At 58.9% G+C, this 57,671-nt stretch carries 42 protein-coding genes and 2 pseudogenes (1 of these 44 cut by a window edge); 19 read left to right on the plus strand and 25 right to left on the minus strand.

Annotated elements, in window-relative coordinates:
• Nucleotides 1–335: 335 nt before the first annotated feature.
• Together KRR23_RS08985 and KRR23_RS29370 are read left to right on the plus strand one after the other, a co-directional pair.
• Entirely contained in the window at nucleotides 336–1,208 is an 873-nt protein-coding gene (locus KRR23_RS08985; protein WP_103314373.1) for an undecaprenyl-diphosphate phosphatase, read from the plus strand.
• 146 nt (nucleotides 1,209–1,354) lie between these two features.
• A pseudogene (locus tag KRR23_RS29370) lies at nucleotides 1,355–2,121 on the plus strand (transposase).
• A gap of 81 nt (nucleotides 2,122–2,202) precedes the next feature.
• Here KRR23_RS29370 and KRR23_RS08995 read toward each other — a convergent pair.
• The 5 genes from KRR23_RS08995 to KRR23_RS09015 form a co-directional block, all read right to left on the minus strand.
• Complete coding sequence (locus tag KRR23_RS08995; RefSeq protein ID WP_103314372.1) at nucleotides 2,203–2,766, minus strand: hypothetical protein; 564 nt, start codon at nucleotides 2,764–2,766, stop codon at nucleotides 2,203–2,205.
• 328 nt (nucleotides 2,767–3,094) lie between these two features.
• Nucleotides 3,095–4,384 (minus strand): MFS transporter, encoded by a 1,290-nt coding sequence (locus KRR23_RS09000; protein ID WP_216742221.1) that lies wholly within the window; start codon nucleotides 4,382–4,384, stop codon nucleotides 3,095–3,097.
• 420 nt (nucleotides 4,385–4,804) lie between these two features.
• Nucleotides 4,805–4,936, minus strand: coding sequence for a cellulose biosynthesis protein BcsF (locus tag KRR23_RS09005; protein ID WP_216742222.1), 132 nt, complete (start codon nucleotides 4,934–4,936; stop codon nucleotides 4,805–4,807).
• The gene (gene bcsE, locus KRR23_RS09010) at nucleotides 4,933–6,474 is read right to left on the minus strand and encodes a cellulose biosynthesis protein BcsE (RefSeq protein ID WP_216742223.1); all 1,542 of its coding nucleotides are present in this window, start codon (nucleotides 6,472–6,474) and stop codon (nucleotides 4,933–4,935) included. The genes KRR23_RS09005 and bcsE overlap by 4 nt, the downstream gene beginning before the upstream one ends.
• A 617-nt stretch (nucleotides 6,475–7,091) precedes the next feature.
• On the minus strand, nucleotides 7,092–7,445 hold the full coding sequence (locus tag KRR23_RS09015) for a BON domain-containing protein (protein WP_103314370.1): 354 nt from the start codon (nucleotides 7,443–7,445) through the stop codon (nucleotides 7,092–7,094).
• Nucleotides 7,446–7,699: 254 nt separating this feature from the next.
• Between KRR23_RS09015 and KRR23_RS09020 the strand changes: the two genes are divergently transcribed.
• The 3 genes from KRR23_RS09020 to KRR23_RS09030 all read left to right on the plus strand — a co-directional run bounded on the left by KRR23_RS09020 (nucleotide 7,700) and on the right by KRR23_RS09030 (nucleotide 9,329).
• Nucleotides 7,700–8,098: a hypothetical protein gene (locus KRR23_RS09020; RefSeq protein WP_253912001.1), complete on the plus strand. Its 399-nt coding sequence runs from the start codon at nucleotides 7,700–7,702 to the stop codon at nucleotides 8,096–8,098.
• Between the two features lie 96 nt (nucleotides 8,099–8,194).
• A complete protein-coding gene (locus KRR23_RS09025) occupies nucleotides 8,195–8,689 on the plus strand; it encodes a Spy/CpxP family protein refolding chaperone (RefSeq protein WP_216742224.1) in 495 nt (164 codons plus the stop codon).
• A 151-nt stretch (nucleotides 8,690–8,840) separates the two neighbouring features.
• Nucleotides 8,841–9,329 (plus strand): GFA family protein, encoded by a 489-nt coding sequence (locus tag KRR23_RS09030; protein ID WP_216742225.1) that lies wholly within the window; start codon nucleotides 8,841–8,843, stop codon nucleotides 9,327–9,329.
• 76 nt (nucleotides 9,330–9,405) lie between these two features.
• Here the strand turns inward: KRR23_RS09030 and KRR23_RS09035 are convergent, their stop codons facing one another.
• The 3 genes from KRR23_RS09035 to miaE form a co-directional block, all read right to left on the minus strand.
• Nucleotides 9,406–10,683 (minus strand): ATP-binding protein, encoded by a 1,278-nt coding sequence (locus KRR23_RS09035; RefSeq protein WP_216742226.1) that lies wholly within the window; start codon nucleotides 10,681–10,683, stop codon nucleotides 9,406–9,408.
• Nucleotides 10,684–11,391 carry a winged helix-turn-helix domain-containing protein gene (locus tag KRR23_RS09040; protein WP_216742227.1) on the minus strand — a complete coding sequence of 236 codons (708 nt, stop codon included), beginning with the start codon at nucleotides 11,389–11,391 and terminating at the stop codon, nucleotides 10,684–10,686.
• Between the two features lie 154 nt (nucleotides 11,392–11,545).
• A complete protein-coding gene (gene miaE / locus KRR23_RS09045) occupies nucleotides 11,546–12,157 on the minus strand; it encodes a tRNA-(ms[2]io[6]A)-hydroxylase (protein WP_216742228.1) in 612 nt (203 codons plus the stop codon).
• A gap of 228 nt (nucleotides 12,158–12,385) precedes the next feature.
• Here miaE and KRR23_RS09050 point away from each other — a divergent pair, with 228 nt between their 5' ends.
• Nucleotides 12,386–13,252 (plus strand): universal stress protein, encoded by an 867-nt coding sequence (locus KRR23_RS09050; RefSeq protein ID WP_216742229.1) that lies wholly within the window; start codon nucleotides 12,386–12,388, stop codon nucleotides 13,250–13,252.
• 81 nt (nucleotides 13,253–13,333) lie between these two features.
• On the opposite strand, the gene glgB is transcribed toward KRR23_RS09050, so the two are convergent.
• The 3 genes from glgB to KRR23_RS09065 form a co-directional block, all read right to left on the minus strand.
• Complete coding sequence (gene glgB, locus KRR23_RS09055) at nucleotides 13,334–15,568, minus strand: 1,4-alpha-glucan branching protein GlgB (protein WP_216742230.1); 2,235 nt, start codon at nucleotides 15,566–15,568, stop codon at nucleotides 13,334–13,336.
• Nucleotides 15,565–18,906, minus strand: a complete 3,342-nt coding sequence (treS, locus tag KRR23_RS09060) for a maltose alpha-D-glucosyltransferase (RefSeq protein WP_216742231.1) — start codon at nucleotides 18,904–18,906, stop codon at nucleotides 15,565–15,567. Before treS ends, glgB begins: the two co-directional genes overlap by 4 nt.
• Before the next feature lie 181 nt (nucleotides 18,907–19,087).
• The gene (locus KRR23_RS09065) at nucleotides 19,088–21,085 is read right to left on the minus strand and encodes an alpha-1,4-glucan--maltose-1-phosphate maltosyltransferase (protein ID WP_216742232.1); all 1,998 of its coding nucleotides are present in this window, start codon (nucleotides 21,083–21,085) and stop codon (nucleotides 19,088–19,090) included.
• A 206-nt stretch (nucleotides 21,086–21,291) separates the two neighbouring features.
• Here KRR23_RS09065 and KRR23_RS09070 point away from each other — a divergent pair, with 206 nt between their 5' ends.
• The 3 genes from KRR23_RS09070 to mapR all read left to right on the plus strand — a co-directional run bounded on the left by KRR23_RS09070 (nucleotide 21,292) and on the right by mapR (nucleotide 24,733).
• A complete protein-coding gene (locus KRR23_RS09070) occupies nucleotides 21,292–21,525 on the plus strand; it encodes a DUF3203 family protein (RefSeq protein ID WP_216742233.1) in 234 nt (77 codons plus the stop codon).
• A gap of 195 nt (nucleotides 21,526–21,720) precedes the next feature.
• The gene (gene ccoG / locus KRR23_RS09075; RefSeq protein ID WP_216742234.1) at nucleotides 21,721–23,133 is read left to right on the plus strand and encodes a cytochrome c oxidase accessory protein CcoG; all 1,413 of its coding nucleotides are present in this window, start codon (nucleotides 21,721–21,723) and stop codon (nucleotides 23,131–23,133) included.
• 190 nt (nucleotides 23,134–23,323) lie between these two features.
• The gene (gene mapR / locus KRR23_RS09080; RefSeq protein ID WP_216742235.1) at nucleotides 23,324–24,733 is read left to right on the plus strand and encodes a GntR family transcriptional regulator MpaR; all 1,410 of its coding nucleotides are present in this window, start codon (nucleotides 23,324–23,326) and stop codon (nucleotides 24,731–24,733) included.
• On the opposite strand, the gene KRR23_RS09085 is transcribed toward mapR, so the two are convergent.
• From KRR23_RS09085 to KRR23_RS09120, 8 genes are all read right to left on the minus strand, one after another.
• Entirely contained in the window at nucleotides 24,730–25,476 is a 747-nt protein-coding gene (locus tag KRR23_RS09085; RefSeq protein WP_216742236.1) for an SDR family oxidoreductase, read from the minus strand. The two genes, mapR and KRR23_RS09085, sit on opposite strands and share 4 nt — an antisense overlap.
• A 229-nt stretch (nucleotides 25,477–25,705) precedes the next feature.
• Entirely contained in the window at nucleotides 25,706–27,787 is a 2,082-nt protein-coding gene (locus tag KRR23_RS09090; RefSeq protein ID WP_216742237.1) for a bifunctional diguanylate cyclase/phosphodiesterase, read from the minus strand.
• Nucleotides 27,788–28,123: 336 nt separating this feature from the next.
• On the minus strand, nucleotides 28,124–29,617 hold the full coding sequence (locus KRR23_RS09095; RefSeq protein ID WP_216742238.1) for an efflux transporter outer membrane subunit: 1,494 nt from the start codon (nucleotides 29,615–29,617) through the stop codon (nucleotides 28,124–28,126).
• Complete coding sequence (locus KRR23_RS09100; RefSeq protein ID WP_216742239.1) at nucleotides 29,614–32,721, minus strand: efflux RND transporter permease subunit; 3,108 nt, start codon at nucleotides 32,719–32,721, stop codon at nucleotides 29,614–29,616. The genes KRR23_RS09095 and KRR23_RS09100 overlap by 4 nt, the downstream gene beginning before the upstream one ends.
• Nucleotides 32,718–35,822, minus strand: a complete 3,105-nt coding sequence (locus tag KRR23_RS09105) for an MdtB/MuxB family multidrug efflux RND transporter permease subunit (protein WP_216742240.1) — start codon at nucleotides 35,820–35,822, stop codon at nucleotides 32,718–32,720. Before KRR23_RS09105 ends, KRR23_RS09100 begins: the two co-directional genes overlap by 4 nt.
• Nucleotides 35,819–37,135 (minus strand): MdtA/MuxA family multidrug efflux RND transporter periplasmic adaptor subunit, encoded by a 1,317-nt coding sequence (locus tag KRR23_RS09110; RefSeq protein ID WP_216742241.1) that lies wholly within the window; start codon nucleotides 37,133–37,135, stop codon nucleotides 35,819–35,821. The genes KRR23_RS09105 and KRR23_RS09110 overlap by 4 nt, the downstream gene beginning before the upstream one ends.
• Before the next feature lie 179 nt (nucleotides 37,136–37,314).
• Nucleotides 37,315–37,815 (minus strand): thiol peroxidase, encoded by a 501-nt coding sequence (gene tpx, locus KRR23_RS09115; RefSeq protein WP_019690760.1) that lies wholly within the window; start codon nucleotides 37,813–37,815, stop codon nucleotides 37,315–37,317.
• Between the two features lie 231 nt (nucleotides 37,816–38,046).
• Nucleotides 38,047–38,490: a polyketide cyclase gene (locus KRR23_RS09120; RefSeq protein WP_216742242.1), complete on the minus strand. Its 444-nt coding sequence runs from the start codon at nucleotides 38,488–38,490 to the stop codon at nucleotides 38,047–38,049.
• Between the two features lie 271 nt (nucleotides 38,491–38,761).
• On the opposite strand from KRR23_RS09120, the gene KRR23_RS09125 reads away from it, so the two are divergent.
• Nucleotides 38,762–40,168 (plus strand): DUF1254 domain-containing protein, encoded by a 1,407-nt coding sequence (locus tag KRR23_RS09125; RefSeq protein ID WP_216742243.1) that lies wholly within the window; start codon nucleotides 38,762–38,764, stop codon nucleotides 40,166–40,168.
• 77 nt (nucleotides 40,169–40,245) lie between these two features.
• Here the strand turns inward: KRR23_RS09125 and KRR23_RS09130 are convergent, their stop codons facing one another.
• Both KRR23_RS09130 and KRR23_RS09135 read right to left on the minus strand, forming a co-directional pair.
• Nucleotides 40,246–40,740, minus strand: a complete 495-nt coding sequence (locus KRR23_RS09130) for a DUF934 domain-containing protein (protein ID WP_216742244.1) — start codon at nucleotides 40,738–40,740, stop codon at nucleotides 40,246–40,248.
• Nucleotides 40,737–42,410: a nitrite/sulfite reductase gene (locus KRR23_RS09135; protein WP_216742245.1), complete on the minus strand. Its 1,674-nt coding sequence runs from the start codon at nucleotides 42,408–42,410 to the stop codon at nucleotides 40,737–40,739. The genes KRR23_RS09130 and KRR23_RS09135 overlap by 4 nt, the downstream gene beginning before the upstream one ends.
• Nucleotides 42,411–42,674: 264 nt before the next feature.
• Between KRR23_RS09135 and ccoN the strand changes: the two genes are divergently transcribed.
• Together ccoN and KRR23_RS09145 are read left to right on the plus strand one after the other, a co-directional pair.
• The gene (ccoN, locus tag KRR23_RS09140) at nucleotides 42,675–44,102 is read left to right on the plus strand and encodes a cytochrome-c oxidase, cbb3-type subunit I (RefSeq protein WP_103319758.1); all 1,428 of its coding nucleotides are present in this window, start codon (nucleotides 42,675–42,677) and stop codon (nucleotides 44,100–44,102) included.
• 58 nt (nucleotides 44,103–44,160) lie between these two features.
• Complete coding sequence (locus KRR23_RS09145; RefSeq protein WP_216742246.1) at nucleotides 44,161–44,382, plus strand: cbb3-type cytochrome c oxidase subunit 3; 222 nt, start codon at nucleotides 44,161–44,163, stop codon at nucleotides 44,380–44,382.
• 176 nt (nucleotides 44,383–44,558) lie between these two features.
• Here KRR23_RS09145 and KRR23_RS09150 read toward each other — a convergent pair whose 3' ends face one another.
• Complete coding sequence (locus KRR23_RS09150) at nucleotides 44,559–45,053, minus strand: hypothetical protein (protein WP_054597012.1); 495 nt, start codon at nucleotides 45,051–45,053, stop codon at nucleotides 44,559–44,561.
• A 244-nt stretch (nucleotides 45,054–45,297) separates the two neighbouring features.
• A pseudogene (locus KRR23_RS09155) lies at nucleotides 45,298–45,441 on the minus strand (GNAT family N-acetyltransferase); the annotation flags it as partial.
• 263 nt (nucleotides 45,442–45,704) lie between these two features.
• Between KRR23_RS09155 and KRR23_RS09160 the strand changes: the two are divergent.
• The 4 genes from KRR23_RS09160 (at nucleotide 45,705) to KRR23_RS09175 (ending at nucleotide 49,416) form a co-directional block, all read left to right on the plus strand.
• Complete coding sequence (locus KRR23_RS09160) at nucleotides 45,705–47,138, plus strand: PLP-dependent aminotransferase family protein (RefSeq protein WP_216742247.1); 1,434 nt, start codon at nucleotides 45,705–45,707, stop codon at nucleotides 47,136–47,138.
• Nucleotides 47,139–47,263: 125 nt separating this feature from the next.
• Nucleotides 47,264–47,557 carry an antibiotic biosynthesis monooxygenase family protein gene (locus tag KRR23_RS09165; RefSeq protein ID WP_216742248.1) on the plus strand — a complete coding sequence of 98 codons (294 nt, stop codon included), beginning with the start codon at nucleotides 47,264–47,266 and terminating at the stop codon, nucleotides 47,555–47,557.
• 268 nt (nucleotides 47,558–47,825) lie between these two features.
• Nucleotides 47,826–48,533, plus strand: coding sequence for an ATPase (locus KRR23_RS09170; protein ID WP_216742249.1), 708 nt, complete (start codon nucleotides 47,826–47,828; stop codon nucleotides 48,531–48,533).
• A 76-nt stretch (nucleotides 48,534–48,609) separates the two neighbouring features.
• A complete protein-coding gene (locus KRR23_RS09175; protein ID WP_216742250.1) occupies nucleotides 48,610–49,416 on the plus strand; it encodes a lytic polysaccharide monooxygenase auxiliary activity family 9 protein in 807 nt (268 codons plus the stop codon).
• Between the two features lie 79 nt (nucleotides 49,417–49,495).
• Here KRR23_RS09175 and KRR23_RS09180 read toward each other — a convergent pair whose 3' ends face one another.
• Nucleotides 49,496–54,397, minus strand: a complete 4,902-nt coding sequence (locus tag KRR23_RS09180; RefSeq protein ID WP_216742251.1) for an NAD-glutamate dehydrogenase — start codon at nucleotides 54,395–54,397, stop codon at nucleotides 49,496–49,498.
• A 504-nt stretch (nucleotides 54,398–54,901) separates the two neighbouring features.
• On the opposite strand from KRR23_RS09180, the gene KRR23_RS09185 reads away from it, so the two are divergent.
• A complete protein-coding gene (locus tag KRR23_RS09185; protein WP_216742252.1) occupies nucleotides 54,902–55,258 on the plus strand; it encodes a hypothetical protein in 357 nt (118 codons plus the stop codon).
• 77 nt (nucleotides 55,259–55,335) lie between these two features.
• Nucleotides 55,336–55,554, plus strand: coding sequence for a DUF2970 domain-containing protein (locus tag KRR23_RS09190; protein ID WP_123580724.1), 219 nt, complete (start codon nucleotides 55,336–55,338; stop codon nucleotides 55,552–55,554).
• A 7-nt stretch (nucleotides 55,555–55,561) separates the two neighbouring features.
• Here KRR23_RS09190 and KRR23_RS09195 read toward each other — a convergent pair whose 3' ends face one another.
• Nucleotides 55,562–56,647 (minus strand): ABC transporter substrate-binding protein, encoded by a 1,086-nt coding sequence (locus KRR23_RS09195; protein WP_216742253.1) that lies wholly within the window; start codon nucleotides 56,645–56,647, stop codon nucleotides 55,562–55,564.
• Between the two features lie 521 nt (nucleotides 56,648–57,168).
• Between KRR23_RS09195 and KRR23_RS09200 the strand changes: the two genes are divergently transcribed.
• Nucleotides 57,169–57,671: the start of a nitrite/sulfite reductase gene (locus tag KRR23_RS09200; protein WP_216742254.1), read on the plus strand. 1,156 nt of this gene lie beyond the right edge of the window; only the first 503 of its 1,659 coding nucleotides appear in the window; its start codon is at nucleotides 57,169–57,171; the stop codon falls past the right edge of the window.

Below are 57,671 nucleotides of genomic sequence, written 5' to 3' on the forward strand. Positions count from 1 at the left end.
TTCTCCTTGACAGCGCTGCAAATCGCGCAAGGGAGAGACTACGCAGGCAAACTTAGCTGGGACTGAGGAACCTCGATTGTCGGTCATGAAGCGAACATAAAATCCCGGCCAGGCCTGTACACATGGGCTTCGCGGGCGTTCCCGGCTAAAAAAATCATCTCAACAGCCTGTAGCAAACAGTTACAAATAAGGCCATTATTCCGCTCGCAGTCATCATGAACGACCCTCTGACAGAGCGGTTCAGTCCAGGATCATTTGCCCACTGCCGAGACTTTCCGAGCGTCGCACCGTGTTTTCGGAGCAGTGGGAAAGCCTTACTTCTTAAGGAACGTATTTTGACAAACGTCTGTACCAGCGGCCTTGATATCGGCTTTGCTTCTCTGGATTACCTGCAAATTGGCATCCTGGGGATCATTCAAGGCATCACCGAGCTATTACCCATTTCATCCACTGCGCACATGCGAATCGTGCCCGCCCTGCTCGGCTGGCCCGATCCCGGCTCGGCGTTTTCCGCTGCGATGCAATTGGCCGCTCTGGCTGCGGTCGTCAGCTATTTCTGGCGTGATGTACGGGAAGTCGTCGCTGGCAGCATAGGCGCCGTGCGGCAGCGTGATTACAACAATCAGTCGTTCAAGCTGGCCGTTGCGATTGTGCTGGCGACCATCCCGATCGGCATCGCGGGCCTGGCCTTGTCCTCGCTGCTCAATACGTGCAACTCACCGTTGAGAGGCCTGATGGTGATTGGTATCTCGTGCCTGGTGATGGCCGTTCTGCTGGCTGCGGCCGAACTCAGCTGCCGCCATCAACGCGTCGTGGGACAGATGCGCCTGCGGGATGCATTGATTGTCGGCATTGCACAGATTGGCGCGCTGATTCCTGGTGTTTCCCGCTCCGGTTCAACACTCACCGCCGCACTCTTCCTTAACTTCAAACGTGAAGAAGCCGCGCGCTTCTCATTCCTGCTCGGGCTGCCCGCTATCGCGCTGGCCGGCTTGAAAGAGCTGTGGGTGCTGTATCACGCACATATCCCGGCCGAAGCGTGGTCGCACCTGATTTTCGGGTTGGTGATCGCCAGCGTGTCGGCATTTTGCGCCATCTGGGGCCTGATGAAATTCCTCGAAAGGTTTTCCACCTGGCCGTTCGTTATCTACCGGGCGGTACTGGGTATTTTCCTGATTGTCGCGGTCAGTACCGGGCTGTTGAGCTAAACAACATTCAAACGCTGATAGAGCCCGGCCCAGTTGCCGGGCTTTTTATTGGTTCTTCACGGAATCCCGGGAAACACAGAAACAAGAACGCCGATTTGGTTGATGATGTTCGTGCGAGCAAACACATCTAACAAACCGGCGTTCTTATGCGCGATATTAATACTTTCCTTCCTTTTTGGGAGGGCTTTTCTGTCGTCACGATCAAGCCTGATGGCGATGCCCTACAGATCGATCTGACTCCCCATGCCACCCGATTCCCTTCCTGTGGCGGCTGCCAAAAACCTTGTTCAACCACTCACGAGTATTGCGAGCGAACCGTTCGTGACCTTCCCATTCTCGGTCGCGCGGTACGCCTGTGCGTTTTGCTCAGGCGGGTTGGTTGCCGTGACTGTGGCAAACGCATGGAAGCCGTCAGTTGGCTGGACCGCTATGCCCGCATGACGCGCCGCCTGGCCGCGAAGCTAACCGGTTGCGTCACGACAAGCCGGCTCGCAAGGTCATCAAGCAAGCGCGATGGCTGTTGCTGCGCAATCCGCAGAATCTGAAAACACCGGAACAACAGGTTCACTTGCAGGATTTGTTGGAGGCCAACCAATCGCTGATGACGGTTTATTTGATGAAGGCTGAGCTAAAAACACTCTGGACACCAAGTACTGCCTGGGCCTGGAGATCGGCCTGGAAGCAATGGCTGCGCCATGCTCATGAAAGCGAAATCCCAGCTCTGATCCAATTTGCCAAACGGCTAAAGGGCTACTGGCGCGGCATCGTGAGCCGGGTTCGCTGGCCGATGCACACCGGTCAGTTGGAAGGAATAAACAATCGAATAAAGGTCATCAAGCGGATGGCGTACGGTTACCGGGACAGTGAGTTCTTTTTCATGAAGATCAAGAGCGTCTTTCCCGGTAATCCGTGAAGAACCCAAAAAAAAAGCCCTAGCGTTTGAGGCTAGGGCTTTCTTGCCCGGCGTCGGGCTGTTTACTCCTGGTCGACTACATCACGCCGGCTGGAAAAAACCGGTTCCACTGCCGGAGAACTGCCCACTGATGTTCGCGGCATACTGCGCTGGATGGACCAGTGCGGCCAGCAGGCGCTGCCCTTCAAAAAGGTACAGGGTGAGGGAACCGGCACTAATCAACAATTGCAGCGACAACGGGACGCCGATGAGGTTCTCGGCATCAGGCACGGTGCCCTGCAGGTAGATAGTGGGAATGTTGATACTGGTACCCGTACCTGTCGCCTCGCCGACGAACCGCACTCGGGTTCCTTGCTGAGGAGCATTTGGTCCGATATCGGCGGGTGACGCACTAATCTGGATGGTTTCGGTCTGAGGATAGCAACCGCAACCGCAACCTTCGAACGAGAAGTAGCCGCAAATGTTCTGCTGGCATCCGCATCCACACAACGATTGCGGGTGCACCTTCTGATGGAGGACCTCTTCTAGCGCCGGTTTCGCACTGACAACCTCTTGCTGGCGCTTGATTTGTGCGTCAAAGGCAGCCTGCGATTGCTTTTTGAGCGCATCGACCTGCTCAGGTTTGATATCTTGAAAAGACGTCATAATCTAAATCCTTTTATTTTTTTTCGAAAAGACCTGGAGACAGCCTCACTCGAACAGCGCACCTTCCAGGAGCACGCCACAAACCCTTCGGCCCGCGGTCATCTCTTTAAACACAATCCGTAAGCGCTTGCAACTACTTTGATGGCAACACACATGCCTTGGCAAGCATGTCAGGCTCTATGTCGGTGCAAGGCTCGCGGCCCGGTGTGTTCTTGAAGATGAGGAACGGCTTTCCCGGTAATCCGTGAAGAACCTTTTTATTGCCCTAAATAATCCTATATAAACAAAGTGCTTATGATAAAAATTTAGGCTCATCCTGGCTCCGCCCCTATTGGGCATGTTCAAGCCTCTTGAAACAAAGCAACCCGATCATGCTGACAAAAGCGAAAACAAGCCAACCCATGCTGATCGGCGTCCATCGCGCACCCATACTGCCCAGATAGTTTCCCAATGCTCCGCCTATCGCCCAAGAGACTGCTGACGCGCCGAAATAGCTTCCAGCGTTGCTCTCGGTCGTCAGTTCAGCGAGAGCGATGTTCGACGCAGGCAAGATGAGGCTTTCGCCGAACGTGAAAACTAAAGCTATGACAACGAGGATCACCAGAGACTGTTGCGAGTTCCATTCGCCTGGGAAAATAAGCGCTGCCAGTGCGAAACAGGCGAGCAGCGCGAGATGACCGATTGACATCAGGGATTGCCACCTTGCCTGTTGAAACCATCGCATCCCCAGAAGCGCAGTTAAGACACCGAACAAAGCGTTCGCGATGTAGAACGGTCGCACACCGTTATACCCTGACGCTCCCTGAGCGAAAGTCAGTGGGATGAACACATAAATTTGCGTGTACACAGTCCAGAACGGGATAAGTGCGATGCAGAGTCTTCGATATTTCCTGTCATGGAAAACCTCAAAAAGCGCAGAGACAACACGCTTCGGTCTTTCATTCACGCGCGTCCGTACAGCCGCGAACGGTGCCACCAAAGCCAACGCAGCAAAGATATAACCGCTCACCTCAAATGGAAAAGCGCCGCCATGGGCAGGCAGTAAGAACAGCACTGTTGGCCCGACCAGCGCACCCAGGTTAAGTACAAGATTATTCAAGACGAATACACGCGAACGAATGTCTGTTTTGAGGGTGCCAAACACGGAATACGCGGTCGTTTCATAGAGGGCTGCGCCGAATCCACTCAAGAATGCACATGCGGCCAACGCCGGGAAATCGAGAACATGGCCCAAACCGATGAATCCCATAGCACGGCACACCAGACCCAACGAAACCAGTACTCTGCTATTAAATCGGTCGGTAGCAGATCCTAGAACAAGCGGCAACAGCCGACTCGACAGCAGGCTCACGGTGAGTACGCTCGCGACGTCGCCGGCGCTCAAACGTCGCTCGACGCTCAGAAAGGCAGCCAGCAGCGGAAAAGACCCGAACACCGAGAGATTAACGAGAAACTGCAGAAAGAGCAGGACCGTAGTTGCTAAGCCGACGCCGCCCGTCAATCGATCAAAAAGCGGCGAAGCCCGGCGCACCTTCATTGATTGCCTGGCGTCACTCGCAGACCGAACGCGTTGCAAATCGAGTTTATTCCCCAATGCGCGCTGATCAAAATCGTCCATCCTTCTCTCCCTGATGTTTTTATGGACCGGAAGGACGAAGAGCACAAAAAAGCCCCGTCCGTTTCCGGCGGGGCCTTTCGGTTAAATTGTGGCAAGTGTTTAGAGCGCACAACCTCCCCGCGGCCCGCCGATGGCGGTCGTGGTGGTGGTTGTCGTGGTGGTGACGAAAAGTGCGTTCATTGAATTCAACGTAACGTCCGCCATATTGTTCGTCAACGGCATGATGATAATAGGCGTAAAACTGACGCTATAAATAATACCGAAACCAACTGCCCCACTCCCGCAAGGGAGTGGAGCAACGGACTACCAGAGAACGCGGTAAGAATGGGACAGTTTCGACTGCTTCGATACTCTGGAAATAAACCACTGTTTGGAACCACACGCTCTGGACAGGGGCGCGACGACGCACGCCACGGGATTTCAGGTAACGCGGGGCAAAAGGCCCTGCACGACGGACAGAAAATGGCGACCGAACCTGATCAGTACCACGATCAGTGCCAGGGTCAGCAGGCTGCTGAGGCCAATCACCTGGATCAGCTCGGAATAACTCATGAGCAAGGGTCCGTAATGGCCAGTGTGGTGCGTTGAGGTGAATAGGCCGCACGGCCGGCGGCCTCGGCGGAGCTACCGGCCGTGCGTTCTTCTGCCAGAACGAACGTGGGAGGCAGCAAGGGCGCCGCGAGGAAGTCCTCGCGCGGCAACGCTTCAACGCCTTGGAGAATCTGGAAGCTGCTAAAGAGATCGCGCCACGCCAGCCGGCAGATATTCCCCAATGCGGGTTCCAGCCCGTCCGCGCGACAGGCAAACAGGAACAGATAAAAGGCACCGTTGACCACGCAGGCGACGTCACCGAAACGACGCAAGCCGATTTGACTCAAGTACTGCTCGATTTCCAGGCCACCGCGCGGCATCAGTTTGAGCAGTTGGTGGCTGATTTCTCCAGAGGCGCCAGCATAGACGCGCTCCACCATGCTGATGAATTCCTGGGGCGTTAACAGGCCGCGCTCGGCGGGCGGCCGCAGACGTTCGAATAGCGATTGGAAGTCGGTGGTGCGGCTGCGCCGCCAGGTCTGGCCCTGGGCGCTGTCGATGATGCTGAAGAAGTGCGCCAGCGTGGTCCCATAGGGTACGGTGATGTTGGCGCCGCAGGACACCAGCAAACGCTCGTCCCGATAACGCAGGCAGGGCTCCATCTCGCGTACGATGATCTTCAGCGCGATACCGCAGCGCTCGCGCAAGGTGTGAATCTGACGGGCCAGCTCTTCAACCTGCAGGTTGTTGTCAATGGCCACGATGATGCTGGCAGCACGAGCGTGGCTGGCTTGCTCGAACAAATCCTCACGGTTCTCGAACAGCCTCCACTGATCCGACAGCGGTGGCGAGCCTTCAAGCACAGAACGCTGCGTCAGGTAGATGCGCTGGTCATCGGTATGGGTCAGTTGCACATTGGTCTGTTCATAGACCGAGAGCGCAAAACCGTCCACCTGCAACTCGAGCTCGAACTCCTGCCCGCTGCACACGCCCCGTTCGCCGTGCCAGTAGTGCAATTGATAGCGAATACCACCATCACGGCGGTAGAGCTGAGCGAGCCCGGAGATCGTATCGTTGAGCCGCAACAAACCTTCATGCAACTGAGGCGCCTGGCCATGGCTGATCACCAGCAGGGAGCATTGGCGCCCGCCCAGCCATTGCCTCAGGGACCGGCAGCAATGCCGCAGCTCTGGCGCGACGTCACTCTGCCATGCGCTGTCGGGCAGCATCAGCACAATGGCAGTACCGGCAACCGGAGCAGCACTGGTCAGCTCGCCGACCAGTGATTTGAGGGTCAGGCCGATGTCGGCTTTTTTGATGTCAAACAGCTTCAACTGACCAGGACCGGCATCTACCGCCAACTTCTGGGCCAGCTCCTGGCTTGAATGCCCGCAGCACACCAACATTCCTTGCGCATGGGCCGGCATCGCTGCCAGGCACTGGACCGCCAGCGCGGCAGAATCGCTCTGCTGATCCACTGCCACCCAATAAAGCCCGCCGTCGCGCAGCAATACTTGCTCATCTCGCAGATGACGGATGCCTAAGGTGAACTGACTCAAATGTAGTTCCCTTCCGTTTGAACCGAATGCGGCGCGATAAGCACCTTCTCTCCGACACAGCGTTGCAAAGGAGTCATTTTTCTGACAACCAGTATCAGCGTTCCGGGCAAAACTCAGTGTCAGACTTAGTCAGCAAATAGGATGCCGCACTGCCAGGCAGCTCCCAGTGATGTTCAGGGAGCGAACTTGCAAGGCAGTATAGAACGGCCAGAAAAAAACGAGACGTCGCTTTTTCCGCGCCCCCCAGACTCTCTTTTTACCTCGGTAATGGCGCGCAGTTGTGATGATGCCGGACTGCCACTGTCAATAAATCGTAACCAGCAAGATCAAATAGTGCGAGAAAACGGTAAAACCCAATATTTACGCCATTTTATTGGCACTCGAAGGAATGGCATCTCCATGATCATGCCATCACTCGCCATACCCGATGTACCGTTATGCCGTTCGCGGTTCTGCCTGTCACTACCTATTCTGGAACTACGCCGGGAGCAGCTTTCGAGCGCATTGAGTCTCTTCTCAGGTTATCGCTTAAGAATATCCAGTCGAAAAGCAGCGGACGCTTCTACCCTGCGCCGCGCTTCCCAAGCGGGAGCGCGGCGTTCACACGGTTGCCAGCATTACTTGTCGTCGATCTTTTTTTCCGACGATTGAGACCGATACTCGGTGCTCTCTTCAGCGTTGGGCGCTTCCGGGAGATGCCCGGGAGTGAACACATGCGTCAGCAAGTCTTTGGCATCGATTTCGTTGACGCCATTCACCGAACGGGCGAGCTCTACCACCCGCTCGCATTCTTTATGGGTGTTGACGCGACCGCTCAACGCCACCGTACCTGCATGGGTTTTGACATTGACGTGCATGCTGAGAGTCGGCTCTGCAAATGTCAGGGCCGATTTCACCCGGGTAGTAATCCATGCGTCGTGAACGGCCATTCCCAGATTATGAGAGTAATGCTGGAAGGAGTGAGTTTTCATAGCTGGACCCTCTCTCGTGTCATCGACAGATTAATTATAGTGCGGCCATTGCGGTCCGAGCGCTGCCCCCCCAGCCCGTCTGCTTTAATCACTCTGTACCGGGCGCAAGGGTGCGCTACCGAACAGACCCGCGCCGGTAGCTAAGTCAATCTGACACAAGGCAGATCGCCGCCACATCAGGACGGTTGTGATCTTCCTGCTCATCCAGTGGACGGTGGGGTTCAGTGATTCCCTCATTGAAGGAGGCACGATTCATGACTCAGCATTCGCAAATACCTTTATACCGACGGCTGGCAGTGATGCTTGTCACGGTGACGGTGGCAGCTGCCGCGCTACCGGCACAAGCGCAGCACGACTATCAACGCCAGGGCGACGGACGGCAGGTTTACCATCGCGATTATCGTGGCGGCCATGACAACCATCGTGACTATCGCGGCGGTGACGGTGGTTATCGCGGGGGTGGCGGCGGTGATTTGGGGGCGATACTGGTTGGTGCAGTATTGGGAGCAGTGGTCGCGGGTGCAGTACAGGCGCCGCCCGCCGTGATTTACCGGGAACCCCCTCCGCCGCCGCCACCAGGGGTCCGGTACTACCCAAGGCCGGACTATCCCGATTCGTACAACTCCTATCGATATCCTCCTCCCGGCTATTAAGCTGCCTGGCCATATGAAACCCGAGCGACCGCCACTGACACTGATATATCCCCTGCAACGGTCGTCAGTTCGACAACTCAATCCGGATATAAAGACATGAAAAACTTCGTACTCAAAGCGGCTATGCCGGCAGCGTTGATGCTGGCATTGCTCGGCACTTCTGTCTCGGCACAGACGACGGCAACGAGCAGTCCTGCTGCAACGTCGCAGACAGCTGCCAGTCATACCAAAAAGCACATGGACGTTGTGGAGAAGAGGATCAAGGAACTGCACGCCAAGCTGAAAATCACCGACAAGCAGTCAACTCAATGGGAGGCCTACGCGCAAACCATCCGCGACAATGCGCACAACGCCGATACCGCCTTCCTGGAGCGAGCGGAAAAGCTGCCATCGTTGAATGCCGATGACGCAATGGCCTCCTATGCCAAATTGGCCCAGTTGCACGCGGACAATATGCAAAAGCTTGCAACGACGTTCAGCGCTCTGTATGGCACGTTTTCCGACGATCAGAAAAAAAATGCCGACAAGCTGTTCCGCAATGAACAGGAAAAACGCGAGGACCGGCTCGAGGCCGCGAAAAAGACCCATTGAGAGGCCCGAGTCCTCAACCAGGCGAACCGACCACTGCGGGATCGGTTCGCACTGGAGCGCAGCGATCTGCAGAGGCTGATGCCACGGGCTGAAACAGTGCTCGACAGCTAGGCTGTTCAAGGAGATCCACAAGGCCTGTTGGAGGTTTGCCATGCAGCTTGAAGGCTCATGCCATTGCGGCGCGGTGTCGTTCAGTCTGAACAGTGCCCACCCCTACCCGTATCAACGTTGTTATTGCTCGATCTGCCGCAAGACTCAAGGCGCTGGCGGCTACGCGATCAACCTCGGCGGTGAAGCGAAAAGCCTGAAAGTCCGCGGTCGCAAACACATCTCGATCTATCACGCGCGGCTCAAGGATGACGGCGCCCGGCGTGCCCACAGCAGCAGCGCCGAACGGCACTTCTGTTCGCTTTGCGGCAGTGGCTTGTGGTTGTTCAGCCCTGAATGGCCCGAGTTGATTCACCCCTTTGCTTCGGCCATCGACACCCCGCTGCCGGTTCCGCCGGAACACACGCACCTGATGCTCGGCTCAAAAGCCTCGTGGGTCGAAGTCGAGTTACATCCCGGCGATCAGCAGTTCGAGGTCTACCCGCAAGAATCCATCGCTGAGTGGCACGAGCGATTGGGCCTGAGCCGTTAACAGTCTTTGACAGTTTCCCGACAAAGCTCTCAAAGATTGCCCGACCGTACGCCCCAGGCATGACGGTATATCTGGCTCAGTCAGCCTGCGCCCAAGTCATGCGAAACGACGCGCCGCCCCATGGCGAATCGCTGACGTCGACCTTGCCGCCGTGCGATTGCGACACCCGCCGAACCAGCGCCAGGCCCAGACCGAAACCGCCGGTGCGACGGTCGCGACTGGTGTCGAGTCGCGAGAACGGCTCGAAAATCTTCTCGCGCCCTTCCATCGGCACGCCGGGGCCATCGACGTTGACCAACACTTCATATCCGTCTTCACCCAGCGTCAGCGACACCTCCACCCGTCGCTCGGCGTAACGAATTGCATTGCGCAGCAGGTTGATCACCGCCCGCGCCATAAAGCGCGGTTCGATCGGCACAGAGTCGACCTCACAGGCGCGAATCAGCAGCTGCACCCCGGCCGCCTCGGCCTCCAGGGCAACGCTGCCGACCACGCTGTCGAGCCAACTGTGGGCCTGAATGTTTTCGAGACTGATTACCGTGGCACCGCGCTCAAGACTGGCGTAAGTCAGTAGTTCGGAAACCATCTCCTCCAGCTCACCGAGGTCGGCGTACATGTCGGCAATCAGTGCTTTGCGCTCGCTCGGATCGGCCTGTTGCTTGAGTTGATCGAGTTCAAACGACAAGCGCGCAATCGGTGTGCGCAACTCATGGGACACCGCATTGGTCAGCTCGCGCTGATTGGCAATCAAGCCTTCAATGCGCGCGGCCATCTGGTTGAAATGCTCGGCCAGCACGCGAATATTCGAGCGTTTGGACAACTGAATACGCGAGGTCAGATCGTTATCGCCGAAACGTTGCGCGGCCACTCTGATCAGTTCGAGGTCGCGCCAATGCGGTCGCACCCAGAAGTACAGGACAAAAGCCAGGAACACGCCCAGTAAAGCGTAGGCCCAGACATACAGCCACTTGGGCTCCTCCGGGAGTCTGATGTTCAACAACTGCGGGCCGTCATCGATGTTGGCGATAAACTCGTTGAAATCCCCGCGCACGACCAACAGACCGTCAGCCAGCAGTTTTTGCTCTCGCTCAGTGAGATCCAGCTCACTGCTCTGCACCAGCTTCAGGCGCAGGCCGTAGTGGGTTTTCAGCTCCGCCAGGCGCTCATCACGTGCAATGCCGGTGACCGGACGGAGCAATTCGACCAGGCTGTAAGCTGGCCCGCGCATGGCTTCGCGGTTATAGGTCTCGTTGGCCTCGGGCAACAGCTCGTCAAAAATGTAATTGACCGTCCAGATCGCCCCTGCAAAGCCAACAGCAAGAATGAGGTACAGCCGCAGAAACAGCCTTAGCATCTACAGCTCCCAGGCAAACGGGTTGAACAGATAACCCTTGCCCCAAACGGTCTTGATGCACACCGGTTCTCTGGGATTGTCCTTGAGCTTGCCGCGCAGCTTGCTGATGTACACGTCGACGCTGCGGTTGAGCCCGTCAAAGGCAATGCCGCGCATGCGATTGAGGATGTCATCGCGGGAAAGAATCTTGCCGGCGGCGCTGGCCAGCAACCACAGCAGTTCGAACTCCATGGTGGTCAGCTCGATACCCTCACCCGCCAGCCGCACTTCGCGGCAGCTGCGATCAATCAGCAAACGGCCGAACTCCAGTGAGCCGCGCACCGTGCTTTCCGGTATCTGGCGACGTTGCAAGGCGCGCAGCCGGGCCAGCAATACCGGCGGCTTGATGGGTTTGATGACGTAGTCGTCGGCGCCGGACTCCAGGCCCAGGATGTGGTCCAGGTCGTCCTCCTTGGCCGTGAGGATGACAATCGGCGTCTCGGACACGCTGCGGATCTCGCGGCACACATGCAGGCCGCTCTGGCCGGGCAGCATCAGGTCGAGCACAACGATTTTTGGCTTGAATTCGAGAAATGCCGCCAGCGCCAGATCGCCACGGTGCACGGTCCGCACCTCGAAACCATGTTGGGAGAGGAAGTGCGCGATCAACCCCGCGAGCTTTTCGTCATCCTCAACGAGCAGTACCTTGCCAAACGCCTGATTGTCCATAAGTGCCAATCTGTGAGCCGATGATTGAGAGCGCGCATTATGGCGCCTATCCCTATCTCAACCGACATACCAAACAGCAAAAACCGGCCTCGCGGGCCGGTTTTCGGAGAACTTTCATGTTCTTAAGAGTTTTTAACAATTTGCCTGATTTCTTTCACCGACCTGCCACAGGCACGCCACTGTGGAAGCGGAACTCGACGTCCGGGGACTCGATCAGTTCCTGTTCGGCGGCGCGCACCTTGTCGATCACCTGGGCAATATCCTTGGCGTCGCCGTACTGGTAGGCCAGTTTCAGGTAACCCTGAAAATGCCGCGCTTCGCTCTTCAGCAGGCCGAAGTAGAACTTGCCCAGCTCTTCATCGAGGTGCGGCACCAACGCTTCGAAACGCTCGCAGCTGCGCGCCTCGATAAACGCCCCGACCACCAGCGTGTCGACCAGTTTGACCGGCTCGTGGCTGCGCACCACTTTGCGCAAACCCGAGGCATAACGACCGGCGGACAGCTGGCGCAGTTCGATCTTGCGCTTTTTCATCAGGCGCATGACTTGCTCGTGATGCACCAGCTCTTCCCGGGCCAGGCGTGACATCAAATTGATCAGGTCGACATGCGAATGGTACTTGGCAATCAGGCTGAGCGCGGTACTGGCAGCCTTGAACTCGCAGTTCTTGTGGTCGATCAGCAGGGTTTCCTGGTCGGCCAATGCGGCTTGAACCCAGCCATCGGGCGTGCGGCAGCCAAGGAATTCGTGAATTTCAGGAAGGATCATTGGCTCACTTCCGACAGTTCAACAGGACCATTGGGCAGGACGGCGACGATTTCAGGGTTCAGTAACATGAGGCTCACGGGCAATAAGTTCACAGCGAAGGGGGCCGATTATACGTGCCTGCCGGCAGACCACCAGTCGCCAGACTTGATATGCATCAAGACCCGAGTTCACGACCAGCAACTATAGTTGTGCAACGACGTGTTTTCTAATTCATCGGAGATTCCGACCATGCAAGCCATCCGCAGCATCCTGGTGGTCCTTGAGCCCTCGCCCAACGAAAGCCTGGCCCTCAAACGCGCCAAGCTGATCGCCGGGGTGACTCAGGCGCATCTGCACTTGTTGATCTGCGATAAAGAGCACGATCACTCGGCGCTGTTGAGCGTGCTCAAGGCCAGCCTGCTGGAAGACGGTCATAGCGTCACCACCGAGCAAGCCTGGAACAAAAGCCTGCATGAAACCATCATCGATGTGCAGCAGGCCGAAGGCTGCGGGCTGGTGGTCAAGCAACACTTCTCGGACAACCCGCTGAAAAAGGCCCTGCTGACCCCGGCGGACTGGAAACTGCTGCGCCAGTGCCCGAGCCCGGTGTTACTGGTGAAGACCTCGAAACCCTGGACCGGCGGGACGATTCTGGCGGCCATCGACGTGGGCAACAGCGACCCCGAGCACCGCGTGCTGCATGCGAGCATCGTCGATCATGGCTTCGACATCGCTCACCTGGCCAAGGCCCATCTGCACGTCATCAGCGCCCATCCGTCGCCCATGCTCTCGGCGGCCGACCCGGTGTTCCAGCTCAAGGAAACCATCGAAGCCCGCTATCGCGAAGCATGCAAGGCGTTCCAGGCCGAGTTCGACATCGACGATGAGCACCTGCATATCGAAGAAGGTCCGGCCGATGTGCTGATTCCCCACATTGCGCATAAATTGCAGGCGTCGGTGACCGTCATCGGCACCGTGGCGCGTACCGGGTTCTCGGGGGCCTTGATCGGAAACACCGCGGAAGTGGTGCTCGATTCGCTGGAAAGCGATGTGCTGGTGCTCAAGCCACAGGAAATCATGGATCACCTGGAAGAACTGGTGACCAGCGGCAAGTAAACGCAACCGGTCGCCGTTCCTGCGCAGGATCACCATCCTGCGCAGGAGGCGGCAATCGAAGCCAGTCACATCAGCTCAACATCAACCTTCTGGACGCAACATTAACACCGCCAACGGCGGCAGATTCAGCACCAACGACAAGGGTTGGCCGTGGCTGCCCTCCTCTTCGGTCAATACACCGCCGCCGTTGCCATAGTTGGAGCCAGCGTAGATCCCCGCATCGCTGTTGATCACTTCATTCCAGCGCCCGCCAATGGGCACGCCAATCCGATACGCCGGACGCGGCACCGGTGTAAAGTTCGCCACTACCAAGACCGGCCGCCCGTCCTTACTCCAACGCAGCCAGGCATAGACGCTGTTCATCGCGTCATCGCCGATCAGCCATTGGAAGCCCTGCGGCACATCGTCCTGATCGTGCAGTGCCGGCTCTTCGCGGTAGAGCTGATTGAGGTCGGTCACCAGTTTTTGCACGCCGCGGTGTTCCGGGTATTGCAGCAAGTACCAATCCAGCTGCTGATCGTGATTCCATTCGCGCCACTGGCCGAACTCACAGCCCATGAACAGCAGTTTTTTACCCGGGTGCCCCCACATGAAACTCAGGTACGCACGCAAGTTGGCGAACTTCTGCCAGCGATCGCCGGGCATCTTGTCGATCAGCGAATGCTTGCCGTGGACCACTTCGTCGTGGGAAATCGGCAGGATGAAGCGCTCGGACCAGGCGTAAACCAGGCCAAAGCTCAGTTCGTTGTGATGATGGGCGCGGTAGACCGGGTCCTGCTGAATGTAATGCAGCGAATCGTGCATCCAGCCCATGTTCCATTTGTAGTCGAACCCTAACCCGCCATGCTGCGTGCCCTGGCTGACGCCCGGCCAGGCCGTCGACTCCTCGGCAATCACCAGCGCACCGGGCGCTTCGAGGTCGATCACATCGTTGAGATGGCGGACAAAATCGATGGCTTCGAGGTTCTCCCGACCGCCATGGCGATTGGGTACCCACTCGCCGGCCTTGCGTGAATAGTCGCGATACAGCATCGAGGCCACCGCATCGACCCGCAGCCCATCGACGTGAAAATGCTTGAGCCAGTGCAACGCCGACGCCAGCATGAAGCCATGCACTTCGGTGCGTCCGAGGTTGTAAATCAGCGTGTCCCAGTCCTGGTGAAAACCTTCGAGCGGGTTGCCGTACTCGTACAACGCGGTCCCGTCGAACTGCGCGAGGCCATGGGTATCAGTGGGAAAATGCGCCGGCACCCAATCGAGGATCACCCCGATGTCGGCCAGGTGGCAGGCGTTGACGAACGCGGCAAAGTCACTGGGCGAGCCGTAACGGGCGCTCGGGGCGAATTGCGATAATGGCTGATAACCCCAGGAACCGCCGAACGGGTGCTCCATGATCGGCATCAGTTCGATATGGGTGAAACCGAGTTTCTGCACATAAGGGATCAGATGCTCGGCCAGCTCGCCCCAATGGTATTGGCGCGCCACTTCACCGACATCATCCACTTCGCACTGCCAGGAACCGGCATGCAACTCATAGATCGACAGCGGCGCGCTCGGCCGGTGGCGCTCGCCGCGTGTCTGCATCCAGTCCTGATCCTGCCAATCGATACGCAACGGTGAGGCGACTTTCGAGGCAGTGTCCGGCGGTAGCTGTGTCGCCAGTGCCACGGGGTCAGCCTTCAGCGGCAGAATCCCGTGGGCACCGAGAATTTCGTACTTGTACGCTTCACCTGCCTGCAAACGCGGAACAAACAGCTCCCAGACCCCGGACGGATGACGCAGCCGCATCGGGTGACGACGACCATCCCAGACGTTGAAATCGCCGACCACCGAGACCCGCCGGGCATTCGGCGCCCACACGGCAAAACGCACGCCGTCGACACCCTCGACGTTCTTCAACTGCGCCCCCAGACACGCACTGAGATCCCGGTGATTACCCTCGGCGAACAGATACAAATCCATCTCGCCCAACAACGGACCGAAGCTGTAAGGGTCCTCTGCGGTCTGCTCGCCACCCGCCCATCGGGTACGCAACAGATAAGCCTGTGCCCGGTCGAAATGACCGACGAACAACCCCGGTATTTCGGTCGGGTTCAAGCTGCCGAGTTCTTCGCCGGAGTCACGGGCGATCACCTGCACGCTCAAGGCGTCCGGCAGGTAGGCACGAATGAACTGACCGCCGGCCCCATCTAAATGGGGTCCGAGTATCGCAAAGGGATCCTGATGCTCGGCGCGCACCAGCGCCTCAATGTCTCGCGCCGCTGGCAGCAGCGCTTCTTTCACCTGTCCCTGCTCCCTCAATGATGGCTCCGTCATGACTGCTCTCCACTCACATAGGAAAAGGGTTTGAGTCCACTCAACAACCCGTATAAACCGTGCAATGGCACAGGCAACCAGGCGGGACGATTTTCGGCTTCATACCCCACTTCATAGGCCGCCTTCTCCAGGCAGAACAACGCCAGTGCAGCGTCTTCGGCTGCAGGATCCTGCCAAGCATGAGCAAGACTAGCTGCTGCCTGCTGATACGCCTGAACAAACGCTGCGGTGGCCTCACGCAAATAACGTTCCGTCACCCGTTGACGTGCTGCCAGCGTCTGCGCGGTGACTTCAACCCCTTGCCCGTCGAGGGCCATCGCCGCTGCGTAATCGAACGAACGCAGCACGCCGCTGACATCCTTGTACGGACTGTGCTTGCCTCTTCGCTCATGCAATGGCCGCGCCGGTTCCCCCTCGAAATCGATCAGGTAGGCATCGCCCTTGATCACCAGCACCTGACCCAGGTGCAGATCACCGTGGACACGCATCTGCAAACCGCCCACCGCTTTTGCCGCCAGCTCCTGAATGTACCTGAGGATGGTTCTCTTCTGCTCCTGCAAACGCACCACCAACACCTGGTCCTCCGGGCTCAGCCGGGCCTGATGCTGTGTGAGCAACTGCAAGGCGTGCTCCAGCTGTGCAGCAATCGCTTTCGCCAATGCCTGCTGATCCTTGTGCGTACTGACCCGTGAACCAAACGCCGGGTTGTCACCGGGCGCGGCCAGTAGCTGGTGCATTTCCCCGAGCCGCTGACCGAGCATGCCCGCGAAATCTTTCAATTCACCGAGCGCGTTGTAGTGCTGTTCCTGCTCGGACATGGCCTCGGCCAACTCATCGCGAATCGCCCGTTCAAGGTTGTTCTGGGTCCATTCCCAGGCATCGCCCTGATTGCTCAGATACCCTTGGGCGATCATCAACAGATTGTCTTCGCCTTGCAGATCGCGGCGAATCACCGAGCCGAGCAACGGTGAAATGTGCTTGAACCCGGCAGCGCTCAGGTACGCGCCCATCTCCAGTTCCGGGTGCACGCCGCTGGCCACTTTGCGGATCAGCTTGAGCACCAGACTGCCACCAATCACCACGGAGCTGTTGGATTGTTCGGCCGGCAGGTAGCGCACGTCGCAGTCAGCCCCCAGACCGAGTTCCGCCAACTCGGCGGTCGGCTCGAAACGAATCTCGCCGTCACTTGCGGCTAGCACCGTGTGCGCCTGCATCGCCTGCAACACCGCACGAATGAACGTGTCGAGACTGAAGGCGTCCGTCACCAGGCCCACCTGCCGTCCGCGCCGCACCCGCGCCAACGCCAGTTGCTGCGGCAATGCGGCGCCCACCTGGTCTTCGGCGAGAAACCCGAACGGCAGTTGGTAACGGCTGGTCTGACCGTCGCTGACCACCTCGATTTCGCTGAACAGCACCGGATGCAGCGGATCACCAAAACGCACACCGTAAGCAATGTGCACCGTTTCGATACGGGAGTCCTTGCCGGCGAACCAACGTCGATTGTGCAACCAGCTCGGCAGCGCACTTTGCTCCAGAATGGTGCGTGATGGCGCCTCGAGCAGCTCTTCCATGCGCTTTTTTAGTACCAGGGTGGTGAAGTCCGGCAAGCTTTGCGCAGGCTCGACGTGCCAGCTCGGCATCTGGTTTTCCGCTGCCAGCACAAACCAGTAAAAGCCGTACGGCGCCAGGGTCAGCAGAAAGTTGAGCTGGCCAATCGGCGGGAATGCATTGCCACCGAGCATTTCCACGGGAACCATGCCGGCGAAGGCCGAAAGGTCCAGTTCGGCCGCCTGGGCACTGCGCGAGACGTTGGCCACACAAAGGATGATTTCGTGTTTGCCGTCATCACCGGTGTATTCACGGGTATAGGCAAGAATCCGCCGGTTGCTCGGCGAGAGCATTTTCAAGCTGCCCCGACCGAAGGCCTTGGACTGTTTGCGGATCGCCAACATGCGCCGGGTCCAGTTCAGCAATGAATGCGGATCGCCAGCCTGGGTTTCGACGTTCACCGACAAGTAACCGTAGAGCGGGTCCATGATCGGCGGCAGCACCAGGCTCGCCGGGTCGGCGCGGGAAAACCCGCCATTACGGTCGATCGACCACTGCATCGGCGTGCGCACGCCATCGCGGTCGCCGAGATAGATATTGTCGCCCATGCCGATTTCGTCGCCGTAGTACAGCGTCGGCGTCCCGGGCATCGACAGCAGCAGGCTGTTGAGCAGCTCGACGCGGCGCCGGTCACGCTCCATCAGCGGTGCCAGGCGTCGACGAATGCCGAGGTTGATCCGCGCGCGGCGGTCAGCCGCGTAGTAGTTCCACAGGTAATCGCGCTCCTTGTCGGTGACCATCTCCAGCGTCAGCTCATCATGGTTGCGCAGGAAAATCGCCCATTGGCAGTTGGCGGGAATCTCCGGCGTCTGACGCAAAATATCGGTGATCGGAAAACGGTCTTCCTGGGCCAGCGCCATGTACATGCGTGGCATCAGCGGGAAGTGAAAGGCCATGTGGCATTCGTCGCCGTTATCGCCATGAACATCACCGAAATACAGCTGCGTGTCTTCCGGCCACTGGTTGGCCTCGGCCAGCAGCATGCGATCCGGGTAATGGGCGTCGATCTCGGCGCGAATTTGCTTGAGCACCGCATGGGTCTCGGGCAGGTTCTCGTTGTTGGTGCCATCACGCTCGATCAAATAGGGAATCGCATCCAGGCGCAGGCCGTCGATGCCCAGGTCCAGCCAGTAGCGCATCACCGAGAGCACGGCTTTCATGACCTGCGGGTTGTCGAAGTTCAGGTCCGGTTGATGCGAATAAAAACGGTGCCAGAAGTATTGGCCGGCCACTGGGTCCCAAGTCCAGTTGGACTTCTCGGTGTCGAGAAAAATGATCCGCGTGCCGTCGTACTTTTGATCGTCATCGGACCAGACATAAAAGTCCCGCGCCTTTGAGCCTGGCTTGGCCTTGCGCGCCCGTTGAAACCAGGGATGTTGGTCGGAGGTGTGGTTGATGACCAACTCGGTGATCACCCGCAAGCCACGATTGTGAGCCTCGGCTATAAAGCGCTTGGCGTCGGTGAGCGTTCCGTAGTCGCGGTGTACGCCACGGTATTCGGCAATGTCGTAGCCATCGTCGCGGCGTGGCGAGGGATAAAACGGCAGCAACCAGATGGTGTTGACGCCCAGATCGGCGATGTAATCCAGTTTGGCGATCAAACCGGGAAAGTCGCCGATTCCGTCGTTATTGGAGTCGAAATAAGACTTTACGTGAACCTGATAAATCACCGCATCCTTGTACCAGAGCGGGTCATTGCTGAAGGTGGCTGACCTGGGTTTCTTCGCCATTGGAAACTCCTGCTCGATTCGATGAGGCTTCTCTGTGGCGAGGGGGCTTGCCCCCGCTCGGCTGCGTAGCAGTCGTAAAATCTGCGCACCCGGTGTACCTGAAAAATGGGCTCTATGGACCGGGGTCTGCTTCGCAGCCCAGCGGGGGCAAGCCCCCTCGCCACAAAAAACTGCATCAGCTTCAAGTTGCTGTTATCCGCCAAATCCCGAACGGCTGGTTCCACGGCTCGATGCGCATCCATTGGGTCTTGCCGTGCCAGTCCCAGCGGTGGCCGTTCATCAGGTCTTCACCCTGGGTCACCGCGTCGTCGGGCAAGCCCATCTCCCACAGTGGCAATTCGAAGTGCGCCTCCTGGGCGTTGAACGGGTCGAGGCTGACCGCCACCAGAATAAAATTGCTGCCATCGGCCGTGCGTTTACCGAAGTACAGAATGTTGTCGTTCCACACGTTGTAGACCTGCAGACCCAAATGGCTGTGCAAGGCCGGGTTTTGCCGGCGAATGCGATTGAGCTGGGCGATCTCGGCGATGATATTTCCCGGCGCAGTGAAGTCCCGGACACGGATTTCATACTTCTCGGAGTCGAGGTATTCCTCTTTGCCCGGCACTGGCGCCGATTCGCACAGTTCAAACCCCGAATACATGCCCCACAGGCCCGAGCCCATGGTCGCCAGCACAGCCCGGATCAGAAAGCCGGCGCGGCCCGATTCGTGGAGAAAGCCTGGATTGATGTCGGGCGTATTGACGAAAAAGTTTGGCCGAAAGCACTCGCGCCAGGGCGACTGGTTCAGCTCGGTGAGGTACGTCACCAATTCGTGCTTGGTGTTACGCCAGGTGAAATAGGTGTAGCTCTGGGAGTAACCGACCTTGCCCAGGCGCGCCATCATCGCCGGGGTGGTAAAGGCCTCAGCCAGGAAAATCACCTCGGGATACAACGCCCGCACATCGCCGATCAGCCACTGCCAGAACGGCAAGGGTTTGGTGTGCGGATTGTCGACCCGGAAGATCTTTACGCCCTCCTCGACCCAGCCGACCACGATGTCCCGCAGCTCCAGCCACAGGCTGGGAATCGCCTCGCTGGCGTAGAAGTCGACGTTGACGATGTCCTGGTATTTCTTCGGCGGGTTTTCGGCGTATTTGATGGTGCCGTCCGACCGCCAGTTGAACCAGCCCGGATGCTGCTTCAGCCACGGATGGTCCTGAGAGCATTGAATCGCGAAATCCAGCGCGATCTCCAGCCCGTGTGCGGCGGCGGCCTTGACCAGACGACGGAAGTCCTCGCGGCTGCCCAACTGCGGGTGAATCGCCTCGTGCCCCCCCTCGATACCGCCGATCGCGTACGGGCTGCCGTGGTCATCAGGGCCGGCAGTCAGGGCGTTGTTGGGACCTTTGCGATAGCTGCGACCAATCGGGTGGATCGGCGGGAAGTACAGCACGTCAAAGCCCATGTCCTGGATCATCGCCAGACGTGAATGCACATCGTTGAACGTACCGTGACGATCTGGATCATCGGTGATCGAACGGGGAAACAACTCATACCAACTGGCGAACTGCGCACGTTCGCGCTCGACGTCCAGCGGATACTCCGGACTCAGGCTGAGGTAGGGACGCAGATCGGCCTCGGCCATCAACCCGGCACTGCGCGGGTGCAGAAACAGCGCGATTTGCTCGGTTTCAAGCAGCCCGGCCAGCTCATGGTGCAGCGCTGTAAGTCGCTTGCTCAACTGACCGTCACTGCGCTCCGCCGCCTGCAGCACCTGGATGCGCCCTTCTTGCAGCTCCAGGCTAACCGGCGCACCCGCGACATGCTTTTTCTCCAGTTCATGACAGAAGCTGGCGAACTGGTCGATCCAGGCTTCGATGCAAAACCGATACCTCCCTGGCATTGCGACGCTGAACTGCCCCTGCCAGGTGTTATTACCGAGATCGGTCATGACTTCGCTCTGCCAGATCGAGTCGGCCTCGGCACGCCAACGCACGCGCACCGCAAGCGTATCGTGACCGTCGGCAAAAACCTTGCTGGTCACCGTCACCGCCTGCCTTTCGATAGCCTTGGCCGCAAACTGGCCGCCATCGATCACAGGCATGGTGCTCTCGATGACAATCCGCGGCAGCAGCAAAGCCTGCGACAGTGGCAGTTGCGGGTTGTACTGCAGCTCAGTCGGTTTTTCAGTCGTCATCGAGCCTCGCCCCTTACGCCCCATGGACGCTCCTGTGCTTGATCGTTTACTGCTGCATGACGCTACTTAGGTTCCGAGCGCCGGGCGCTGCTAAAAGTTCAGATCCTTTCACTTTAGCCACGCTCCATGACCACTTATCGGTTGCACAGAACGATGAGCAAGACCTGTGCCCTAACCTTTAGATCCCGCAAAAAAAGGTGACCCCCATGACCATGCGAATCGAAAACCAGGTCTGCTTCTTCATTACCGAGAATGGCGAAGAGATTCGCCTTGCTGCCGATGTAACCATCATTACCGACGCGGACAAAGCCATGTCGGCGGTGGACCTCGATGACCAGCGCTTCTACATCACCGAAGCAGAAGCCGACGCATTAACCGTAGCAGGTGCCACCGATGGTCGCCGACACCTGATGGTCACCAGCGGTGATTCGGTGATTTGATTGACGCAGATCAGAGACCGCCGCAGACACCTGTGACAAGCACTGCCGCCGCGCCTGCCGGGGTGCATCAAGTTGTCGCAGGGGCGGATCAAGGACTCATCTGATCCGCTTTTTAATCCAATACCTGAGTCTGTTATGCAAACAGTTCGGTGGTCATAGTTCATCTGCCTGATGGAGGCTGATGAGCGAAAGACCATGAGCGATAGAATCCCCGTCCGATTAGTAGAGACATTCGAGCCTTCGCGTCCAAAGATGAAGGCCAAATCCAGCGACAACCAGATTCACACCCGCAGCTTCACCGGTTTGTTCCGCACCTTGCGCCTGAGCGGCGCGGGGTTTCTGTTCCTGGCGTTTTTCGGCACGGTGTGGCTGAACTGGGGCGGCCGGCAGGCGGTGCTCTGGGACTTGTCGGAAAGCAAATTCCACATCTTCGGCGCGACCTTCTGGCCGCAGGATTTCATCCTGCTCTCGGCGCTGCTGATCATCTGCGCCTTCGGCCTGTTCGCGATCACCGTGTTCGCCGGGCGAGTCTGGTGTGGCTACACCTGCCCGCAGAGTTCCTTCACCTGGCTGTTCATGTGGTGCGAAAAAGTCACCGAGGGCGAGCGCAACCAGCGGATCAAGCTGCAAGCCGCCCCTTGGGGCCCGAACAAACTGCTGCGTCGTTCGGCCAAACACACGATGTGGCTGGCCATCAGTGTGCTGACGGGGCTGACGTTTGTCGGCTACTTCACGCCGATTCGTCCGCTGGCCAATGAGCTGCTGACCCTGCAAATGGGCGGTGTCAGTCTGTTTTGGGTGCTGTTCTTCACCGGCTCGACCTACATCAACGCCGGCTGGCTGCGTGAAGCCGTGTGCATGCACATGTGTCCGTATGCACGGTTCCAGAGCGTGATGTTCGACAAAGACACGCTGACCATCTCCTACGACGCCGCCCGTGGCGAAAGCCGTGGCCCGCGCAAACGCGAGGTGAAGCCTGCCGACGTGGGTCTGGGCGATTGCATCGACTGTCACCTCTGCGTGCAGGTCTGCCCGACCGGCATCGACATTCGCGATGGCTTGCAGATGGAGTGCATTGGTTGCGCGGCGTGTATCGATGCCTGCGATTCGATCATGGACAAAATGGGCTATGCCCGTGGCCTGATCAGCTATACCTCCGAGCATGAGTTGCAAGGTGGCAAGACGCACCTGCTGCGACCTCGGTTGATCGGCTACACCGCGGTGCTGGTGGTAATGATTGGTGCACTGACACTGGCGCTGATGGAGCGGTCGATGGTATCGCTGGATGTCAGCAAGGACCGTGGCCTGTTTCGCGAAAACAGCCAGGGCCAGATCGAAAACATCTACAGCCTCAAAGTCATCAACAAAACCCAGCAGCGGCAGGCCTATAGCTTGTCTCTGGTGGATGGCGACGGCTTCCAGTTGCAGGGCAAGACCGAGTTGAGCCTGGCGCCGGGAGAAATTGTCGATGTGCCCGTTTCAGTGGCCATGACCACCGACAAGCCCAGCAGCAGCTCGCAGACGATCAGCTTCAAGATCACTGACAGCGATGAACCTTCGGTGAACAGCGTGGCACAAAGCCGTTTTGTTGCACCGTTGAATCGTTGAGCCTTTAAACTGCCAACCCTGTGGCGAGCGGGCTTGCCCGCGCTGGGGCGCAAAGCGCCCCCAAGTCAGGCACCGCGGCGTGTCAGGTAGAACACGCACACAGGTTTACGACTGCTGCGCAGCCGAACGGGGGCAAGCCCCCTCACCACAGGATCTGCGCCGCCTGTTTTCCGTCAAATCCGGGTCCTAGATGAAACGCTACGAAAAATTCGCTGACGACATTGCTGAACTGATCCGCTCCGGGGTGCTCGGCCCAGGCCAGCGTGTACCCTCGGTGCGTTACGCCAGCCAGACTTACGGGGTCAGCCCGTCCACAGTGTTTCAGGCCTACTACCTGCTGGAACGTCGCGGGCTGATCCGCGCCCGGCCGCGCTCCGGCTACTTCGTCAACACCCACGCGCCGAGCCCGTTCTCGGAGCCGGTGATCAGCAGCCAGGTCAACGAATCCACCGAAGTCGACGTCAGTGAGCTGGTGTTCTCGGTCCTCGATTCAATCAAGGACCCGACCACCGTACCCTTCGGCTCGGCCTTCCCGAGCCCGACGCTGTTTCCACTGCAACGCCTGTCACGCTCGCTGGCCAGTGCCGCACGGGAAATGGACCCACGCATGGTGGTGACCGACATGTCGCCGGGCAATCCGCAATTGCGTCGGCAAATCGCCCTGCGCTACATGGTCGGCGGCCTGATGCTGCCCATGGAAGAGCTGCTGATCACCAACGGCGCGCTCGAAGCACTCAACCTGTGCCTGCAAGCGGTCACCGAACCCGGCGACCTGGTGGCCATCGAAGCCCCGGCGTTCTATGCCAGCCTGCAGGTGCTTGAGCGACTCAAACTCAAAGCCGTGGAAATTCCCGTCCACCCACGTGACGGCATCGACCTCGGCGTGCTGGCGCAAACCCTTGAACGCCATCCAATCAAGGCCTGTTGGTGCATGACCAGTTTCCAGAACCCGATGGGCGCAACCATGCCCGAGGCCAAGAAACAGGAACTGGTCGAGTTGTTGCGCAGCCATCAGGTGCCGCTGATCGAAGACGATGTCTACGCCGAGCTCTATTACGGCCAGCAAGCGCCGAAACCGGCCAAAGCCTTCGACACCGAAGGGCTGGTGATGCACTGCGGCTCGTTCGCCAAAAGCCTCGCTCCCGGTTACCGCATCGGTTGGGTCGCCGCCGGGCGCTACGCGCAGAAAATCGAACGCCTGAAGCTGATGACCTCGCTCTGCGCGTCAATGCCGGCCCAGGCGGCGATCGCCGATTACCTGCAACACGGCGGTTACGACCGCCACCTGCGCAAACTGCGTTACGCCCTCGAAGAACAGCAAAGCGCCATGCTTGCGGCCATCGCCCGCTACTTCCCGGCCCAGACCCGCGTCAGCCAGCCGGCCGGCGGCTACTTCCTGTGGCTGGAATTACCCTCGCAGATGGATTCGTTGAAGTTGTTCCAGATGGCGTTGGCCCAAGGCATCAGCATTGCGCCGGGACCGATCTTTTCACCGACGCAGCGCTTCAGGAATTGTATTCGTTTGAACTACGGCAGCCCGTGGACCGAGGATGCCGAAAAGGCCATGGAGACCTTGGGCAGGATTGTGCGATCTTTTTAACGCCCGCCACCCAAGTCAACAAAGGTTCCGGTCGCATAAGAAGCCTTGTCCGACAGCAGCCAGATAATCGCCTCGGCCACTTCATCCGGGCGGCCGCCGCGGGCCATGGGAATGCCCGATTCAAGCTTGCTGACCCGATCCGGGTCACCGCTCAGGGCATGGAAGTCGGTGTAGATGTAGCCGGGACGCACGGCATTGACGCGGATGCCTTCGCCGGCGACTTCCTTGGACAGGCCGATGGTGAACGTATCCAGCGCCCCCTTGGAAGCTGCGTAGTCGACGTATTCGCCCGGCGAGCCGAGGCGCGAAGCGACCGAGGAGACGTTGACGATGCTGCCGCCCTGCCCGCCATGTTTGGGTGACATGCGCAGCAGTGCATGCTTGGCGCAGAGAATCGGCGCCAGGACATTGGTTTTCAGGATTTTCAGAATGCGGAATTCGGACATTTCATCGACCCGCGACTTTTGCCCGACGGTGCCGGCGTTGTTCACCAGTGCGGTGACTCGGCCCAGCTCGGTGTCGACGCGATGGAACAGGCTGATCACTTCATCTTCGATGCTGACGTCAGCGCGCACCGCAATCGCCTGGGCGCCGAGCGCGCGGACTTGCTCGAGGACCTGTTGCGCAGCCTGCTCATCGGCCTGGTAGTTGATGCAGATTCGATAGCCCTGCTCAGCGGCCAGGAGCGCTGTAGCAGCGCCGATACCGCGACTGCCGCCAGTGATAACGATGACTTTGTCCATGCTCAATCCCCCCATTCGAACCCGAAGCCTTGCGCCGCAAGAATAACCGCCGGCGCCGGGTTTTGCATGAACTGCGAGTTTGCGCCGTGCCTTGGCGGACGCCATCGCTGGCAAGCCAGGCTCCTACAGGGTTTACGCGCCAACCATCAATTTCGACCACACCTCAAACCCGTAGGAGCTTGGCTTGCCAGCGATGGCGATATCACGGGTGACGGTGATCGATCGGCGTTCAGACTGTCACCAATTGCTCGGCCCGGTGTATATCGACCATGAACCTGTCGGCCGGTAACGGGTGACCGAGCAGGTAGCCCTGCAAGGAATCACAGCCTAGCTGAGTCAGGAAGTCCTGTTGCACATCGGTTTCCACGCCTTCGGCGACGATGCGCAAACCCAGCGCCTGCCCAAGGGCGACGATGGCCGAGACGATCGCCGCGTCATCGCTGTCGCGCTCCAGGTCACGGACAAAACCACGGTCGATCTTCAGCTCATTGGCCGGCAGGCGCTTGAGGTACATCAAGCTCGAGTAACCGGTACCGAAGTCGTCGATGGACAGGTCGACGCCCATTTCCGACAGTTGCTGGAGCACCGTCATGCTCGCGTCGGCATCGCTCATGGCGGTGGTTTCGGTGATTTCCAGGGTCAGGCTGTTAGCCGGCAAACGGTGAGTGGCCAAGGCTTTGGCGACGCTTTGAACCAGCCCGACATGACAGAACTGCAACGCCGAGAGATTCACCGCAATGCGCCAGTGGGTGTAACCCTGGACGTGCCAGACGCTCATTTGCCGGCACGCTTCGTTGAGCACCCAGTCGCCGATCGGAATGATCAAGCCGGTTTTCTCCGCCAGTTCGATGAACTTGTCCGGCAGCAGCATGCCCAGGGTCGGGTGTTCCCAGCGCAGCAAGGCTTCGGCACCGACCGGCCGACCATTGCTGGCGTCAAACTTGGGTTGGTAGTGCAGGCTGAATTGCTGTTGCTCGAGCGCATTACGCAAATCCTGAAGCATTTGCAGTTGCTTGCGGGCGTTGGTATTCATCGAGGCGTCGAAGAAGCTGTGGCCGTTCTTGCCCGCGCCCTTGGCGTGATACATCGCCGCGTCGGCGTTCATCAGCAGTTCTTGGGGGGTCTGTCCGTTGCCAGGGTACACGGCAATGCCAACACTGGCAGAGATCTGCAAATCGTGTTCGGCGACCCGGAACGCTCGCGAGATCAACCCCACCTGACGCGCCGCCAGGCGCAAGGCATCGTCAGGTTCGGCGAGCTGCACCAGCAACACGAATTCATCGCCGCCTATCCGCGCCAGCGTGTCCTGGCCGCGCAGGTCCTCGCGCAAACGTACGCCGACTTCGCGCAGCAACTGGTCGCCTATATGGTGACCAAAGGCATCGTTGACCGGTTTAAAGCCATCGAGATCGATGAACATCAACGCAAAACAGCCGCCCTGCTCCTGCACCACATGCATGGCTTGATCGATGCGATCGGCCAACAGTACACGGTTCGGCAACCCGGTCAGGGGGTCGTGCAACGCCAGCTGGGTGAGTTCGCGGTTGGCCAGGGTCAAGGAATTGGCCAACTCGGCGGTGCGTGCTTCCAGGCGTGCATCGAGGATCGACGTCAGCAGCGCGATGCTCAACACTGCCAGAGTGGTGACCAGCACCAGATTGTCCAGGCCCTTGCCACTGAAACCGTCGACTGCCGCGCCGCAATAGCTGCCATCGGCAAATCGTGCCGCCGCCATCCCTGTGTAGTGCATACCGACAATCGCGATACCCATGATCACCGCGGCACCGCCCCGAACGAGGCGCACATACGGGGTGTTTTGGCGTAAACGAAAGGCAATCCACAATGCCGCGGCCGAAGCGCCGACCGCGATCACCAGCGAAGCACCAAACAATGTCGGATCGTAATCGATACCCGGCTGCATGCGCATGGCGGCCATGCCGGTGTAATGCATGCCGCTGATGCCCGCGCCCATGATCAATGCGCCAAACGCCAGTTGCCAGCCCGGCATACGCGGCTGGCTGACCAGCCACAGCGCGAACCCGCAGGACAGAATGGCGATCACCAGCGACAACGCGGTGATACCGATATCGTAGCCGAGGATGATCGGCAACCTGAATGCCAGCATGCCAATGAAGTGCATCGACCAGACGCCGATACCCATCGCCAACGCGCCACCCGCCGTCCAAAAATGAACTGCGCGGCCTTTGGCGGTTGCGATGCGACCGGTCAGGTCCAGGGCGGTATAGGAGGCAAGAATCGCCACGCAAAGGGAGATCAGAACCAGCGCGGGGGAATAGCTACCGATGAGCATCAGAACTTCTCGTGGCCACCCCGCAGGACTGCATCCATGCTCGTTGGGGCAAAGTGCGCGATTGTACTGATTCCATCAACGAACGCACTCACAAAGTAACCAAAAGGCCATTAGCGCGACGGACAGTCTGAAACAAGGCAGAACATGCCCTTACAGAGAGTAAGGCTGACCGCAACTTGTGGCGAGGGAGCTTGCTCCCGCTGGGCCGGTCCGCGTTCGGGCGAAGCAGTCGTAAAGCCAGCCAATGGGGTGTAACTGAAGTGACGCGGTAGCAGGTTTTGGGGCCGCTTCGCGGCCCAGCGGGAGCAAGCTCCCTCGCCACAGAAGCGCTCTATCCTAGTCTTTCTTGCTGACCTGGGTCTGACCATCCCAGCCACCGCCCAATGCGGCGATCAAGTTCACGCTGGCAATCAGCCGGCTTTGCTGCAAGCTCAGCACGCTACGCTCGTTGCTCAGCGCTGTGGCCTGGACCACCACCACATCAAGGTAGGCGATCAACCCGGCCTTGTACTGGTTCAGGGTCAGGCGCAATGACTCGCGGGCCGCGTCCAGCGCTTCCTGACGCACCGCAGCTTCGTCTTCCATGACCTTGAGCTGCACCAGGTAGTTTTCAACTTCGCGGAACCCGTCGAGCACGGTTTGCCGATACTTCGCCACGGTCTGGTCATAGGCAGCCTCGGTTCGGTCGACTTCCGCCGAGCGCTGGCCGCCATCGAACAAGGTCATGGCGAGTTTCGGCCCTACCGACCAGAAACGGTTCGGCAAGCTGATCAGGTTAGAGTAAGTGCTACTGCTGTAGCCGCCACTCATGCTCAAGGTCAGGTCCGGGTAGTAAGCCGCCTTGGCCACGCCGATGTTGGCGTTGGCAGCAATCACCGAACGCTCGGCGGAGGCAATGTCCGGGCGCCGCTCCAGCAGTTGCGAGGGCAGGCTCAGCGGTACCTGCGGCAATGCTGGAATGTTCTGCGTTTCAGCCAGATTGAAGTCAGCCGGCGGCAAGCCGATCAGCACCGCAATCGCGTTCTCGAACTGCGCACGCTGCCAGATCAGGTCGACCATGTCGGCCTGAGTGCTTTTGAGCTGGGTTTGCGCCTGGGCGACTGCGTCCTTGCCGGACACTCCCGCACGGTACTGGTTTTCGGTCATTTTCAGCGAGCGCTGATAATTTTCGACCGTGGCTTGCAGCAGGCGCTTTTGCTGGTCGATCACTCGCAATTGCAGGTAGTTCTGCACCAGCTCCGATTGCTGGCTCAGGCGCATCGCGGCCAGGTCGGCAAAACTCGCATCGGCACTGGCCTTGTTGGCTTCCAGGCCACGACGCAATTTGCCCCAGACGTCCGCTTCCCAACTCACCCCAAGCTGAGTGTTATAGGTGTCGCGAATGCCACTGTTGGTACTGCTCAGGCTTGAACTGCTGCTGCCAGTGCCCTGACTCGAACGGGTTTTCCCGGCGCTCAGATCAACCGTCGGAAAAAACGCACCTCGGGCACTGCGTACCAAAGCTTGAGCCTGACGGTACTGGGCTTCGGACTGGGCAACGGTCTGGTTGGCACTGTTGAGTTTTTCGACCAGCCCGTTGAGCTGCTGATCACCGTACAGTTCCCACCAGGCACCACGCGCCAATGAATCACTCGGCGTCGCCTGACGCCAACCGTCTGCCTGCTTGTACTGTGCCGGCTCGGCCACTGTCGGACGCTGATAATCCGGGCCGATGGCGCAGGCACTGAGCATCAAGACGCTAAGCGAAAGACTCAGTAAACGCGAACCGCGGGCCGATACCAGGCGCCGGGCCATCGGTGCGTCGAGGTTGAGTGGGCAACGGTCAGTCATAGCGGAGTTTCCAGAGAAGCATCGGTACGAACCCCACGCCAGCGGTTGACCCGATGGCGCAAACGGTCGAGATAGAGGTAAACCACCGGGGTGGTAAAAAGCGTCAGCACCTGGCTGAAAATCAACCCGCCGATAATGGTCAGGCCCAGTGGCTGGCGCATTTCCGCGCCTTCGGCGGTGCTGAGCAACAAGGGCAAGGCGCCCAGAATCGCCGCCAGGGTAGTCATCAGAATCGGCCGCAGACGCAACAGACACGCACCGCGAATCGACTCCAGCGGTTCCATGCCCTGATGGCGCTCAAGCTGCAACGCGAGGTCAATCATCAGAATGGCGTTTTTCTTCACCACGCCGATCAGCAAAAACAGCCCGAGCAGCGAAATCAGGCTGAACTCGCCGCCCAGCACATAGATCGACAGCAACGCACCGACCCCTGCCGAAGGTAATGTCGACAGGATCGTCAGCGGGTGCACGTAACTTTCGTACAGCACGCCCAGCACCAGATACACCGCCACCAGCGCACCGAGAATCATCCACGGCTGACTCTTCTGGGTCGCCGCGAAAGCGTCGGCAGTGCCGGCCATCTTGGCGATCACTTCTTCCGGCAACCCCAGCTTGGCAATCGCCCGTTCGATGGCGGCCGAGCCTTGTTCAACGGTGACGCCTTCGGCCATATCAAAAGAGATGCTTTCGGAAGCGAACTGTCCTTCATGGCTGACCCGGTCGTTTTCCAGGCTGTTTTCATAGTGGGCAATCGCCGACAGCGGAATGCGCGCACCTGCAGCGGTGATCACCTGGACCTGATTGAGGGTGATCGGGTCCTGGGCGTACTTCGGATTGACCTCCATCACCACCTGATACTGATTGAGGCTGTCGTAAATGGTCGAGATCTGGCGCTGGCTATAGGCGTTGTTCAACACCGCAGTGACCATGGCCATGTCGATGCCCAAGCGCTTGGCCTGATCACGATCGACCACCAGCGTCACTTGCGCCGCCCCCCGCCCTTCGCGAGCGTCGATGGCCGTCAGTTCAGGCAGCGCCTTGAGCGCAGCGACGACTTTCGGGTACCACTCGCGCAACGCCGATAAATCGCCGCTTTGCAGGATGTAGGTGTATTGCGAGGTGGTCTGCTCGCGGCCACCGCCAAACTGCAAGTCCTGGTCGGCCATCAGCATCAATTGGGCACCGGCGACCTTGGGCATTTCCTTGCGCAGGCGCTCGATGACCTTCTGCGCAGAGATATTGCGTTCCTTGATCGGCTTCAGGCGCACCAGCATGAAAGCGTTATTGGTGCCGTTGGTCCCGCCAATAAAACCGGCGACACTTTCCACTGCAGCGTCTTTCAACACTGCACGGCGGAAGGTTTCCATTTTCGGCTGCATGACATTGAACGACAGGCCATTGTCGCCGCGGACAAAACCGATCAGTTGACCGGTGTCCTGCTGTGGCAGGAAGGTCTTTGGCACCACCACATACAAGGCGATGTTGACGCCAATGGTGACAAACAGGCTGAGCAGCGTAAGCCGCTTATGCCGCAGCACCCAATCCAGGCCGTTGGCATAGTGCTTGACCATCCAGTCGTTGGCTCGCCGGCTGGCGCGCTGCAAACGGTTTTCTTCGCCTGGCGTGTGGGGTTTCAGCCAGCGGGCACAGAGCATCGGTGTCAGGGTCAGCGAGACCACCAGCGACACCACGATTGACGCTGCAAGCGTTATCGAAAACTCGCGGAACAGGCTCTCGATGATCCCGCCCATGAACAGAATCGACAGGAACACCGCCACCAGCGAGACGTTCATCGACAGCAAGGTAAAACCGACTTCCTTGGCGCCCAGGTACGCGGCCTTCATCGGCGCGATCCCTTCGTCGATGTGCCGCGAAATGTTTTCGAGCACCACGATCGCATCGTCCACCACCAGTCCCGTGGCCAGAATCAGCGCCATCAGCGACAGGTTGTTCAGCGAAAAGCCATAGAGGTACATCACCGCGAACGTACCGACCAACGACACCGGTACCGCCAGCGTCGGGATCAACGACGCGCGGAAGTTACCGAGGAACAGGAATACCACCAGAATCACCAGCGCCACGGCAATCAGCAGGGTCATTTCCGCTTCGTGCAGGGTCGCCTTGATCACCGGTGAACGGTCCATCGCCAGATTCAGCTTGACGCTGGCCGGCAACACCGCCTGCAACGCCGGCAACTGCGCCTTGATATCGTTGACCGTTTTAATGATGTTGGCGCCGGCCTGGCGGTTGATCACCAACAGCACTGCCGCGTCGTCGTTGAAGAAACCGCTGTTGTAGCGGTCTTCGACGCTGTCGCGAACCTTGGCCACATCGCCCAGGCGCAATGCCGAGCCATTCTGGTAGCGAATGATCAGCGGCTCATAATCCTTGGCCTTTTCCAACTGGTCGTTGGCCTGTACCTGCCACATCCGCTGATCATCTTCGATCGAGCCTTTGGGCCGGCGCACGTTGGCGTTGGCGATGGTGTTGCGCACGTCATCCAGCGCTACGCCGTACTGGTTCAACAGTTGTGGTTCAAGTTCGATACGTACCGCCGGCAACGAACTACCGCCGATTTGCACTTCGCCGACACCGGGCACCTGGGACAGGCTTTGCGAGAGGATCGTCGAGGCGAGGTCATAGAGCTGACCTTTTTCCAGCACATCCGAGGTCAGCGACAGCACCATGATCGGCGCCTGGGACGGATTGACCTTCTTGTAGGTCGGCATGCTGCGCATACCGCTGGGCAGCAGGTTGCGCGAGGCGTTGATCGCCGCCTGCACTTCGCGCGCCGCACCATTGATGTCGCGGTCCATGTCAAATTGCAGGATCACCCGGGTCGACCCCTGGCTGGATCGGCTGCTCATGGTGTTGACCCCGGCGATGGCGCCGAAAGATCGCTCCAGCGGCGTCGCCACGGTGGACGCCATGACCTCGGGGCTCGCGCCCGGCAGGCTCGCCGACACCACGATCACCGGGAAATCCATTTGCGGCAGCGGCGACACCGGCAGCAAGCCGAAACTCACGCCGCCCAGCAGCATGATCGCCAGGCTCAACAACATCGTCGCTACCGGCCGGCGAATGAAAGGTCCGGACAGGTTCATGGCTGCTCTACCGGCTCCAGGCGCTCAGGCGCACGCCGCCAGCGCCGACCGAGGCGGTCGAAGTACAGATAGATCACTGGCGTGGTAAACAGCGTCAGCACCTGGCTCACCAGCAGGCCACCGACCATCACCAGACCCAATGGCTGACGCAGTTCGGCCCCCGAACCGGTGGCGAGCATCAACGGCACCGCGCCAAACAACGCGGCCAGGGTGGTCATCAGGATAGGCCGGAAACGCAGCAGCGCCGCCTGATAGATCGCGGTCGCCGGGTCCATGCCCTGATTGCGCTCGGCGTCGAGGGCGAAGTCGATCATCATGATCGCGTTCTTCTTGACGATGCCGATCAGCAAGATGATGCCGATGATCGCAATCATGCCCAGGTCATTGCCGCTGAGAATCAACGCCAACAAGGCGCCGACCGCCGCCGATGGCAGCGTCGAGAGAATGGTGATCGGGTGAATGTAGCTCTCGTACAGCACGCCGAGCACGATGTACATGGTCACCACCGCCGCCAGAATCAGCAGCAAGGTGCTCGACAGCGAAGCCTCGAACGCCTGGGCCGCACCCTGGAACTGAGTCTGCACCCCGAGCGGCATGCCGATGTCCTGCTGCACTTTGTTGATCAGCTCGACGGCCTGCCCCAGCGCCACGCCGGGCGCGAGGTTGAAGGACATCATCACTGCCGGGAACTGGCCGATATGCGCAATCGCCAATTGCGCCTGGCGCTCTTCGACGTGGGCCAGGCTGGACAGCCGCACCTGGCCGCCATTGGTGGTCTTGACGTGAATCTGCTCCAGCGCCTGCGGGCCGATCTTCTCGCCGTCCTGCGCCTGCATCACCACGCGGTATTGGCTGGCCTGGGTGTAAATGGTCGAGATCTGCCGCTGGCCAAAAGCGTCGTACAGCGCGTCGGTGATGTTCGACACCGAAACGCCGATTCGCGAAGCTGCATCACGGTCGATCACCAGATAGACCTGCAAGCCCTTGGCTTGCAAGTCACTGGCAACATCAGTCAGCTCGGGTTGCTTGCGCAGCGCCTCGACCAGTCGCCCGCTCCACAGGCTGAGCATCTCGGCATCCGGCGACGACATGCTGAATTGGTACTGTGTGCGGCTGACCCGGTCTTCGATGGTCAGATCCTGCACCGGTTGCATGAACAGACGAATGCCCACCAGTTTGTCCAGCTGCGGCTGCAACCGGCTGATCACTTGGGCCGCGCTCAGATCACGTTCTTTATGCGGCTTGAGATTGATCAGCAAGCGCCCGCTGTTCAGGGTCGCGTTGTCGCCGTCGACTCCGATATAGGACGACAGGCTTTGCACCGCCGGATCGGCCAGGATGACCTTGGCCAGCTCCTGCTGACGCTGGCTCATGGCGGCGAAGGAAATCGACTGCGGCGCCTCGGAAATACCCTGGATCACCCCGGTGTCCTGCACCGGGAAAAAGCCCTTGGGCACCACGATGTACAGGAACACCGTCAGGCCCAGGGTAGCGATGGCCACCAGCAAGGTCAGCGGCTGGTGCTTAAGCACCCACTGCAACTTGCGCCCGTAGGCGGCGATCAGCCAGTCGATCCACGCACCGCTGGCCCGGTAGAAACGGCCCTGCTCTTCTGGCTTGGGTTCACGCTTGAGCAGCCGCGCGCACATCATTGGCGTCAGGGTCAGCGAAACCACCAGGGAAATCAGGATCGCCACCGCCAGGGTAATCGCAAACTCGCGGAACAGCCGCCCCACCACATCGGCCATGAACAACAGCGGAATCAATACCGCAATCAGCGACAACGTCAGCGAGATCAGGGTGAAACCGATCTGCTTGGCACCCTTGAGCGCCGCCTGCAATGGGCTGTCGCCCTCCTCGATGAACCGCGAAATGTTTTCCAGCATGACGATCGCGTCGTCCACCACAAAACCGGTGGCAATGGTCAACGCCATCAAGGTCAGGTTATTGACCGAGAAACCGGCCAGGTACATCACGCCAAAGGTGCCGATCAACGACAACGGCACTGCAATCGACGGAATGATCGTGGCGCTGGCACGGCGCAAGAACAGGAACGTCACCATCACCACCAGGGCGATGGCGATCAGCAATTCGTGCTGCACGTCGGTGACAGACGCGCGAATGGTCTGGGTGCGGTCGGTCAGCACGGTAACGTCGAGGCCGGCCGGCAGGTTATCGGTGATGCTCGGCAACAGGGCCTTGATCCGGTCGACCACCTCGATCACGTTGGCACCCGGCTGACGCTGGATGTTCAGCAGCACGGCCTGGTTTTCATTGGCCCACGCGGCGAGGCGTTCGTTTTCGGCGCCATCGACAATCTGCGCGACGTCCTTGAGTCGCAACGGCGCGCCGTTCTTGTAGGCCAGAATCAGTTCGGCGTAATCCTTGGGCGAGGTCAACTGATCGTTGGCATCGAGCATCGAGACCCGGGTCGGGCCGTCGAAGTTACCTTTGGGCTGGTTGACGTTGGACGCGCCGATCAAGGTGCGTACGTCCGACAGGTTCAAGCCGTTGGCCGCCAGGGCTTGCGGGTTGACCTTGATCCGCACGGCCTGACGCTGGCCGCCGGCGATACTGACCATGCCGACGCCACTGATCTGGGCGATTTTCTGCGCCATGCGCGTGTCGACCAAATCATTGAGTTTGGGCAGCAGCATGGTTTTGGAGGTGATCGCCAGGGTCAGTACCGGGGTGTCCGCCGGGTTGACCTTGTTGTACACCGGCGGTGCCGGCAAGTCCTTGGGCAACAGATTGGTCGCCGCGTTGATCGCCGCCTGCACCTGCTGCTCGGCGACGTCCATGTTGATGTCGAGGCTGAAGCGCAGGGTCAGCACCGAGGCGCCGCCGGAACTGGTCGAGGCCATTTGGGTCAGGCCGGGCATTTGCCCGAACTGGCGCTCAAGTGGCGCGGTGACCGCACTGGTCATCACGTCCGGACTGGCGCCCGGGTACAGGGTCATGACCCGAATGGTCGGATAATCGACCTGAGGCAATGCCGAGACCGGCAGCAACTTGTAGGCAATCATGCCCGCCAGAACAATGGCCAGCATGCTCAGGGTGGTGGCTACCGGGCGAAGGATAAACAGCCGCGAGATGTTCATGCGCGACCCTTGTGCGCCTTGCCGGTGGCTTTCGGATCAGTCGTGGCGTTGGTCGATGGGTCCTGGTTATCCGTCGGGGTCGCGGGGGCGACATTACTGCTGTCGTTGACCACCTCGACTTCACTGCCCTCCTTGAGGCGGTCAGTGCCTTCCAGAACCACGCGATCACCGGCTTTCAAGCCTTCCTGGATCACCGTGTTGTCGCCATCGCTGGCGCCGATCTTCAACGGGCGAATGGTGACTTTTTTATCACCGTCCAGGACGTAGGCAAAAGTGCCGTTGGTCCCGAACTGAATGGCTGCCGAAGGCGCCAGCACCACGCCCTTGAGGGTGTCGGCCAGCAGTCGGACGTTGACGAACTGATTCGGGAACAGCGCCAGATCGCGGTTGTCGTAGCGTGCCTTGAACTTCAGTGTGCCGGTGGTGGTGTCGATTTGGTTGTCGAGGCTTTGCAAGACACCGCTGGCCTGCAATTTGGTATCGCCACGATCCCAGGCTTCAGCCGGCAGTTTGGCACCAGAGTGGTAGCGGGTCAGCACGGTATCGAGCGTATTTTCCGGCAAAGTAAAGACCACGCTGATCGGCTGGGTCTGGGTAATGACCGCCAGGAACGTGGTGTCATTGGCAGACACCAGGTTGCCGACGTCCAGCTGCCGCAGGCCGACGCGCCCGGTGATCGGCGCACGGATCTTGGTGAATTCCAGATTGAGTTTGGCGTCGTTGACCGCCGCCTGATTGGTCTTGACCGTGCCCTGGTACTGCCCCACCAGCGCAGCGGCGGTGTCGAGGGTCTGTTTGGCGATACTGTCTTGCGCATACAAACCGCGATAGCGTTCCAGATCCACCTGCGCGTTTTTCAACTGTGCCTGGTTCTGCAACAACGTGCCTTCGGCCTGCAACAAGGCGTTCTGGTAAGGGCGCGGGTCGATCTCGGCGAGCAGGTCGCCAGCCTTGACCATCTGCCCTTCTTCAAACGCAATCTTCACCAGTTCGCCGCCCACACGGCTGCGCACATTGATGGTGTTCAGCGCAGTGACCGTGCCCAGCGCTTTGTAGTACAGCGGGAAATCACCCACGACAGCAGGCGCGACCCGAACCGGGACCGGTCCTGTGGCGCCACCAAACCCCGGACGCATCCCGCCAGACTTGCCGACATGCCCCGCCGCCGCTTTAGCTACAGGGGCGTCTTTGTGAGCCGTACCGCCTGGCCAGAACTTCCAGCACAGGCCGGCAATGACCAACAGGACCAGCAGGCCAAATAGCCAGCGACGGGAATGACGAGAAGCAGAGGATTGCATGGAATGATCAACCATTGGGCGCGTGTGGGCATCTTTATACGGGAGAGTGAACGATAAGCACTGACGGCATTGAAGCAAAGCGCCTTTACCGGCAATTTACCTTCAGCCTGCTTTTGCGATTTTTTGCTAAAGCACTGAAGCACAAATGAAAACGGCCTGGACAGAGCCAGGCCGTTAACAATTGTAAGATGCGGTTACTTCAAAACGGCCAACGCCGCTTCGTAGTTTGGTTCTTCAGCGATTTCTTTGACCAGCTCGCTGTGCAGCACAGTGTCGTTTTCGTCGAGTACGACCACTGCACGGGCGGTCAGGCCTTTGAGCGGGCCGTCGGCAATGGCAACGCCGTAGTTTTCGATGAACTCACGGCCGCGCAGGGTCGACAGGTTCTGAACGTTTTCCAGGCCTTCAGCGCCGCAGAAACGTGCCTGGGCGAACGGCAGGTCAGCCGAGATGCACAGGACAACGGTGTTGGCCACGTCGTTGGCCTGAGCGTTGAACTTGCGTACCGACGTGGCGCAGGTCGGAGTGTCGATGCTTGGGAAGATGTTCAGCACTTTGCGCTTGCCGGCGAAGCTTGCCAGGGTCACGTCGGACAGATTGCCGGCAACCAGGGAAAAGGCTGGCGCCTTGGAGCCGGCTTGTGGCAGTTGGCCGTTGACTTGAACCGGATTGCCTTTGAGGGTGACTTGAGCCATGAACGGAGTCCTTCTGAACGTTGTTTGGAAAATATCGAAGAGGTCGAAGTTAACCACGAAATTGTCCGACGACCTATGGCCAGATACAAATTGTGATAGGTCGTTGCGTACATTGGATATACGCCGATTTCTGTAGGAACGAGGCTTGCCCGCGAAGAACGATAACGCGGTCAGACTGTTGCACCGCGATGTTCCAATCGCGGGCAAGCCTTGCTCCTACGGGGGGGCGCTTCAACCCAATAATTGAAGCATATTGCGGTGCCGCGCCTCGAAAATCCGCCGCATGTAGGCATTGACCATCAACCACTCGAAAAGTGCACCGCCAATGGCCGCATAGGTCACGCGATCGGTGTACAGCGTCCCGCCCTCCACCGCCGCGACCCGGTGCTCATGACGAAATGCAGCCATCGGCCCCTTGAGCATTTCGTCAATGAAATGGCTATCGCTGACCTCGCGAATCGTCACGATCCAGGTCGCCGGAATACAGCCGAACATCCAGTGACGAAAACTGAACTCCCGACCGGCAGCAATGCGCAAGTCGTTCACGTCGATGTTGCCTAATGGCGTCACCCGTTCCGGGAAGATTTTCGGGAAGTTGCTGCCTTCAAGGCAAAAATCGAGAACCTGTGCGGGTGTTTGTCCTCTGATCAGCGTGGAGAGTTCCAGAACAGGCATTGACAGTGTCCTTCCTTGAGCACGAATACCGATAGATTAGCACTCAACATTTACCGTATTACAGCGCTTTTCACATGCAAGCCTGTGAATAGGCTTATTATTTTGGCGCACGAAATCTAGGGGACTTTATGTACAAAGTGACCAGGTAACGACCCGCAATGACGTGCACCTTTGTTCGGTAACGGAAACTTGTTTCGACAAAAACCGCAAACTCGACGACATTACGCCCGTGAAATGACACCTGAATCGCGCTTATCCATAGGACTGTGCAATGACCATCGAAAAACCGACCCGCCTGTTGCTCGCCGGCCTCTCTTTGCTACTGAGCGCAAGCGCCTGGGCAGATTTCAGCGCCAGCCCCGAAGAAGCCCGGGGGATCGCCAAAGACGCGTATCTCTACGGCTTCCCGGTGGTGGAGATGTACAAGACCCTGTACACCCAGGCGGTGGACAAGAACGGTCCGAACTTCAAGGCACCGCTCAACCATATCAGCAATACGGCAAGAGCGTTCACCCCCAAGGACACCGCGTTCGTTACCCCAAACCCGGACACTCCCAGCTCATTTCTCTGGATGGACCTGCGCGCCGAGCCTGTGGTTGTGACCCTGCCGCAGATCGCCGAAGAGCGTTACTACTCGGTACAACTGGTCGACCTCTATACCCAGAACTTTGCGTACCTGGGCACCCGCAGCACGGGTAACAAGGGCGGGACCTTCATGATTGCCGGTCCTGAATGGCAAGGTCAGCAACCGCTCAAGATCGATCGCCTGGTACGTAGCGAAAGCAATATTGCCTATGCGCTGTACCGTACCCAGCTGTTTGATGAAAAGGACCTGGAGAAGGTCAAGAAAATCCAGCACGGCTACAAGGTTCAGACGCTGAGCCAATACCTGGGGCAACCGGCACCGGCCGCCGCACCAAAAATCGACTGGCCCAAGCCTACTCCGACCATGAGTGACAGCCCGGAGCTGTTCCGCTACCTGAACTTCATGCTCGGCTTCGCCCCGGCGCAAGACGTTGAAAAAGACCAACTGGCACGCTTCGCGAAAATCGGCATTGTTGGCGGCCAGCCGTACGACCTCAAAACCCTCACCGCCGAACAACGCAAGGCCCTCGAAGACGGTATCGCCGATGCCAAGGCCGAGTACGCGGCGTTCAAGAAAGACAAGATCGATACCCATCAGGTCAGCAACGGTGACTTGTTCGGTACCCGCGACCACTTGAACAACAATTATCTGTACCGCTACGCCGGCGCCAACCTGGGGATCTTTGGCAACTCCGCTGATGAAGCAGCCAAATTCAGTTATCTCGTCGACAGCCTGGGCAAACCGGCCAACGGCGCGAGACACAGCTACACCGTGCACTTTGACAAGGATCAACTGCCACCGGCCGACGCGTTCTGGTCGCTGACCATGTACGACGGCAAGACCAAGCTGCTGGTGCCCAACCACAAGAAACGCTACCTGCTCAACTCGCGCATGCTGTCCACCTTCAAGCGCGACCCGGACGGCGGCCTGACTCTTTACCTGCAGCACTCCGAGCCGCTCAAGGATCAGCGCAGCAACTGGCTACCGGCGCCGCACGGCCCGTTCTACGCGGTGTTGCGCCTGTACCTGCCCCAGCCTCAGGTCGGCAACGGTCAATGGAAACTGCCGCCGCTGACGCCGATCAACCCGTAAGTTGCAGTGATACGCAAACCGTGTGCACCCACGCAACCGTGGGTGCACACATCACCCGGATCTGTTGAACGTATTGATCAGCGTCGACGAAACAACGGTCGTGGCTCGATCACCGAGCGACCGTAATGCACGCTCATCCCCACCAGCCCCTTCAGGGCATCTTCAGCGCATTTGTCTTCACGCACCGCGAACGCATCGAAACCGCATTGGCGCATATGGCTGAGCTGGTCGCGCAGCACATCGCCAATCGCCCGCAACTCCCCCGCCCAGCCCAAACGCGTGCGCAACAGGTAAGCCTGGCTGTAAGCCCGGCCATCGCGAAAACTTGGAAACTCCAGCGCGATCATGGGTATCAGCTTGAGCCACGGCTTGAGACTTTCGACCTCGTCATCCGGCCCCAGCCACACCGCGTCTCGTGACGGATGATGTTCAATACGGCGCATCAGCCACAAGGCCAGCGGCAAGATCAGCGGCCCCGTTGGCAGTTGGCTTTCCAGGTCCCTGACCAGCGTCCACGGGTCGTCGTCGGCCTTAAGCGCAGCACCTTCTTCCAACCGCAGCAGATTATTCATGCGACGACCTCCAGGCTCTTGGGATAAACGCGTTCCTTGAACGGCTCCAGACCGATGCGCTGCAAGGTATCGACAAACAGTTCTTCGCTCTCGCGATAGCGGACAAAGGTCGCGATGATCCGCTCGATCACCTGCGGTACTTCGGCGGCGCTGAACGACGGACCGATGACCTTGCCCAACGCGCTGTTCTTGCCCTGTGATCCACCGAGGGTGATCTGGTACCACTCGCTGCCATTCTTATCGACGCCGAGGATGCCGATATTGCCGATGTGGTGATGACCACAGGCGTTCATGCAGCCAGAGATATTCAGGCTGATATCGCCCAGGTCGTGGAGGTAATCCAGGTCATCGAAACGTGCCTGGATCGCTTGGGCGATGGGGATCGATTTGGCATTGGCCAGCGCGCAGAAATCGCCGCCGGGGCAGGCAATGATGTCAGTCAGCAAGCCGATGTTGGCGCAGCCCAGTCCGCGCTCGCAGGCCAGGCACCACAATGCGTACAAGTCAGCCTTGGGTACATCCGGCAGGACAATATTCTGTTCATGGGCAATGCGGATTTCGCCAAAACCGAACTGCTCGGACCAGTCGGCCACCGCGTCCATCTGCGCATCTGTGACATCACCGGGCGGCGAGGCCATGCCAGGTTTGGTCGACAACACCACGCTGGTGTAGCCAGGTACTTTGTGCGGCTGTACGTTACGCGCGACCCAACGCGCGAACGCCGGGTTCTCGGTCAGGCGAGTACCGAAGTCCAGGTCGGTGTCGGCTAGCGGCTCATAGGTGGGTGGCACGAATGCGCTGGCGACGCGCTGATATTCGACGTCGGTCAACTGCGCCGGGCCGTCCTTGAGGTGTTGCCACTCCTGCTCGACTTCCTGGGCAAAGGCCTCGATGCCCAGCGCCTTGACCAGAATCTTGATCCGCGCCTTGTACTTGTTGTCACGTCGACCGTGGCGGTTGTAGACCCGCAACACCGCCTCGACGTAGGACAGCAAATGCTGCCACGGCAACCCTTCACGGATCTGCAAACCGAGGATCGGTGTGCGCCCCAGACCGCCGCCAACGATCACCCGCAGCAGCATCTGCCCCGCCGCGTCGCGGTAAAGATAGAGGCCGATGTCATGCATCATGATCGCCGCACGGTCCTGTTCCGCCGAGCAGATGGCGATCTTGAATTTACGTGGCAAAAACAGGAATTCGGGGTTGATGGTCGACCACTGCCGGAGGATTTCCGCCAAGGGCCGTGGGTCGATCAGCTCATCTGCCGCCACCCCGGCAAAGGCTTCGGTGGTGATGTTGCGCACGCAGTTGCCGGAGGTCTGGATCGCATGCATTTCGACCTGGGCCAGGCGCTCGAGGATGTCCGGCACCTGGGCCAGTTCGATCCAGTTGAATTGCATGTTCTGCCGGGTGGTGAAGTGCCCGTAACCCCGATCGTAATCCCAGGCGATGCTCGCCAGCGTACGCATCTGCCGGGCGCTGAGGGTGCCGTAAGGAATGGCCACCCGCAGCATGTAGGCGTGCTTTTGCATGTACAGGCCGTTTTGCAGGCGCAACGGCAAAAACTCTTCCTCACTCAAGGCTCCAGCCATGAACCGCTCGACCTGATCGCGAAACTGCGCAACCCGTTCAAAGACCAGGGCCCGGTCATAGTCATCGTACTGATACATGTCGCTACCTCATCAGGGTTGATCGGGCTCTGCGGCTCGTTTCTGGGGGAGTGACTATGCAGTAGCGGCTCAGGTGGTTACAGATTCAGCTAAAGACTAAAAAACCATATCAGGGCGCGGCAGATCACCGCAGGCAGGCCTTACATCTGATCCGTATTAATGCAGTTTTTCTGAGTCTGTTTTGTTTCGACAAGGGTTTCTACAGTTGACCGCATGCCAGACCGGGTGGCCTGGCAAGACTTTGCAACCGTGGAAGCATTGACCATGAGCACAGCAGCAATCGGACAGGCCTATAACTACAAGGTCGTCCGCCAATTCGTCGTGGCAACAGTGGTATGGGGTGTTATCGGGATGGCGATGGGCGTGTGGATCGCCTCGCAACTGGTGTGGCCGGAGGCGAACCTCGATTTGCCCTGGACCACCTTTGGTCGCTTGCGCCCGCTGCACACCAGCCTGGTGATTTTCGGTTTTGCCGGCAGCGCACAATTTGCCGCCAGTTACTACGCGGTTCAGCGCACCTGCCAGGTGCGACTGTACAGCGACAAACTCGCCGCCTTCACCTTCTGGGGCTGGCAATCGGTGATCGTCAGCATGCTGATCACTCTCCCCCTGGGCTACACCACCACCAAGGAATACGCCGAGATCGAATTCTCCGGCGCGGTGTGGATGACGGTAGTCTGGGTCGCCTACGCCATAGTGTTTTTCACCACCGTGGTGCAGCGCAAGACCAAGCACATCTACGTCGGCAACTGGTTCTTCGGTGCGTTCATTGTGGTGATCGCCATGCTGCACGTGGTCAATCACCTGTCGATTCCGGTGGACTGGTTCAAGTCCTATCCGGTGTATTCCGGGGCCACCGATGCGATGGTGCAGTGGTGGTATGGGCACAACGCAGTGGGCTTCTTCCTGACCACCGGCTTCCTCGGGATGATGTATTACTTCGTGCCGAAACAGGTCGGCCGGCCGGTGTATTCCTATCGGTTGTCGATCGTGCATTTCTGGGCGCTGATTACCCTGTACATCTGGGCAGGCCCACACCACTTGCACTACACCGCACTGCCGGACTGGGCGCAATCACTGGGCATGGCGATGTCGCTGATCCTGCTGGCGCCGAGCTGGGGCGGCATGATCAACGGCATGATGACCCTCTCGGGTGCCTGGCATAAGTTGCGCACCGACCCGATCCTGCGGTTTTTGGTGCTGTCGCTGGCGTTCTACGGCATGTCGACCTTCGAAGGGCCGATGATGGCCATCAAAACGGTCAACGCCCTCTCCCACTACACCGACTGGACCATCGGCCACGTACACGCCGGCGCCTTGGGCTGGGTGGCGATGATCACCTTCGGCTCGCTGTATCACATGATCCCGAAAGTCTTCGGCCGCGAGCAGATGTACAGCATCAGCCTGATCAACACGCACTTCTGGCTCGCCACCATCGGCACGGTGCTGTATATCGCCTCGATGTGGGTCAACGGCATCACCCAGGGCCTGATGTGGCGCGCCATCAACGACGATGGCACGCTGACCTATTCCTTCGTCGAAACCCTGGTGGCCAGCCATCCTGGCTTCATCGTGCGTTTCGTCGGCGGCGTGTTCTTCCTCAGCGGCATGCTGCTGATGGCTTACAACACCTGGCGCACCGTGCGGGTCGCCGACCTGAAAATCGCTGAGCAAGAAGCGCAGATCGCTTGATCCGGCCCATGACGCAAGCCCCACCGGCTTGCGTCTCTCACCTCAGGGAATGTTTGTCATGATCGAAGTCATGTTGGATCTGTTGGGCGTGGCGTGCCTGTATTTATCGGTGGAGTATTGCTTGAAGCATCAGTCGGCCGAAAGCCTGGAAGATGCCAGTCTGATGCCGTTTGCCGATGACCCGGAAGTGGCACGGCGGGTAGAGTTGGCGACGGGCAAGACAGTGAAAGCCGTTGCACCCGAAGAGGCCAGGCCAGGCTGGGGAAACATGGAGATTTGATGCCAAACCACCCCCCCTGTGGCGAGGGGGCTTGCCCCCGTTGGAGCGCAAAGCGGTCCAAAAGTCGCTGATCGTATTGTGTCAGGGAAAATGCATCTGCCGGTTTTACGACTGCTTCGCAGCCGAACGGGGGCAAGCCCCCTCGCCACAAAGGCTCACACCTGCCAGAACTCGACTTAACCCCGATCGCGCGGTATCAGGCTCTGCAACTGCTGCGCCAGGAAATTCGCGTCGAAGGCAAAGGTGTCCGGGTCTTTCAGGCCATTGGTCTTGCGCCACTGCCAGTCAGTCGAAGGGGGTTGGCACACCAGCGACACGCTGCCGTAACGCGCAGCGGTCAAGCCCATGACCGCCAGTGTAATCAGCCCACCGGCACCCATCACTTCCGGCACGATTTCCACCGGTTTGCCGGCAATCAAGATGCTCAGTTTTTCGGTCTTGAAGGTCGAGCTTTCGACCGGCACGTTCGCCCCGAACGCCACATAGGCTTCGCGGCTCACCTCCAGCAAATGCGGGGCCTTGACCGGGGCCAACCACTGCTCGATCTGCCCGAACAACTCGCCAATTCGTGTTGCCCACACTGCCGATTGGGTTTCAAACAGCTGCTTCTTGTGCGCTTCGCTTTCTGCGTAGTGGCGAAGCATCTCACCCAGTTGCTGTACGTCATCCATTGCTGTGTTCCTTTGGTTGAAGCAGTACTGCGGACTTTGAGCATGGCAGATGCACGCTGCCGGCGTACGACTAAAACCGGGCATGCACACCCTGCTGACACTTCAGCGCCGCGCCAAGGGTTTACTCCGCTGCCGGATCGCGGACATTGTAGGCCGCATTCAGTCATCAACAGGAGCGTATTGGTCCCGGATGCCGCTGAACGGTATGCGCAAGCTGCGCTGGCGTTCGCCCTCGGCGACTGACTCAGCGCGCCTTGAGCAGACGGCGCAAGCGCGCCATGCTCAGGGCATCCACCAGCACCCCATCGCGCACTGCATACTCGCGAAATAAGCCTTCTGTGTCGAAACCAAACTTGCGATACAGCCCGATCGCCGCTTCGTTATCCGCAGTAAAGCGCGGTGATGCCCTCGATGTGGGCTTCGCTCATACGCTCAATGCTGATCACAGGATCGATGGCTGACATGGTGATTCCTCCTTGGAAGTGGCATGGCCATCGAGTCTAAACGGATCATCACCCGGATGACGACAGCCATAGCGCGACGAGGCGCGAATATGGATGCGCTGCAACTTCTTCCCGACACCGCAATACGGGTAATCTGATGTCACACACGTCAACCCGAAACACCAACTGGCGCAGGAGCCTCGCGGGTATGGAACTTCATGTTGTGATCAACGGCCGCAAGGACCTCGCAGGTCAGCTGTATCAGCAACTGCGTAGCGCCATCGAGTCGGGTCGCCTGGCCGCCGGGACACAGCTACCGCCGAGCCGCTTGCTCGCCGAGCAATTGGGCATCTCACGTAAGACCATTTCCGATACCTACGCGCAGTTGACCTACGAGAACTTCCTCACCGGAAGGATCGGCAAAGGCACCTACGTCAATCCCCGTCCCTCGACTATCGTCCGCAAACAGAGCCACTCCGAACTGGCGAGCGCCGACACCCTCGAGCGTTGGCGCAACATGCCATGGTTCTTGCGCCACCCCACCCAGGAAGGTTCGCTGCGTTACGAGTTCATCGGCGGTGCCACCAGCAAAGGCCTGTTTCCTCAGGATGACTGGCGCCGCTGCACCGCCCATGCGCTGCGGCAGATTGCTGGCTCCAAGGGTTTTTACAGCGAGCCGGAAGGCCTGCCGGCGCTGCGCAACGCGATCGCCCGGCATATCGCCTTTTCTCGCGGGGTCAATTGCCAGGACGACGACGTGGTGGTGTGCAACGGCGCGCAACAAGCACTGGACCTGATCTCCCGCGTACTGACCGAGCCCGGCAGCCTCGTCGCGATGGAAGATCCCGGCTACCCGCCGGCACGCCTGTTGTTCGCCTCTCACGGCGCCGAAGTGGTCGGGGTGCCGGTGGATGAGCAAGGCATTCAAGTCGAGCTGATTCCCGATGGAACCCGGCTGATCTATGTCACGCCCTCTCACCAGTTCCCGCTCGGCATGCCGATGAGCCAGGCACGGCGCGAAGCCTTGCTGGCAAGGGCACATGAGCTGGGCGCGATCATTATCGAGGACGACTACGACAGTGAGTTCCGCTACGCGGGCCGCCCCACCGACTCCCTGCAAAGCATGGATGAGCGCGGGATCGTCGCCTACGTCGGGACTTTTTCGAAAACCCTGCTGCCAGAATTGCGCCTGGGTTACACGATCCTGCCGCCGGCCATTCTCGACGCGGTGATCCGCGCCAAGCAACTGACCGACCTGCACACCTCGACCCTGCCGCAATGGGCCTTGGCCAAGTTCATCGCCGAAGGCTGCCTGCTGAAACACATCCGCCGCTGCCATACGGTCTATGCCGGGCGGCGCGAGCGAATCCTCGCACGCGTTGCTGGGGACCTTTCGCCCTGGCTCGAAGCGGTGCCAACCACTGCCGGCTTTCATATGGCCTTGCTGTGCAAAGTCGAGGTGGATGTCCCGCTGGTCATCACACTGGCGAAAAAACTCGACGTCGGCCTGTATGGCCTGAACGGTTTTTACTATCAGCAACCACCACGGGCCGGGCTGTTCATGGGCTTCGGCTCCATCGAAACCCTGGACATCGATAGTGCCCTTGACCGTCTGCGGGACATTTTGCAGCAAGTCTGTTGAGGTCTATTGGTATGGCGCTTTTACTGCCAATTGGCTGTTGGCCGCTACCAACCACAGGCCTATCCTGCACAAGCGTTATCCCACCTTGAGCGAGCCTCGTCCGGCTTGATACAGGAGCGTGTGCGATGCCCAACGAAATAATCAATACGGTCCAGGTACAGGCCGCCGCTGGCCGCTCGGATGAACTGGGCAAGCAATTGCAGAAGATCGTCGAGACATTGCGTGAGCTCCCAGGCTGCGATTCCTACATGGTCGACCGCTGCCCGGAGGATGACAATCGATGGACGGTCAGTGCCCGCTGGCAGTCCGAAACCGCCATGCAATCACACTTCTACTGCCCGCAAGTTCAAGGCTTCATCAGCCTGATCGACAGCCGACTGGCCAGCAGTGTCGACTTCAACTGTTTCCCCATCGTTTAACGCGTCGACACGATGCACTACTGACGCTATTGAAAAACTAATACCCGCGCTTCCAGCCATAAGTAACGGGGCCTTAACTCTATATTCGGGCCCTGTTTATTTCCTTGGGAAATCAACTACGCACTTTTAAATCCCTAATAAATCAGTCCTCCGACCAGTGGAACTATTGGCTATTTAATTTCCAGCCAACAGGTTTAGTCTGGAGCTACGTCGACACTGTTCGACCCGTCAAACTCCCCGATTGAATGTGTTTCACTGGAGACACACCATGAACATAGTCCTGGTAACCAGCATCAGCCTCACTGCCTTATTAACCGGCTGTTCGGTGCCCACCGCGCCAGAAGAGCAAGCCGCGCTGAGCAATTACTTCACTGCACCACTCGTGCGCTCCAGCGCCACCCATGTCACCAACGGTCCGAACGTGTCACTGGGTATTGTCTACAGCCAGAACACCCAGAACAGCCGTGCCTACCTCAAGGACTACCAGGCCAACGCCGGCACCGGTTTTGGCCAGAGCCTACTGGTGCAGCCGATCCACGACGCCTATGTTTCCACCTCCCAACCGGACATGGCGGTGAATTGGATCAAGGCCTCCCTGCAACGGCAGTTCGGCTCGGTGACGGTTTACCCGGACATGCAAAGTCTTAACGCCGCGAAACCGGATGTCGTGGCGGTCATCGATACCCATAGTCAACTCATCACCTCGCGCAGTTCCAATGTACAAGCCGACGTCACAGCGAATTTCTATGACGCCAGGTTCAATTACATTGGAACCGCTCAAGGCCATGAGGCAAAAAGTCTGAGCCCGGTATGGGCGGACTTCAAACCCACCCAAGAGATCGTTGCCGACATCAACGAACAGCAGACTATTCAAGTTCGTGCGCTGCAAAAGTTTGACCAGTCGCTCAGTAATTTACTGACCAAACCGTCAGATAAACTTTCGTTATCAAGCGAAGATTTACGCACCGTCAAATAACTAACTTCGACCTCCCTGCCAGACCTGAAAAACACAGCTAGATACAACTGTCTACTGTCAACTCTGACAGTAGACAGTGATTGATCCTTCCTTCTCTAATCCACCTCGACAGACAGCAGACGGGCCGACGGACTTTCGTCCGGTCTTTGGTGGTTTCATTGAATGGAGTATCGATGCGATGGCTTCACAAAACGGACAACTCTCTCAGATTAATCTAAAACAACTCTCGTCGGACGACGTAAACGGATTCCTTGATAGTTTGTTAGTCGAGCTAGCAGCCAGAAACGTGCCTCTGCCCAGGCATGGCAGGATCTCCAATCCACAATCCCGTGCGCAGTTCCTCTATGAAGAGGGCAAACTGGATTTCGGTCAAGTCAATGAGTGTGAGGGTGGAAAAGGGTTTCCCGCACGGGTGGGTAATTTGCCGGACCCTGATGCTCCAGATGACGTCTACAGCCGCACACCTCCCGCTGATGGCGAGATTGCCAGTGGCGGACATACGGCGGATGCTCGTGCCCTGCTCAACGCAACCGGCTCTCACTGGAAAAAACACAATGTCAGGCCGGGTCCGTTTAATGTCATCTGGGAATACAGGCAGGTCCACAAAACCCGTCGATGGTCATACTGGATCACCAAAGCGGGCTGGAACCACAACGAGCCACTAGCAAGGGAGCATTTCGAAGACAAACCGTTCCAGGTATTCCTGAACACATTCCAGCCGTATCATGCCCCTGGATCCGACGTTTTGTACCCACCACCCATTCACCAACACACGATGACACTGCCTGATCGCGCGGGGTACCACGTCATTCTCGCCGTTTGGGACGTGGCCAATACGGCAGCCGCTTTTTATCAAGTGATTGACGTGAACTTCACCCCCTGACCGACAATGCTCACCGCACAGACAACAAAAAAAAGCCCCGTCTCTCTCGAGACGGGGCTTTTTATTCAGCGCCTGATGATCAGGCAGCAGGCTCCAGTTCAGCGATTGCAACGGTCGTGACAGGCACCACCGCTTGACCGCTCAACGCCAGGTCCAGCAGTTCGCGGTTGGCGACCGCGTACATGGCGTAGTCGGTGCCGCTGGCGGCACGGATGTCCACCAGCATGGCGCGCCAGCGCTCGACCATGGTCTGGTTCTGGTCCATCCACAAGGCCAGACGCGCTTCCACGTCCTGGTCGTCGTTGCCCATTTGCAGGACCGAGATGGTGATCGCCCGTTGCTGCCAGTCGATGTCGTCACGGAACGCTTCACGGGCCAGCGCTTGCCAGTTGTTTTCCACCGGCAAAGCGCTGATCTGTTGCAGGTACCAGGTCAGGTCCAGCGCGCTGCCCACGGCGAAGTAGGCCTTGGCCACGTCCGCTGCGTTCTGGCCGGTCACATCCGCCGCCTCGATGATTGGCAACAGGGTGTACAGGTGACTAGTGCCTGCAACCATGCGCGCCAGCAATTCAGGTACGCCAGCGGCGACGTAGGCCTGATAGCGGGTCTGCCAGCCTTCGCGGGTCGGGCCTTCCAGCAGTTCGTCGAGCTTGAGGCCCAGCGCTGCCAGATGTGGACCGAAGTGCGCGACGTCTCGCGCTGCGTTCTGTTCGTTGCGACGGCTGCGCAGGAACCAGCGAGTGGCACGACGGCCCAGACGCATCAGCTCATCCATCAGTTCCAGTTGTACGTCGGCCGAAACCTGGTAATCCAGGGCTTCGATCTGACGGAACCAGTGCGGGAGATGGAAGATGTCACGCACGATCACATAGGCGCCGGCCACGTTCGCCGGGCTCATGCCGGTCGACTCTTTGAGTCGCTGAACGAAGGTGATGCCCATGTGGTTGACCAGATCGTTGGCGATCTGGGTGCTGACGATCTCACGCTTCAGACGGTGACGACGCATGGCCTCGGAGAACTTGCTGACCAGCATCGGCGGGAAAGCGGTTTCCATGTCGCGGGTCAGGTAGTCGTCATCCGGTACCAGGGAGTTGAGCAACTGCTCCTTGAGGTCGATCTTGCTGTAGGAGATCAGTACCGAGAGTTCGGCACGGGTCAGGCCATGGCCTGCCGCAACGCGCTCGTTCAGTTGATCTTCCGTCGGCAGGAACTCGATGGCACGGTCCAGCTTGCCACGGCCTTCCAGGTCGTTCATCAAGCGCTTGTACTCGGCAATCCGCACGTAGGCGCGACGGGCTGCCAGGGACAGGGCCTGGGTCTGCTTGTAGTTGTTGCCGAGAACCAGACCGCCGACTTCATCCGTCATGCTGCCGAGCAACTGGTTACGTTGCTTCTCGGTCATGTCGCCAGCCTGCACCACTTCGTTGAGCAGGATCTTGATGTTCACTTCGTGGTCGGAGCAGTCCACGCCACCGGCGTTGTCGATGAAGTCAGTGTTCGAGCCGCCGCCATTGAGACCGAACTCGACACGACCCAGTTGGGTCATACCGAGGTTGCCGCCCTCGCCCACGACTTTGCAGCGCAGTTCGTTGCCGTTCACACGCAGTGCATCGTTGGCCTTGTCGCCGACATCGGCGTGGCTTTCGCTGCTGGCTTTGACGTACGTACCGATACCGCCGTTCCACAACAGATCCACTGGTGCCTTGAGCAAGGCGTTCAGCAGTTCGGTCGGGGTCAGCTTGTCGGCCTGAATGTCGAAGCGCTCTTTCATCTGCGGGGAAATCGCGATGCTCTTCGCGCTACGGGAGAAGATCCCGCCGCCTTCAGACATGATGCTGGTGTCGTAATCCGACCACGCCGAACGCGGCAGGTCGAACAGACGCTGACGCTCAGCGAAGCTGTTGGCAGGCTGTGGATTCGGGTCGATGAAAATGTGCAGATGGTTGAACGCTGCGACCAGTTGCAGCTTGTCGGACATCAACAAACCGTTACCGAACACGTCACCGGCCATGTCGCCGACACCCACGACAGTGATGCTGTCTTCCTGGACGTTGATGCCGCGCTCGCGGAAGTGACGTTGTACGCCAACCCACGCGCCTTTGGCGGTGATGCCCATTTTCTTGTGGTCGTAACCGGCCGAGCCGCCCGACGCGAAGGCGTCACCGAGCCAGAAGCCGTAGTCGATCGCAATACCGTTGGCGATGTCGGAGAAGGTCGCAGTGCCCTTGTCCGCTGCCACTACCAGGTACGGGTCATCGTCGTCATGACGCACGACGTTGGCCGGCGGTACTAGTGCGCCGTCTTTCAGGTTGTCGGTGATGTCCAGCAGACCGGAAATGAAGATGCGGTAGCAGGCGATGCCTTCTGCTGCGATCTCATCACGGCTGCCGCCCAGTGGCAGGCGACGCGGCAGGAAGCCGCCTTTGGCGCCCACTGGCACGATGACCGAGTTCTTCACTTGCTGGGCTTTTACCAGGCCCAGGACTTCGGTACGGAAGTCTTCTTCACGGTCGGACCAGCGCAGACCACCACGAGCCACGTTGCCGAAGCGCAGGTGCACGCCTTCGACGCGTGGCGAGTAAACGAAGATTTCGAACTTCGGTACTGGCTTCGGCAGCTCTGGAATAGCGTGCGGGTTGAACTTGAAGCTGAAGTAGGACTTGTTCTGACCGTTGGCGTCGGTCTGATAGAAGTTGGTCCGCAGAGTAGCCTTGATCAGGTCCAGGTAGCGACGCAGGATGCGGTCTTCGTTCAACACCTGAACGTCGTCCAGAGCGCTCAGAATCGCTTGCTCCAGGCGCAGCTGCTTGTCGTCGAGGTCGTCGCTGGTCAGCTTGCGCGCCAGGTAGAAACGGGTCTTGAACAACCGGGTCAATTCGCGAGCGATATCGGTGTGGTTGTTCAGGGTGCTGGCGATATAGCCCAGGTCGAAGCCCAGACGGATCTGCTTCAGGTAACGGGCGTAAGCACGCAGCAGCGCCACGTCGCGCCATGGCAGGCCGGCGGTCAGTACCAGGCGGTTGAATGCATCGTTTTCGGCATCGCCGCGAACGATGTGGACGAAGGCGTCCTGCAGCGTGTCGTTGAGCTGCTGGATATCGAGTTCCAGGCCTTCAGCGGCGGTGAACGCGAAGTCATGAATCCAGAACTCGCGACCGTTGCTGTGACGCAGGCGATACGGGAACTCGCCCAGCACGCGCAGACCGAGATTTTCCAGAATTGGCAAGACGTCGGACAGGGCCAGCGGGGTATCGGCGTGGTACAGCTTGCAGTGCAGCTCACGCTGACCGGACACCTGACCCAGCGGCTGATAGAAACTCATGACCAGCGGATTTTTTTCGCTCAGGCTCAGCAGGTGCTGCATGTCGACCACAGCCGAATGCGCGGCGAAACGCTCGCGGTAGCCAGCCGGGAAGCCTTTCGGGAAGTCGGACAGCACATTGGTGCCCTGGGCTTCGCCGAAACTGTCCACGACCAGGCTTGCGTAGTCGTCCTGCCAGCTGCGGCAGGCCTGAACCACTTCTTTTTCCAGCAGCAGCGGGTCGATGTCCAGACGGTTCTTCGGGTCGACCCGCAGAATCAGTTGTACACGGGCCAGCACGGACTCGGAGAAGAAGGTCCAGAATTCGCAATCGCTGGCTTTCAGGCGATCCATCAGCACTTGCTGGATCTTCTGACGCACTTCGGTGGAATAGATGTCGCGTGGCACGTAGGCCAGGCAGTAGCAGAAGCGACCGTACGGGTCTTTACGCAGGAACACGCGAATCTTGTTGCGTTCCTGGATCTGCACGATCGACATCACGGTGCTGAACAGCTCGTCGACCGGCGTCTGGAACAGATCGTCACGCGGCAGTACTTCAAGTACCTGGGCCAGTTCCTTGCCCAGGTGCGCCTTGGACTGGAAGCCGGAGCGCTGTTCGATGACGTCGACCTTGCGACGGATGTACGGAATGACCCGCACGCTTTCGCCATACACCGACGAGGTGTACAGGCCCATGAAACGGCATTCCTTGATGACTTTGCCGTTGGCATCGATCTGGCGGATCGACACGTAGTCAGGGTAAGCCGGACGGTGTACACGGCTTGGGTGCGCAGCCTTGGCGAACGACAGCGGCGTCGGTTCGCGCAGGTAGTTCACGGCGTAGTCTTCGATACGCAGGTCTTCGGCGGTCAGGCCGGCGCGCAGCAATCGGGTCAGGCCCAGGAACGAGTTCTGGTCATACTCGATATGACCGCCATCCTTGTCGTCGCGAACCACAAACTCTTCGTAACCGAGGAACGTGAAGTGGTTGCCTACCAGCCACTCGAGGAAGCCCTTGATCTCGCTCTTTTCTTCGGCATCGACGGCAAATTTGCTCTTGTCGATGCCTTCGATCAGTTCTTGGACCTTGACTTTCATCGGTTCGAAATCGGCGACCGCAACGCGGACTTCACCGAGAACCTGCTCCAGCTCCTTGCTCAATACATTGAGTTCGGCGGTATGGGCGCAACGATCGATCTCAAGGTACATCAGCGATTCTTGCTGAATGCCCTCGCCCTGGGTGCCTTTAGGCAGGATTTCCAGCAGCTCGCCCTTGGCGCCGCGACGCACGCTCAGCACCGTGGTTTGCAAGGTGTGGATGCTGTAACCGCGACGGTTCAGCTCGGTGCGCACCGAGTCCACGAGAAATGGCAAATCGTGATGCAGCACTTCGACCGCCGTGTGGGTCGACTGCCAGCCGTGACGTTCGTAATCCGGGTTGTAAACGCGCACTTGCGGTTGCGCGTGATCAAAGCGCTCAAGCAGGCGCCAGGCAGAAAGAGTGCAGCCGGCGAGGTCGGACAACCGGCGCTGGGTCAGCTCATCGAGGGAAATAATGCCGAAGAATTGTTCAGCGAACAGCGCCACTTGTGGCAGTGCCTGTTCACTGATGTGCTGCGCCAGTGCCGCTTGCAGTTGTTGCTGGAAGTCGGCTTTGCTGGCTGCGGTGAAGAACGCCATCTGTGGTACTCCGCTTGGGCTTGTTATTGATGGAAGCGTCGCGTGCAAAACCCCTGTCGGGGCAATCCGTCACCCAGGTCCTGAATCTCGGGCAGAGGTTAACAGGGTGACAGATGGGTGAAGCTGGACGAGACACTCAGGTCACATTCACCTTCCATGAATGGGCATCTGTAAAAACGACTACCGGATAGACAAGCAATGTCTTTAGAGGTGCCCATTGGTTGCGCAGCTTATCGGGTGCGACAACCTGCCTGCTTGCGATGCTGCGACATATTCGGTCATCGGCACGTAACTCATCGGCAGCGCATCGAACAACACTAGCAGTTGCGTGAAAAAAAGACGGTTTTATGCCCGGATTTACGGTGCCTTCGTACCAGAAATGACCGACTCCCCCTGTAGTGTTCACAACACACTTTCAGACACACATCCGAGCAGAAATTCACTCGGGCTGGCAGAATCGGCTTTTGTCGTCTTCATAACGCTCGTTGAGCGAGGAATTTTCCCATGCAACTGACCACCGCCCACCTGATCGCCAACCCGTGCGATGACGAAGAAGACAACATGGCCATGCTCTGCTGCCACAGCAATCAGGGCGAGATGTTTTTGATGACTCGCTACCCGGATGAAGATGAGCTGGAGATCACCCTTGATGGTGAACCGTCGACCCTCGACGGCGTGAAAGTCACCCTCAGCCCTACCCGCCTGCTGATCGAAATAGCCGCCGCTGACGCCGATGCGCTGAATGGCGACGATCATCTGGAAATCCACCACAGCACCGCGCCGGCGGATCTGGCTGAAGTGGAAGAAACGTTGCAGAACATTCTCAAGGGCACGGGCACTTATGTGAGCCAGTTGAGCTGACCCTAGTGGGTGGGTGGCCTCACGACCCCGGGAAGATTGACTATGCTTGCCTCATACACTCCGGTGACGAGGGATTTATGGACGATCCAGTCGACAACAAACCACCCAGCTTCTGGCAAATGCTGCACAGCGTGCTGGCGGCAGCGTTTGGCGTGCAGAGCGGGAAGAACCGCGCACGCGACTTCACGCACGGCAAGCCCAGTCATTTCGTGGTGCTCGGCATTTTATTCACGGCTGTCTTTGCACTGACGCTATTCGGTATCGTGAAACTGGTCCTGCATCTCGCCGGGGTTTAGCCCACCCTCAGTGCATGAGGGTTTGCAGGCTGAACGGGTAGCGATAACTCAGAGGATGACCCTTGGCCGACAGGCTGCGGAAGTTCACGCCGTAGTTCTGCGTGGCACCCATGGCCAACAATCGCCTGGCCTGCTCCCGATCAATCAACTGCAACAGCGGGACCTGCCGGTCACGACCGCCATATCGTTCGACATGGACACCCTGGTCATAGTCATGCAACTGCACCAGTGCCCAGCCGCCCAGACTGAAGTGTCCGCCTACCAATACGCTAAGACGACCATCCAGCAGTGCCTGCAAGGCTGACGGCGAGGTATTGACGGCGCTGAACAGCGCGCCCTTGCCCGGCGTGCCGCCCGCCTCTTCATAGGCCTGCATCGCGCCGAACGCCATTTCATCGTTGGCCGTCCAGATCAGCGACGTCTGCGGATAGCGCTTGAACAGCAACGTCGCCTGCTCATGGACGCGCTGACGGTTCCACCCGCCGTACACCAGTTGCTGCAAATGCACCTCAGGGTGCTCGCGCAACGCCCGCATCAAGCCCTTTTCACGCAACTGCGAGGCCGGCGTGATTTTCAAACCGGCAAATGCCAGCAATTCAAGTTTCTGGCCGGGGGCGACCGGAGGATGCAGGCGGATCAACTCCTTGAGCATCAGGTAACCGCCCTCCTCATCGTTGGGTACCAGGCTACCGAGCAAAGCCGGGTATTTTTTCTCGCGATTGCCGAGCAACGCCAGTTGATCAGCGTTTAGCGCGCTATTGACGATAAACAGCTTCACGCCGCTGCCCTCGGACAGCCGCAAAATTTCCGGCGCAACATATTGCTCGTTGGCGAACACCAGATAATCCGGGCGTTTTGGCCCTTGCAAGGCTTCACGTGCCTGCTTGATCGTGGTTTCAGGCACGCGCTCGGAATACTGAATCTGCAGGTCCATGCCCAGATCCCGGGCGGCAGCCTGCATGAATTGCGAATAGCTGAGCCAAAAAGTTTCCGTAGAGGTGCCGGGGCTCAGGAACAGCACCGACGCCGCTTGCGTACCCGCCCCATAGGCCGAGCAAACCGATAGCAATACCCCACAGAAAAACTTGAACATTAAATATCCGAGCCCCGGCAATTAGCCGCGCATTATAGCCAGCGAAGTGCTGGCAAATCGCGATTAATCGACGTTTTGTCCGACAATCTTCAGAACAGGGCCCGGACACGTTTACCTATTGATGGCTGACCCAGAACACCGCAGTGCCCACTACCAGGATGATCAGAAACAGAATGGCCCATGCATCGACGGTGCTATCGCTTTTCCGTGCTTTGGTTGGGTTGCTCATTGCATCGCCTCTTGTCGGTTTTATCGGTGATTGCAGAAAGACTCGAGCACAGTTAAGTAGAGGATTGCCCGCACCACAAATGTGGGTAAGACAATAACCAGTCTCATTAGTCGATTTGGTTCTTTACATATACTCAAACATCACTTTTGCGCATAAACGCAAACTGGTATCTTGCCTCGGCTCCGTGGGGAGTGCGCGGCCGTGCGCGCAGAATTGCCAAGGCAGTATCGGAATCAAGCGAGCGGAAAACGCAGCTGTTCCTGATTGGCCCAAGCCTGAGAACAGGACCTATATGTACGTATACGACGAGTACGATCAGCGGATCATCGAGGACCGCGTCAAGCAGTTCCGTGATCAGACCCGACGCTATCTGGCAGGCGAGCTGAGCGAAGAAGAATTCCGCCCCCTGCGCCTGCAAAATGGCCTTTACATCCAGCGCTTCGCCCCGATGCTGCGGGTTGCCGTGCCTTATGGCCAACTGACTTCGCGCCAGACGCGAATGATGGCCAAGATTGCCCGCGACTACGACAAGGGCTATGCCCACATCAGTACCCGGCAGAACGTCCAGTTCAACTGGCCGGCACTGGAAGACATCCCGGACATCCTGGCTGAGCTTGCGACCGTGCAGATGCACGCTATCCAGACCAGCGGCAACTGCCTGCGCAACGTCACCACCGATCAGTTCGCCGGTGTCGCTGCCGACGAGTTGATCGATCCGCGTCCGTGGTGCGAAATCGTCCGTCAGTGGACCACCTTCCACCCGGAATTCGCCTATCTGCCGCGCAAGTTCAAGAT

The organism is Pseudomonas sp. CVAP#3 (assembly GCF_018986375.1).
Lineage (GTDB): Bacteria > Pseudomonadota > Gammaproteobacteria > Pseudomonadales > Pseudomonadaceae > Aquipseudomonas > Aquipseudomonas helvetica.

What these genes read in the sequence shown, in the direction of transcription:
- KRR23_RS09000 (WP_216742221.1), bottom strand. Translation starts at nt 4,384, where the DNA reads ATGGACGATTTTGATCAGCGCGCATTGGGGAATAAACTCGATTTGCAA.
- tpx (WP_019690760.1), bottom strand. Translation starts at nt 37,815, where the DNA reads ATGGCTCAAGTCACCCTCAAAGGCAATCCGGTTCAAGTCAACGGCCAA.
- KRR23_RS09110 (WP_216742241.1), bottom strand. Translation starts at nt 37,135, where the DNA reads ATGGTTGATCATTCCATGCAATCCTCTGCTTCTCGTCATTCCCGTCGC.
- KRR23_RS09130 (WP_216742244.1), bottom strand. Translation starts at nt 40,740, where the DNA reads ATGAATAATCTGCTGCGGTTGGAAGAAGGTGCTGCGCTTAAGGCCGAC.
- ccoG (WP_216742234.1), top strand. Translation starts at nt 21,721, where the DNA reads ATGAGCGATAGAATCCCCGTCCGATTAGTAGAGACATTCGAGCCTTCG.
- KRR23_RS09035 (WP_216742226.1), bottom strand. Translation starts at nt 10,683, where the DNA reads ATGCTAAGGCTGTTTCTGCGGCTGTACCTCATTCTTGCTGTTGGCTTT.
- KRR23_RS09020 (WP_253912001.1), top strand. Translation starts at nt 7,700, where the DNA reads ATGACTCAGCATTCGCAAATACCTTTATACCGACGGCTGGCAGTGATG.
- KRR23_RS09040 (WP_216742227.1), bottom strand. Translation starts at nt 11,391, where the DNA reads ATGGACAATCAGGCGTTTGGCAAGGTACTGCTCGTTGAGGATGACGAA.
- KRR23_RS09195 (WP_216742253.1), bottom strand. Translation starts at nt 56,647, where the DNA reads ATGTTCAAGTTTTTCTGTGGGGTATTGCTATCGGTTTGCTCGGCCTAT.
- treS (WP_216742231.1), bottom strand. Translation starts at nt 18,906, where the DNA reads ATGGCGAAGAAACCCAGGTCAGCCACCTTCAGCAATGACCCGCTCTGG.
- KRR23_RS09135 (WP_216742245.1), bottom strand. Translation starts at nt 42,410, where the DNA reads ATGTATCAGTACGATGACTATGACCGGGCCCTGGTCTTTGAACGGGTT.
- KRR23_RS09180 (WP_216742251.1), bottom strand. Translation starts at nt 54,397, where the DNA reads ATGGCGTTCTTCACCGCAGCCAGCAAAGCCGACTTCCAGCAACAACTG.
- KRR23_RS09095 (WP_216742238.1), bottom strand. Translation starts at nt 29,617, where the DNA reads ATGACTGACCGTTGCCCACTCAACCTCGACGCACCGATGGCCCGGCGC.
- miaE (WP_216742228.1), bottom strand. Translation starts at nt 12,157, where the DNA reads ATGATCCTTCCTGAAATTCACGAATTCCTTGGCTGCCGCACGCCCGAT.
- KRR23_RS09160 (WP_216742247.1), top strand. Translation starts at nt 45,705, where the DNA reads ATGGAACTTCATGTTGTGATCAACGGCCGCAAGGACCTCGCAGGTCAG.
- KRR23_RS09005 (WP_216742222.1), bottom strand. Translation starts at nt 4,936, where the DNA reads ATGAGTTATTCCGAGCTGATCCAGGTGATTGGCCTCAGCAGCCTGCTG.
- KRR23_RS09120 (WP_216742242.1), bottom strand. Translation starts at nt 38,490, where the DNA reads ATGCCTGTTCTGGAACTCTCCACGCTGATCAGAGGACAAACACCCGCA.
- KRR23_RS09085 (WP_216742236.1), bottom strand. Translation starts at nt 25,476, where the DNA reads ATGGACAAAGTCATCGTTATCACTGGCGGCAGTCGCGGTATCGGCGCT.
- KRR23_RS09015 (WP_103314370.1), bottom strand. Translation starts at nt 7,445, where the DNA reads ATGAAAACTCACTCCTTCCAGCATTACTCTCATAATCTGGGAATGGCC.
- KRR23_RS09025 (WP_216742224.1), top strand. Translation starts at nt 8,195, where the DNA reads ATGAAAAACTTCGTACTCAAAGCGGCTATGCCGGCAGCGTTGATGCTG.
- glgB (WP_216742230.1), bottom strand. Translation starts at nt 15,568, where the DNA reads ATGACGGAGCCATCATTGAGGGAGCAGGGACAGGTGAAAGAAGCGCTG.
- KRR23_RS09190 (WP_123580724.1), top strand. Translation starts at nt 55,336, where the DNA reads ATGGACGATCCAGTCGACAACAAACCACCCAGCTTCTGGCAAATGCTG.
- KRR23_RS08995 (WP_103314372.1), bottom strand. Translation starts at nt 2,766, where the DNA reads ATGACGTCTTTTCAAGATATCAAACCTGAGCAGGTCGATGCGCTCAAA.
- KRR23_RS09090 (WP_216742237.1), bottom strand. Translation starts at nt 27,787, where the DNA reads ATGCTCATCGGTAGCTATTCCCCCGCGCTGGTTCTGATCTCCCTTTGC.
- KRR23_RS09070 (WP_216742233.1), top strand. Translation starts at nt 21,292, where the DNA reads ATGACCATGCGAATCGAAAACCAGGTCTGCTTCTTCATTACCGAGAAT.
- KRR23_RS09030 (WP_216742225.1), top strand. Translation starts at nt 8,841, where the DNA reads ATGCAGCTTGAAGGCTCATGCCATTGCGGCGCGGTGTCGTTCAGTCTG.
- KRR23_RS09050 (WP_216742229.1), top strand. Translation starts at nt 12,386, where the DNA reads ATGCAAGCCATCCGCAGCATCCTGGTGGTCCTTGAGCCCTCGCCCAAC.
- KRR23_RS09145 (WP_216742246.1), top strand. Translation starts at nt 44,161, where the DNA reads ATGATCGAAGTCATGTTGGATCTGTTGGGCGTGGCGTGCCTGTATTTA.
- KRR23_RS09150 (WP_054597012.1), bottom strand. Translation starts at nt 45,053, where the DNA reads ATGGATGACGTACAGCAACTGGGTGAGATGCTTCGCCACTACGCAGAA.
- KRR23_RS09065 (WP_216742232.1), bottom strand. Translation starts at nt 21,085, where the DNA reads ATGACGACTGAAAAACCGACTGAGCTGCAGTACAACCCGCAACTGCCA.
- KRR23_RS09165 (WP_216742248.1), top strand. Translation starts at nt 47,264, where the DNA reads ATGCCCAACGAAATAATCAATACGGTCCAGGTACAGGCCGCCGCTGGC.
- KRR23_RS09105 (WP_216742240.1), bottom strand. Translation starts at nt 35,822, where the DNA reads ATGAACATCTCGCGGCTGTTTATCCTTCGCCCGGTAGCCACCACCCTG.
- KRR23_RS09100 (WP_216742239.1), bottom strand. Translation starts at nt 32,721, where the DNA reads ATGAACCTGTCCGGACCTTTCATTCGCCGGCCGGTAGCGACGATGTTG.
- mapR (WP_216742235.1), top strand. Translation starts at nt 23,324, where the DNA reads ATGAAACGCTACGAAAAATTCGCTGACGACATTGCTGAACTGATCCGC.
- KRR23_RS09185 (WP_216742252.1), top strand. Translation starts at nt 54,902, where the DNA reads ATGCAACTGACCACCGCCCACCTGATCGCCAACCCGTGCGATGACGAA.
- KRR23_RS09170 (WP_216742249.1), top strand. Translation starts at nt 47,826, where the DNA reads ATGAACATAGTCCTGGTAACCAGCATCAGCCTCACTGCCTTATTAACC.
- ccoN (WP_103319758.1), top strand. Translation starts at nt 42,675, where the DNA reads ATGAGCACAGCAGCAATCGGACAGGCCTATAACTACAAGGTCGTCCGC.
- KRR23_RS09125 (WP_216742243.1), top strand. Translation starts at nt 38,762, where the DNA reads ATGACCATCGAAAAACCGACCCGCCTGTTGCTCGCCGGCCTCTCTTTG.